53 protein-coding genes (2 of these 53 cut by a window edge) are annotated in these 57,307 nt (G+C 62.7%); 32 read left to right on the plus strand and 21 right to left on the minus strand.

Features of this window, described 5'->3' with window-relative positions; all coding sequences use genetic code 11:
• Nucleotides 1-71, minus strand: partial view of an outer membrane beta-barrel protein gene (locus IRI77_RS13665; protein WP_194452604.1) — the start only. The gene continues 3,532 nt to the left of window position 1, outside the view; 71 of the gene's 3,603 nt are visible here — the first part of the coding sequence; it begins with the start codon at nt 69-71; its stop codon lies beyond the left edge, outside the window.
• A gap of 285 nt (nt 72-356) precedes the next feature.
• On the opposite strand from IRI77_RS13665, the gene IRI77_RS13670 reads away from it, so the two are divergent.
• The gene (locus tag IRI77_RS13670) at nt 357-905 is read left to right on the plus strand and encodes a fasciclin domain-containing protein (RefSeq protein WP_194452605.1); all 549 of its coding nucleotides are present in this window, start codon (nt 357-359) and stop codon (nt 903-905) included.
• 76 nt (nt 906-981) lie between these two features.
• On the opposite strand, the gene IRI77_RS13675 is transcribed toward IRI77_RS13670, so the two are convergent.
• The 5 genes from IRI77_RS13675 to rmuC all read right to left on the minus strand — a co-directional run bounded on the left by IRI77_RS13675 (nt 982) and on the right by rmuC (nt 8,738).
• A complete protein-coding gene (locus IRI77_RS13675) occupies nt 982-3,654 on the minus strand; it encodes a C45 family autoproteolytic acyltransferase/hydolase (RefSeq protein ID WP_194452606.1) in 2,673 nt (890 codons plus the stop codon).
• Nucleotides 3,655-3,805: 151 nt separating this feature from the next.
• A complete protein-coding gene (locus IRI77_RS13680) occupies nt 3,806-5,566 on the minus strand; it encodes an ABC transporter permease (RefSeq protein ID WP_194452607.1) in 1,761 nt (586 codons plus the stop codon).
• A gap of 10 nt (nt 5,567-5,576) precedes the next feature.
• Entirely contained in the window at nt 5,577-6,506 is a 930-nt protein-coding gene (locus IRI77_RS13685) for an ABC transporter ATP-binding protein (RefSeq protein ID WP_194452608.1), read from the minus strand.
• Between the two features lie 2 nt (nt 6,507-6,508).
• Nucleotides 6,509-7,033 (minus strand): type 1 glutamine amidotransferase domain-containing protein, encoded by a 525-nt coding sequence (locus IRI77_RS13690; RefSeq protein ID WP_194452609.1) that lies wholly within the window; start codon nt 7,031-7,033, stop codon nt 6,509-6,511.
• 172 nt (nt 7,034-7,205) lie between these two features.
• Nucleotides 7,206-8,738 (minus strand): DNA recombination protein RmuC, encoded by a 1,533-nt coding sequence (rmuC, locus tag IRI77_RS13695; RefSeq protein ID WP_194452610.1) that lies wholly within the window; start codon nt 8,736-8,738, stop codon nt 7,206-7,208.
• Nucleotides 8,739-9,177: 439 nt separating this feature from the next.
• Here rmuC and IRI77_RS13700 point away from each other — a divergent pair, with 439 nt between their 5' ends.
• Nucleotides 9,178-9,567, plus strand: coding sequence for an ArsR/SmtB family transcription factor (locus IRI77_RS13700; RefSeq protein WP_194453657.1), 390 nt, complete (start codon nt 9,178-9,180; stop codon nt 9,565-9,567).
• A gap of 40 nt (nt 9,568-9,607) precedes the next feature.
• Here IRI77_RS13700 and IRI77_RS13705 read toward each other — a convergent pair whose 3' ends face one another.
• Both IRI77_RS13705 and IRI77_RS13710 read right to left on the minus strand, forming a co-directional pair.
• On the minus strand, nt 9,608-12,319 hold the full coding sequence (locus IRI77_RS13705) for an ABC transporter permease (protein ID WP_194452611.1): 2,712 nt from the start codon (nt 12,317-12,319) through the stop codon (nt 9,608-9,610).
• Entirely contained in the window at nt 12,316-12,675 is a 360-nt protein-coding gene (locus IRI77_RS13710) for a PadR family transcriptional regulator (protein WP_194452612.1), read from the minus strand. The genes IRI77_RS13705 and IRI77_RS13710 overlap by 4 nt, the downstream gene beginning before the upstream one ends.
• A gap of 214 nt (nt 12,676-12,889) precedes the next feature.
• Here IRI77_RS13710 and IRI77_RS13715 point away from each other — a divergent pair, with 214 nt between their 5' ends.
• A complete protein-coding gene (locus IRI77_RS13715) occupies nt 12,890-13,339 on the plus strand; it encodes a hypothetical protein (RefSeq protein WP_194452613.1) in 450 nt (149 codons plus the stop codon).
• A 146-nt stretch (nt 13,340-13,485) separates the two neighbouring features.
• Nucleotides 13,486-15,948, plus strand: a complete 2,463-nt coding sequence (locus IRI77_RS13720; protein ID WP_194452614.1) for an ABC transporter permease — start codon at nt 13,486-13,488, stop codon at nt 15,946-15,948.
• A gap of 52 nt (nt 15,949-16,000) precedes the next feature.
• Here the strand turns inward: IRI77_RS13720 and IRI77_RS13725 are convergent, their stop codons facing one another.
• Together IRI77_RS13725 and IRI77_RS13730 are read right to left on the minus strand one after the other, a co-directional pair.
• The gene (locus tag IRI77_RS13725; RefSeq protein WP_194452615.1) at nt 16,001-17,173 is read right to left on the minus strand and encodes a hypothetical protein; all 1,173 of its coding nucleotides are present in this window, start codon (nt 17,171-17,173) and stop codon (nt 16,001-16,003) included.
• Nucleotides 17,174-17,375: 202 nt separating this feature from the next.
• Nucleotides 17,376-17,789, minus strand: a complete 414-nt coding sequence (locus tag IRI77_RS13730) for an ExbD/TolR family protein (protein ID WP_194452616.1) — start codon at nt 17,787-17,789, stop codon at nt 17,376-17,378.
• Nucleotides 17,790-17,958: 169 nt separating this feature from the next.
• Between IRI77_RS13730 and IRI77_RS13735 the strand changes: the two genes are divergently transcribed.
• Nucleotides 17,959-18,309, plus strand: a complete 351-nt coding sequence (locus tag IRI77_RS13735; RefSeq protein ID WP_194452617.1) for a DUF2200 domain-containing protein — start codon at nt 17,959-17,961, stop codon at nt 18,307-18,309.
• A gap of 464 nt (nt 18,310-18,773) precedes the next feature.
• On the plus strand, nt 18,774-19,778 hold the full coding sequence (locus tag IRI77_RS13740) for a serine hydrolase domain-containing protein (RefSeq protein ID WP_194452618.1): 1,005 nt from the start codon (nt 18,774-18,776) through the stop codon (nt 19,776-19,778).
• A 9-nt stretch (nt 19,779-19,787) separates the two neighbouring features.
• Here IRI77_RS13740 and IRI77_RS13745 read toward each other — a convergent pair whose 3' ends face one another.
• Nucleotides 19,788-19,976 (minus strand): hypothetical protein, encoded by a 189-nt coding sequence (locus IRI77_RS13745; protein WP_194452619.1) that lies wholly within the window; start codon nt 19,974-19,976, stop codon nt 19,788-19,790.
• Nucleotides 19,977-20,147: 171 nt separating this feature from the next.
• On the opposite strand from IRI77_RS13745, the gene IRI77_RS13750 reads away from it, so the two are divergent.
• The 10 genes from IRI77_RS13750 (at nt 20,148) to IRI77_RS13795 (ending at nt 28,163) form a co-directional block, all read left to right on the plus strand.
• Nucleotides 20,148-20,738, plus strand: coding sequence for a DUF4256 domain-containing protein (locus tag IRI77_RS13750; RefSeq protein WP_194452620.1), 591 nt, complete (start codon nt 20,148-20,150; stop codon nt 20,736-20,738).
• A gap of 167 nt (nt 20,739-20,905) precedes the next feature.
• A complete protein-coding gene (locus IRI77_RS13755) occupies nt 20,906-21,205 on the plus strand; it encodes a hypothetical protein (RefSeq protein WP_194452621.1) in 300 nt (99 codons plus the stop codon).
• A 585-nt stretch (nt 21,206-21,790) separates the two neighbouring features.
• The gene (locus IRI77_RS13760; protein ID WP_194452622.1) at nt 21,791-22,186 is read left to right on the plus strand and encodes a hypothetical protein; all 396 of its coding nucleotides are present in this window, start codon (nt 21,791-21,793) and stop codon (nt 22,184-22,186) included.
• Nucleotides 22,187-22,439: 253 nt separating this feature from the next.
• Nucleotides 22,440-22,892, plus strand: coding sequence for a MarR family winged helix-turn-helix transcriptional regulator (locus IRI77_RS13765; RefSeq protein WP_228486728.1), 453 nt, complete (start codon nt 22,440-22,442; stop codon nt 22,890-22,892).
• A 55-nt stretch (nt 22,893-22,947) separates the two neighbouring features.
• Nucleotides 22,948-23,538, plus strand: a complete 591-nt coding sequence (locus tag IRI77_RS13770; protein WP_194452623.1) for a cysteine hydrolase family protein — start codon at nt 22,948-22,950, stop codon at nt 23,536-23,538.
• Nucleotides 23,539-23,557: 19 nt separating this feature from the next.
• Complete coding sequence (locus IRI77_RS13775) at nt 23,558-23,896, plus strand: hypothetical protein (protein WP_194452624.1); 339 nt, start codon at nt 23,558-23,560, stop codon at nt 23,894-23,896.
• On the plus strand, nt 23,896-25,125 hold the full coding sequence (locus IRI77_RS13780) for an MFS transporter (protein WP_194452625.1): 1,230 nt from the start codon (nt 23,896-23,898) through the stop codon (nt 25,123-25,125). The genes IRI77_RS13775 and IRI77_RS13780 overlap by 1 nt, the downstream gene beginning before the upstream one ends.
• A gap of 308 nt (nt 25,126-25,433) precedes the next feature.
• Nucleotides 25,434-26,078, plus strand: coding sequence for an SMI1/KNR4 family protein (locus IRI77_RS13785; protein ID WP_194452626.1), 645 nt, complete (start codon nt 25,434-25,436; stop codon nt 26,076-26,078).
• Nucleotides 26,079-26,367: 289 nt separating this feature from the next.
• Nucleotides 26,368-26,505 (plus strand): hypothetical protein, encoded by a 138-nt coding sequence (locus IRI77_RS13790; protein WP_194452627.1) that lies wholly within the window; start codon nt 26,368-26,370, stop codon nt 26,503-26,505.
• A 380-nt stretch (nt 26,506-26,885) separates the two neighbouring features.
• Complete coding sequence (locus IRI77_RS13795; protein ID WP_194452628.1) at nt 26,886-28,163, plus strand: HNH endonuclease; 1,278 nt, start codon at nt 26,886-26,888, stop codon at nt 28,161-28,163.
• A gap of 856 nt (nt 28,164-29,019) precedes the next feature.
• Here the strand turns inward: IRI77_RS13795 and IRI77_RS13800 are convergent.
• Nucleotides 29,020-29,559 carry a mycothiol transferase gene (locus tag IRI77_RS13800; RefSeq protein WP_194452629.1) on the minus strand — a complete coding sequence of 180 codons (540 nt, stop codon included), beginning with the start codon at nt 29,557-29,559 and terminating at the stop codon, nt 29,020-29,022.
• Between the two features lie 1,394 nt (nt 29,560-30,953).
• Here IRI77_RS13800 and IRI77_RS13805 point away from each other — a divergent pair.
• Together IRI77_RS13805 and IRI77_RS13810 are read left to right on the plus strand one after the other, a co-directional pair.
• On the plus strand, nt 30,954-31,400 hold the full coding sequence (locus IRI77_RS13805; RefSeq protein ID WP_194452630.1) for a hypothetical protein: 447 nt from the start codon (nt 30,954-30,956) through the stop codon (nt 31,398-31,400).
• A 38-nt stretch (nt 31,401-31,438) separates the two neighbouring features.
• Nucleotides 31,439-31,795 carry a Txe/YoeB family addiction module toxin gene (locus IRI77_RS13810; RefSeq protein WP_194452631.1) on the plus strand — a complete coding sequence of 119 codons (357 nt, stop codon included), beginning with the start codon at nt 31,439-31,441 and terminating at the stop codon, nt 31,793-31,795.
• Between the two features lie 199 nt (nt 31,796-31,994).
• On the opposite strand, the gene IRI77_RS13815 is transcribed toward IRI77_RS13810, so the two are convergent.
• Together IRI77_RS13815 and IRI77_RS38635 are read right to left on the minus strand one after the other, a co-directional pair.
• Nucleotides 31,995-32,888, minus strand: a complete 894-nt coding sequence (locus IRI77_RS13815; protein ID WP_194451196.1) for a DDE-type integrase/transposase/recombinase — start codon at nt 32,886-32,888, stop codon at nt 31,995-31,997.
• Nucleotides 32,885-33,274: a helix-turn-helix domain-containing protein gene (locus tag IRI77_RS38635; RefSeq protein ID WP_194451197.1), complete on the minus strand. Its 390-nt coding sequence runs from the start codon at nt 33,272-33,274 to the stop codon at nt 32,885-32,887. The genes IRI77_RS13815 and IRI77_RS38635 overlap by 4 nt, the downstream gene beginning before the upstream one ends.
• A gap of 123 nt (nt 33,275-33,397) precedes the next feature.
• Here IRI77_RS38635 and IRI77_RS13825 point away from each other — a divergent pair, with 123 nt between their 5' ends.
• The 6 genes from IRI77_RS13825 (at nt 33,398) to IRI77_RS13850 (ending at nt 40,741) form a co-directional block, all read left to right on the plus strand.
• Complete coding sequence (locus IRI77_RS13825) at nt 33,398-33,796, plus strand: YybH family protein (protein WP_194452632.1); 399 nt, start codon at nt 33,398-33,400, stop codon at nt 33,794-33,796.
• A 1,224-nt stretch (nt 33,797-35,020) separates the two neighbouring features.
• A complete protein-coding gene (locus IRI77_RS13830; RefSeq protein ID WP_194452633.1) occupies nt 35,021-35,461 on the plus strand; it encodes a hypothetical protein in 441 nt (146 codons plus the stop codon).
• A 68-nt stretch (nt 35,462-35,529) separates the two neighbouring features.
• Entirely contained in the window at nt 35,530-35,799 is a 270-nt protein-coding gene (gene rpsO / locus IRI77_RS13835) for a 30S ribosomal protein S15 (protein WP_194452634.1), read from the plus strand.
• Between the two features lie 239 nt (nt 35,800-36,038).
• Complete coding sequence (pnp, locus tag IRI77_RS13840; protein ID WP_194452635.1) at nt 36,039-38,276, plus strand: polyribonucleotide nucleotidyltransferase; 2,238 nt, start codon at nt 36,039-36,041, stop codon at nt 38,274-38,276.
• 64 nt (nt 38,277-38,340) lie between these two features.
• Nucleotides 38,341-39,438 carry a sialidase family protein gene (locus tag IRI77_RS13845; protein ID WP_194452636.1) on the plus strand — a complete coding sequence of 366 codons (1,098 nt, stop codon included), beginning with the start codon at nt 38,341-38,343 and terminating at the stop codon, nt 39,436-39,438.
• Nucleotides 39,439-39,577: 139 nt separating this feature from the next.
• Nucleotides 39,578-40,741, plus strand: coding sequence for an AAA family ATPase (locus IRI77_RS13850; protein WP_194452637.1), 1,164 nt, complete (start codon nt 39,578-39,580; stop codon nt 40,739-40,741).
• Nucleotides 40,742-40,800: 59 nt separating this feature from the next.
• Here IRI77_RS13850 and IRI77_RS13855 read toward each other — a convergent pair whose 3' ends face one another.
• From IRI77_RS13855 to IRI77_RS13865, 3 genes are all read right to left on the minus strand, one after another.
• Nucleotides 40,801-41,346 carry a DinB family protein gene (locus IRI77_RS13855; protein ID WP_194452638.1) on the minus strand — a complete coding sequence of 182 codons (546 nt, stop codon included), beginning with the start codon at nt 41,344-41,346 and terminating at the stop codon, nt 40,801-40,803.
• 104 nt (nt 41,347-41,450) lie between these two features.
• Nucleotides 41,451-42,551, minus strand: a complete 1,101-nt coding sequence (locus IRI77_RS13860; RefSeq protein ID WP_228486729.1) for a cellulase family glycosylhydrolase — start codon at nt 42,549-42,551, stop codon at nt 41,451-41,453.
• A gap of 47 nt (nt 42,552-42,598) precedes the next feature.
• Nucleotides 42,599-44,104 carry a hypothetical protein gene (locus tag IRI77_RS13865; RefSeq protein ID WP_194452640.1) on the minus strand — a complete coding sequence of 502 codons (1,506 nt, stop codon included), beginning with the start codon at nt 44,102-44,104 and terminating at the stop codon, nt 42,599-42,601.
• A 193-nt stretch (nt 44,105-44,297) separates the two neighbouring features.
• Between IRI77_RS13865 and IRI77_RS13870 the strand changes: the two genes are divergently transcribed.
• Genes IRI77_RS13870 through IRI77_RS38035 form a run of 3 tightly spaced genes read left to right on the plus strand, consistent with a single transcriptional unit; the run spans nt 44,298 to nt 46,123 of the window.
• Nucleotides 44,298-45,239, plus strand: coding sequence for a pirin family protein (locus tag IRI77_RS13870; protein WP_228486730.1), 942 nt, complete (start codon nt 44,298-44,300; stop codon nt 45,237-45,239).
• Between the two features lie 31 nt (nt 45,240-45,270).
• Entirely contained in the window at nt 45,271-45,828 is a 558-nt protein-coding gene (locus IRI77_RS38030) for a VOC family protein (RefSeq protein WP_228486731.1), read from the plus strand.
• A complete protein-coding gene (locus tag IRI77_RS38035; protein ID WP_228486732.1) occupies nt 45,761-46,123 on the plus strand; it encodes a VOC family protein in 363 nt (120 codons plus the stop codon). The genes IRI77_RS38030 and IRI77_RS38035 overlap by 68 nt, the downstream gene beginning before the upstream one ends.
• A gap of 6 nt (nt 46,124-46,129) precedes the next feature.
• On the opposite strand, the gene IRI77_RS13880 is transcribed toward IRI77_RS38035, so the two are convergent.
• From IRI77_RS13880 to polA, 4 genes are all read right to left on the minus strand, one after another.
• The gene (locus IRI77_RS13880) at nt 46,130-47,056 is read right to left on the minus strand and encodes a metallophosphoesterase family protein (RefSeq protein WP_228486733.1); all 927 of its coding nucleotides are present in this window, start codon (nt 47,054-47,056) and stop codon (nt 46,130-46,132) included.
• Between the two features lie 17 nt (nt 47,057-47,073).
• Nucleotides 47,074-50,370, minus strand: coding sequence for a TonB-dependent receptor (locus IRI77_RS13885; protein ID WP_194452642.1), 3,297 nt, complete (start codon nt 50,368-50,370; stop codon nt 47,074-47,076).
• Between the two features lie 259 nt (nt 50,371-50,629).
• A complete protein-coding gene (locus IRI77_RS13890) occupies nt 50,630-51,838 on the minus strand; it encodes a ribonuclease H-like domain-containing protein (RefSeq protein ID WP_194452643.1) in 1,209 nt (402 codons plus the stop codon).
• A gap of 7 nt (nt 51,839-51,845) precedes the next feature.
• On the minus strand, nt 51,846-54,212 hold the full coding sequence (gene polA, locus IRI77_RS38040; RefSeq protein ID WP_228486734.1) for a DNA polymerase I: 2,367 nt from the start codon (nt 54,210-54,212) through the stop codon (nt 51,846-51,848).
• Nucleotides 54,213-54,373: 161 nt separating this feature from the next.
• Between polA and lpxC the strand changes: the two genes are divergently transcribed.
• The 5 genes in view from lpxC to IRI77_RS13925 are tightly spaced (at most 48 nt apart) and all read left to right on the plus strand, a layout consistent with a single transcriptional unit that may run on beyond the window.
• Nucleotides 54,374-55,264, plus strand: coding sequence for a UDP-3-O-acyl-N-acetylglucosamine deacetylase (lpxC, locus tag IRI77_RS13905; protein WP_194452644.1), 891 nt, complete (start codon nt 54,374-54,376; stop codon nt 55,262-55,264).
• On the plus strand, nt 55,264-55,803 hold the full coding sequence (locus tag IRI77_RS13910) for a CDP-alcohol phosphatidyltransferase family protein (RefSeq protein WP_194452645.1): 540 nt from the start codon (nt 55,264-55,266) through the stop codon (nt 55,801-55,803). Before lpxC ends, IRI77_RS13910 begins: the two co-directional genes overlap by 1 nt.
• A 48-nt stretch (nt 55,804-55,851) precedes the next feature.
• Nucleotides 55,852-56,403, plus strand: coding sequence for a DUF3093 family protein (locus tag IRI77_RS13915; protein WP_194452646.1), 552 nt, complete (start codon nt 55,852-55,854; stop codon nt 56,401-56,403).
• A gap of 6 nt (nt 56,404-56,409) precedes the next feature.
• A complete protein-coding gene (locus IRI77_RS13920; protein ID WP_194452647.1) occupies nt 56,410-57,027 on the plus strand; it encodes a YdcF family protein in 618 nt (205 codons plus the stop codon).
• 4 nt (nt 57,028-57,031) lie between these two features.
• Nucleotides 57,032-57,307, plus strand: the 5' end (the start) of a protein-coding gene (locus IRI77_RS13925; protein WP_194452648.1) for an ABC transporter ATP-binding protein. The gene runs 1,461 nt beyond the window's last position; 276 of the gene's 1,737 nt are visible here — the first part of the coding sequence; the start codon lies at nt 57,032-57,034; its stop codon lies beyond the right edge, outside the window.

Consider the following 57,307-nt stretch of genomic DNA (forward strand, 5'->3'; position numbering starts at 1 on the left):
GTGCCTTGGGCGAACAGCCCGCAAACGGCGAGCGCCGCCAGCGAGGTCACCAGAAAAGCCCTTTGTAGCATATGAAATAAAGGTTAACAAACGACCTCTGGTCGTTAGAAGAGATTTCTGCCCACTCTCGACATTCACTGCCGGACAGGACAGTTGTTTACACCCCGCGAGCTGTATCCAGGCCTTTCGTGGTGCTCGGCATCCCGCCCCAAGGCAAAGGGGACGCAAAGACCAGCCATCGGAGCCGAGGCGCGGAGGGGGAGAAGAATCCGCGGGGCGGTGCAATCCGAACGCAACGGCGCTCCGTAGTTCCCAATGAGTCCCGCAGTCAAGCGGGAAACAGAAAGAGGAAGAAGATGAACCGCCGTACTGTTTTGAGCATGCTGGGCGCCGCGACATTGTTCGTGTCGGGTGCACTGGCTAAGAATCCCATGGTCGGGGGCAAGGAGATGTTCCCGGGCAAGAACATTGTGATGAACGCGATGAATTCCGCGGACCACACGACACTTGTCGCCGCAGTGAAGGCTGCCGGGTTGGTCGAGACATTGGAGGGCCCGGGCCCTTTCACCGTTTTCGCTCCCGTGAACTCGGCCTTCGACAAGCTGCCGGCCGGCACGGTGGATACGCTGTTGAAGCCCGAGAACAAAGATGCGTTGGTGAAAGTCCTCACCTACCACGTGGTGGCTGGCAAGTGGTCCAGCGCCGACCTGAAGAAGCGGATCAAATTGGGCGGAGGCAAGGCCGAGCTCAAGACGGTCGAGGGCGGTTCCCTGTGGGCCATGCTGGATGGCGGCTTCGTCGTGCTGAAGGACGAGAAGGGCGGCACATCCAGGGTCACGCAGGCCGACGTTTTCCAGTCGAATGGTGTCATCCACGTCGTTGATAGCGTCGTGCTGCCTCAGTAGCAGCACAGCCATAACGCACCAGCTCCTTACCCGCCGGACTATCGTGGGCAAGGAGCTGTCATTGTGACCGTGCCGGCTAGTTTCGCGCGCGCCGCCGGGATGAGCCGGACGGACTCACGTCCTGGCCATGTTGCGTCACGGCCCACACCTTCTGACGCGGCTGGAACTCCGCCAGGCGCACAGTTTCCACCGCGGAGTTGCCGGCCAGCACAATGGCCAGTTCGCGATTCTTGCATCTGGTCCTGCCGGCCCATGCCAGGCCATCTCGCTGATCAGTGTAGGTTTTCCCGCCCACTTCAAACGTCGCGCCCTCAAATCGCGGCAAATTGCTGGGCGGCTCGGCTCGCAACGCAGAGTTCGTTTCGGGGCGGCCGATGAAGATGAGTGTCTTGCTGCCACATTCAGCAGGGCTGAGTTCGAAATCGCGTCGGATGGGCACGCGTGTCTCATACCAACCGTTCAACTGACTCTGCAGCACCTCCGCGGCATACCGGTTCGCGCCGGCTTCCATATCGGTGCCATACACGATTACGGCGTTACCCAACTTCCCAATCAGGCTGCTAAGCAGTGCTTCCGGGCCAACGGCAGGGATATTCAAATCCGGCCGCTTCACAGGGAAATCCGCCGAACTGACGGTCTTGGTCGTGTGGGTGGTATAGAAGCTCTCCATCATCTTGACGAAAGCCTCATCGCCCATCTGCTTCCTGATTTCGTCGAAGGCGAAAACCGCACGGGCCGCCTTGAGATCCAACGGCGAGTCGTCCATCTTCAGCCGGTAGCTCTCCAGCACCTCGGCCGGATTGTCCGACGCCAGCACCTGGCGGTAGGAAGCGGAACCGAGCGTGATCCATTCGTCGGCCTCCGAGGCGGGCAGCACCCAGCCCTTCCACAGCTTCGACTCCTCCACCTTGTGAATCGTAGGTTCGGGCTCCTTGGGAGCAGCCGGCGGCAGGGCGGACTCGGGAGCCTTGTCGTGTGCCTGGAACAACGAGTAGCCCGAGGAGTGAATGCCCTCGTTCCCCTCGTAGCTCTCCTTCTGCCATCTGCTCGGGACCCATTCCCGTTCATTCGGCTTCCCAAGCAGAGCCCAAAGCATCATCTTCGGGGCCATCTCGGAAGTCGTCACCTTGGAATCGAACGCGGAGCCGGAAACCAGCGGAGCCGTGCGGAACGCGGTGAAAGCGAACTGTTCGTCGATGGAGCCCTTATATTGCGCGTACATCTCCTGCCACTTTAGATCGCGCGCCGTGGGCTGGAACGGCAGATGCACCGGACGGCCCTTGGGGTCGGGCACGTACTCGAGCCGGACGTTCAGGTCCTTTGAGTTGTTGCAGCCCCAATAAAAGCCTTCGGTTCCGTTGAACCATTCGTTCTTCGAACTGCGCCACAGCTTCGTGCGGTTGGTACCCAGTTCGAACATGGCGATCTCGTCGTTCTTGGCGTCGCCGATCAGCCACTCGTTCGTATACAGGCCGTTGTTGCGCTCGGACAGATGCTTTACGACGGCGTCGACGTCGTCGCCATACTGGATCGCCTTCCGCGCGCGGTAGGCCACCGGCGTGCCGTTGATGTTGAACGGCGACTGGCGGATAGTCGTCTCGGTAAGGATGACGCCGGCATCGTTCTGGTACCAGTCCGTGCCACTCTGGATGCCGCCCGGATAGGACTGCATCAACACACGGTGGCCCTTCTCCGGCTTCACGTCGAGCATCACGTTTGTCTGTTCAGCCAGGGTCAGGGGCCACCAGGTGATGTGGCCGATGACCATGCGCCCATCCTTGGTAGCCTTGCCGGTCGCGGCGAAAGCCGAGCAGCGCTCCGTGATGGAGACGTCTTTGCGCGGATCATAGTAGGCGGGTGGAGTCAGCCCCAGCCCCTCCAGCCCGGTGGGCGTGATGGAGGACGCCGGATTCAGCAGGCCGATCTCGGTAATGGTGTTGGCGGCCACAATGTCGATCAGGTCCACTTTCCGGCCCTGGTAGCGGGCTCCGGATGCGGCGGCCCCGTCGGCGATGCCTTTCATCTCGGCCAGGATCTCTTCGTCGAAGCCGCGCAGGAACACTGAGTTGGCGATCGTTCGGGCCTGCTCCCAGCCCAGCGCGCGATCCTTCGAATTCACTTCGGCGGCCGAGCGGTCGAGGTAGCCCTCGATCTCCTTCGGCATCAGGTAGCCATGCTGGAAGCCGCGCTCATAAGGCTGCCCCTCAATGTGCAGGTAGATCCAGCCGGCCTTGGGATAGCGGTAGGCCGGGCCGAAACTCTTCACCGCGATCTTCGAAGGCCACGCCGGAGCCTCGTTGATCTCTTCCACCGATACGCCGGCCACCCAGGATTTGCCCTCGAACGAGGCGCCCGGCGCGATGCGGATTTCGGCTGCGTCGTTCCCGCGAGTGGCGGTGAACTTCAACTGGACGCGCGTCCAGTCTCGATTGCCGCCCACCGACTCGGAGTGCACGTCCCACGGCATGGAGGCCATGGAGAGCGAAAGCCCGGTGGGCACGCTGCTGCGATTTCCTTCCGACACCGTCAGGCCTTGCGTCTTCAGCCAGCCGTTGAGGACGTACCTCTTGCCAATGGTCAGCCGCGTCTCCTGGCCGCGGACCAGGGCGTCGCGTCCGTTAGCGTCCGGCTCGATGCGTACCGACGCTTTGCCGTCATGGATGACTTGTGGGTCCACCGTGGCTGTGGAGCGCAGCGGTTTCCAATCGTTGGGAGCAAACAGCAGGGCGGCGGCGAGCAGCATCATCATATGCGGAATCCTTGGCTGAAATGTAACCGCGACGGAGACGGGCTGAATCAACGTGGATAATTGATTCTACTCGCTCTGTCCACTCCCAGGCAGACGCTGTTATCGCCGCCGGCGCTCGCCTGGGGGCACGGAGAAACTGGTCGGAATCCAGCTATTTGTCTTTTTCCTTGTCGTAGTTCTCGAACAGGTCGTCACGCCGCACGTGCTCGCCTTTGAACAGGACGAACCAGACACGCTCGGTGGCGCTGATGTCTTCCAGGGGATTGCCCTCGACGATTAGCAAAGTTGCCTCGTAGCCGGGCTGGACAAGCCCCAACCGGCCTGCGGCGCCAATCGCCTTGGCCGCGGTGAATGTCGCGGCCTGCAGGGCGTCCTTGGTGGAAATGCCGGAGGCCACCCACAGCTTCAACTCACGGTGCAGCGCCGGGCCATGCGGCAGCAGCGGCAGGCCCGAGAGCGAGGCCGGCGGCAGCGGGAACGCGGGGGCCGGCAACTTCGCTTCGGTGTTCGGCGTGCGGCTCTGCGCCATCCGGCGGAGGATCTCCATCGACTGCGGCCTTACCACCTGCTGCAGCAAGGTGTCTTTCAAAATGTCGGTGCGGCCGGCGGCCAGTTCCCCCGCCACCAGCGAGGGCGCGGAAGGTATGCTGCCCAAGGACAGCTCGGCGCCCAGCAACTCGCCGGATTCGAGACGAGCCTGGATTCCAGGGGCCACGCCCAGCGGATCCGGCGCACTGCGGACGGCGGTGACGCCGCAGTAGAGATACGCGGCGAGTTCCCGCTCCATCGCCTTGATCAGGCGGTCCTGCTGCATATCTGGGGTCCCGGTTCCGGGCAGCATCAGTTGCACGCCCGAATCGATCAGGCCGGGGAGCACTGTCTTGCCAGACGCGTCGATCGCCTCCGCATTCAGGCTCTTGGCGTCGGGCGACTTGCCTTCGAAGATCTCCACGATCCGGCCATTGCGGATCAGGATCGAACTGGATTCCAGCACGCGGCCGTCGCCCACGAAGATGCGGGCATCGCGGATGAGCCAGTTCTGCGTCCTGCGCATCTGGCGCGCCAGGATCTCGGTCTTCTTCAGGTTCGAGCGGCTCTGCGACTGCCACACGCCCATCACGATGAACGGCGCGAGCACGCCCAGCACCCAGAACTTGGCGCTCGGCTTGAACTTGTCTTCCTTCTCCCAGCGGAACAGCTTCACAGACAGCACAGTGCCGATGATCGCCGTCAGCACGAGAGAACCGACGGAAGTCAGATTCTGCGCCAGGCTTTCATTGCGCACCAGGATGCCCTGCATCCCCAGATAGAGGTGGGTGGAAGGCAGGAACTGGGCGACGATCTGCAGCCAGTCGGGCATGATGTTTAACGGGACGGTGGCGCCCGAGAGCATCAGCATGGGCAGGTACATCAACTGGATGATGATCTGCGATTCGGCCATCGAATTGACGACCGAGGCGATTATGGCGCCCAGGCTGCGGAAGGCGAGCACCCCGGCGCTGACCATCACGAGTAACGAAATGATGTGCTCGGGGAACGGCATCCCGTAGCGCAGCTTGGCGATCAGCACGAAAAAGATTACCGTGGGCAGAAACAGTACCCAGCCGGTCACCAGGCCCGCGGTCACGATGGGTGCCGGTGTAATGGGCGCTACCTTGAAGCGGCGCAGGATGCCGGATTCACGCTCGACCGTGGCGCGCATGCCGGCGCCAAAGAAGCCCGAGCCGAGCACACCAATCACCAGCACCATCGTCAACACCTGCGACATCGCACCGGTGGATGTTCTGGCGCCGAAACCTTCGCCGAAGGCAACAAAGAAGATCAGCGGAAACAGGAAATTGAAGAAGACCACGAGCCGGTCGCGGGTGGTGAGCAACAAGGTGCTCTTGATGTAGGCGAGATAGGCTTTCATGGGTGCTTTCTCAATCGCGCAGGGACTTGCCGGTCAATTCGATGAAGACGTCTTCCAGGGTGGGGCGTTTGATGTGGAGGTCGTCCAGCTCCGCGCCGGCCGCGTCCAGCCACTTCACCAGATCCACCACGGCCCGGGCGGGCTTAGGCGCGGGCACCGTCAGCTTTTTGCGATCGTCGGTGAAGTGAATCGGAAACTCTTCCGGCCAGTCTTTAGGCAGGTCGAGCGGCATGGGGGACAGCGTGCAGATCTCCACCCGCGAATGGCCCAGGATCTTCTGCTGCAGCTCCCGGGGCGTCCCGATGGCGATCACCTTGCCTTCGTCGACGATGGCCACACGGTGGCACAGGCGTTCGGCCTCTTCAATGTAGTGCGTCGTCAGCAGGATGGTGCGCTTCTGGTCGCGCAACTCCTCGATCAGGGAGTGAATCTCCAGGCGAACCTGCGGGTCCAGGCCCGTCGTGGGCTCGTCCAGGAAGACCACCTGCGGCTCATTGATCATGGCCAGGGCCAGTGCGAGGCGCTGCTTCTGCCCGCCCGAAAGGGTGGAGTAGAACGCGCCGCGCTTCTCCCAGAGTTGCAGCCGCTTCAGCAGGTTGGTGATGTCCGTCGCACGGGAGTAGAAGGCGGCGAAGAGCTCCACCGCCTCCAGCACTTTCATCTTCTCCGGCAGATTGGTCGCCTGCAGGCTGACGCCAATCCGGTCTTTCACCGCCATCGTGTCGTTCGCCGGATCAAATCCCAGAACCGAGACCTCTCCCGACGTGCGCGAGCGCAGTCCCTCCAGGATCTCGACCGTGGTGGTCTTGCCGGCCCCATTCGGTCCCAACAGACCAAAAACTTCGCCCTGGGCGACTTCGAAATCGATGCCGCGCACGGCCTCGAAGTCACCATAGGACTTATGCAGGCCGGTGACGCGGATGGCGGGTTGTGTCGGCATGTTTATTGTTTGGACAGCACTTCAATGCAGGCCCGCATGAACGCGGGCAGGTCTGCGGGCTTGCGCGAGGTGACGAGGTTCTTGTCGACCACCACCTCGGAGTCTTCCCAAACGCCGCCGGCGTTCACTACGTCATCCTTGATGGCGAAGAACGAGGTGCAGTGGCGCCCGCGCAACACGTTGGCGGAGCACAGGCACCACGGACCATGGCAGATGCCGGCTACGAGTTTACCCTGCGCGTCCACCTGGGCGATGAAGGCGCTGGATGCGGGGTGGCGGCGGATGAAGTCGGGAGCGAAGCCCCCGGGCGCGATGACGCCGTCGTAATCGAACGGCTTCACTTCGTCGTAGGACTTGTCCGACTTGCACGGGTAGCCGGTCTTGGAAGGGTAGGTCTTCCCAGCCTCGGCCGCGATCACATGGACCTCGGCGCCTTCCTCAACCAGGCGGTAGTAGGGATACCAGACTTCCATCTCCTGGTACTGCTGGTCGACAAAAATGGCGACTTTCTTTCCCTGTAGGCTCATAGGCTTTAGTTTACGTGATGAGGTACGAAGGGATGACAAAGGAAGTTCAAACGGCGGGGAAACAGGATGAAAGGTAGCTGGCGGCGGATGTAACGGAGCGGGCGGGCGGACACAAAAAGAGCGGCGAGGTGTTCCAGGAGGGCCTCGCCGCTGTTGCGAGCAGGGACTGCCGTTACTCGATGACCAGCGCGCCGTTCGTGGTGGCCGCCGCCAACATGGCGAGTTCCGGAGTCTGAAGAGGACGGGGTGTCTTTTCCACAATCTCAGCGGCCGGAATATCCTCGCCGGTTCCGGCCGAAAGCTCCTTGAAGCGTCGGGCGGAGACGAGAACGCGGCCCTCCAGGGAGCCAACCGCTTTGTTGTAGGCGTCGACCGAACGGTCCAGTCCGCCGCGCACGCCGTCCATATGAGCGGCAAAGACGCGCAGGCGGTCGTAGAGTTCTTTGCCCAGATCGGAGATCTCCTGGGCGTTCTGGGTGAGCTTCTCCTGTCGCCAGCCGTAGGCAACGGCCTTGAGCAGGGCAATGAGAGTGGTGGGCGTCGCCAGCAGGACCTTGTTCTCGACGCCGAATTCGATCAGCTCGGGATCCTTCTGCAGCGCGGCGCTGAAGTAGGTTTCACCGGGTAGGAAGGCCACAACAAAATCGGGGGCGTGGTCGAACTGATCCCAGTAGGCCTTGCCGGAGAGCCGTTGCACGTGCTGCCGCACCTGCTGGGCGTGTTCGGCAAGCTTGCCCGCGCGCTCGTTGTCGTCGGCCAGCTCCAGGGAGTCCAGGTAGGCGGCCAGCGACACCTTGGCATCGATGACGATCACCCGGTGGTTGGGCAGGCGGATGATCATGTCCGGGCGCAGGCGCCCGCCCTCGGTTTCGACCGAGACCTGCTCTTCGAAGTCACAATACTCGACCATCCCGGCCATTTCGACGACGCGGCGGAGCTGCATCTCGCCCCAACGGCCGCGAACACCGGGCGAACGGAGCGCGTTCACCAGCTTGCCGGTTTCGGCTTCCACCTTGGCCTGGGCGCTGTGCAGCAGGCTGATCTGCTCGCTCAGGCCGGCGTAGGCGGAGGTCCGGTCCTTCTCAATCCGGGTGAGGGCCTCACGCAACGGCGTCAGTGTCTCCTCAATCGACTTCTGGCGTACGTCGAGGTCACCCTTGTTGGATTCCTGCGCCTTCTGGAAGGCGGTCTCCGCCAGGGTGAGGAAATTCTGGTTATTCGAGGCCAGCGCTTCGGCCGCGACCCCCTTAAACGTCTCAGCCAGCTTGGCTTGGGCCTCCTCCAGGGAGCGCAGTTTGTCTGCCTGCGACTTCTCGGCCTCGTCCAGCCTCGTCAACAGCGAGGCATGCCGCGCTTTCAGGTTGGCGCCTTCCTCGAGCAGGGCGGAAATGGCTCGATCTTTCTCCGTCAGCATGGCGTCCATGCGCGGAATCGCCAAAGCGCGTTCCTCCGCGGCCGTCCGGGCACCCACCGCTTCCAGAAGGTGCTCCTGCAGCTTGGCGGCGACGGCGCGTTCATCCTCCACCTGCTTGCGCAGGTCCTTGATCGCGTTGTCCCGTTCCTCGATGCGGGCCTTGAACTCTGCCAGCTCTGCTTCGCTGGCGGCCAGATTGGGGCCGCGGCTTCCCTTCACCAGCAAACTGGTGAGGATGCCTCCAAAAATCAGCCCAATCAGCAGGATTCCTAACAGAAAAATGGGTTCCATGGCTTGCTACAGATCTAACGGCGGTTCCTGTTGTGTGAAAGATCCGACAATCTACCTAGAGAGGTATAGGGGAGGCACGCAGGCCGAGCGGCGGGCGGCTACTAGGGCGTGCTAGCCTGCCCCTCGGAAAACCCCGAGGCCGGCCGCGCAGGACAAACGCTTCGCCGCAGTTCCTCTGGCGTGCGGCGGCAACCTCTCCAGGGTAAGCGCAGAACCCGGCCGTTCGCTGGATTCCACGCCAGACAAACGCCGGAGGCCGGCAGGCTGGCCTCTCCTGCAGCGCGCCAAGGGGACTGAAAGATGCATCTTCCCCGATCAGTACCTCGGAGCAAGGGGCTTTGTCAAAAGGTACTGGGGCCGTGGCGTGGGGGCTCAACCGCCCTTGTTCCGTACTCGCGAACCGTTGAACCAGGACAGTCAGCGCCGTACCATGAAAGAGATGAGACCGCTGCTGCACCCCTCAGTCGATGAGATTACGGTCGAATCCATCCTCCACGCGCTGGCCGACCCCGTGCGCGTGGCCATCTACGCCGGCCTCTTCAAATCCGACTCCGCGCAGAACTGCACCAGCTTCCTCGGCAACTGCGGCGCCAATATCCCCAAATCCACCCTGTCCCAACACTTCAAGGTACTGAGGGAAGCCGGCCTCATCCACAGCGAACGCCGCGGCGTGGAGATGCACAACACCACCCGTTGCGCCGAAATCGAAGCCCGCTTCCCCGGCCTCCTCCTCGCCATCCTCAACGCGCACCGCCTCCAGCAGGAGCGGAAGGTGAAAACCGCCGCCACGGTCAGGCGCAAGGCGAGCACTTCGGCGAAGAGGCAGTAGAGCCTCGTCCTGTCGCGATCCCGCCGGCAGCCCGCGGCCCCTACTCGCAGCGCAACGCTGAAGCCGGATCCATGCGCAATGCCCGCCGCAGCGGAGCATAGCCCGCCACCAGCGCCACACTCAACAGCAGCACCGCCGCCGTAACCAGCGTCAGCGGATCCGAAGGCGCCACCTCGAACAACAACGACTTCGTATAGCCCGCGCCCAGCATGGCCGCCGGTACGCCCAGCGCGACACCGGCGAGCGTCAGCAGCAGCGCCTCTCGCTGGATCAACCAGAAGAGATGGCGCCGCGGAGCGCCCAGCGCCGTCCGGATCCCAATCTCCGGGATTCTGCGTGCCACGTTATACGCGATCAACCCATAGAGGCCGATGCAGGCCAGCAGCAGCGCCACGCCGCCGAAAAAGCTCGACAGCATCGCCAACAGTTGCTCCTTTAGCAACGACTGCGCCATCTGCACCTTCAGCGTGCGCACCCGGAACAGTGGCAACGACCGGTCCACCGCCTCCACTTCCCTGCGCACCTGCTCGCCCAGGTTCACGCCGCCCACTGAGCGCAACTCGTAGGAGACGAAGCCCCAGCGGAAGCCCTGCTCCCGCCCATGCTGGAAGATCGAGTAGTACAGCACCGGCCGCGGCTCGTCGCGCATGCCGTTGTACAGCGAGTCCTTCACCACACCCACTATCGTCGTCAGCCCGATCCGATGGCCGATGGGATTCTCGTTCGGGAACGCCCGGTTGGCGAACGACTGGTTCACCACCACCACCTTCGGCGCCGTCGCATCGTCACCCGCCTGGATGTCGCGGCCCAGCAGAATCGGCGTCGCAACGGTGTCGAAATACCCGTGACTCACGGCATTCCAGGCCACCTTGATCGTGTCCCGCTGCGCCAGCGCCCGGCCGTCGATCTCGTTCACCCGGTCGATCAGGTAAAACTGGTCATCCACCGGACGCACAATTGAAACCCCAGCCGACCGCACCCCCGGCATCCCCCGCATCCTGCGCAGGATCTCGCCATACAGTGCGGCTGTCCGCTCCTGGTCGCTCCCGTAACCAGCCAGCTTCGCATCCACCGAGAACATCAGCACGTCGTCACGCTGGAACCCTGGATCAATCCCCCACAGATTCTGGAATGTCCGCACGAACAGCCCGGCGCCCGCTACCAGCGCGACCGACAACGCCACCTGCGCGACAATCAGGCCTCGGTCCAGCACACGGGAGCCCTGCCCCGTCTGGCGCGAGCCCGTCCGCATGCCGCTCCTAGACCCTCTCGACGCACGCAGCGCCGGAGCCACCCCAAACAAACCCGCGGCCAGAAATGTCGCCAGCGCGCTGAACGCCAGCACCTTGGTATCGGGACTCAAATCGATCGACATCGGCGTATCCCCTGTGGAGATCACCCGCACCAGCAGCGCGGAACTCCCACATGCGAGCCCCATCGCCAACGCCCCGCCCAGCAACGCCAACACGCTGCTCTCCGTCAGCAGTTGCTGCACGATGCGCCGCCGCCCCGCCCCCAGCGCCTGCCGTATCTCGATTTCGCGACGCCGGCTCGACGCCCGCGCCAGCAACAGGTTCGCCAGGTTCGCGCACGACGCCAGCAGCACCAGCCCCGCAATGCCCATCAGCACTTTCAAGGGCAGCGCGTACGTCGCCCGCACGCCGCTGTGCATGCCCGCCGCGGCCGGACGCAGCATCAGGTGGCTCGCCTGTACAAAGCGCTGCGTGCTCTCTTCCCTGCCCAGCGGAGAAACCGCCAGTTGCTCCAGCAGCACCCGGCGATGCACCAGGTCCAGCTCCGCCTCGGCCTGCCGGCGGGCGACGCCTGCCCGCACGCGTCCACCCAGCAGCAACCAGCTCGCGAACGGTTCAATCCAGCGCTCCTTCCTCTCCGGAGCCAGCCGGTCCAGCGACCGCAGCGGCACCCAGGCGTCAGGTCCATTCCCAACCGCGATCCCGAGGAACTCCGGAGGTGTCACGCCGGCTACAGTAAAGGACACCCGATTAATCGTCACCACTCGCCCGACGACAGCCGGATCCGCCGCGAAACGCGTGCGCCAGTACCGGTCGCTCAGCACCACCACAGAGGCGTCAGGTTGGTCCTCCTCCTCGGAAAACAGCCGGCCCAATGCCGGCCGCACACCCAGCACCGTGAAGAAGTTACCCGAATACGCATCCAACACCGCCAGTCCCGGCGCCCCGCCCGATTCCAGGTTCACCCGCCCCACTCGAGTGCCGCCGAACACGCCCGAAAACGTCCGCGACTCCTTCCGCAGCCGCTCAAACTGCGGGTAGTCGAACCAGCTGTTCCGGTTGTTCGGATTCGTCTCCCACAGCGGCAGTGTGTACGTCAGCTGCACCAGCTCCTCCGGAGCGGGCACCGGCAACGGCCGCAGCACCAACCCATTCAACAGACTGAAGATCCCGGTCGGCGCGCCGATGCCGAGCGCGAGTGAGAGAATGGCTGCCGTCGCAAAGGCAGGCGCTCGGCGCAGGTTGCGCACCGCGTACCGGCCATCCTGCAGCAGCGATTCCACCCACTGCCAGCCCCATGCAGCCCGCGTGTCTTCCGCCACCAGCGTGGGGTTCCCGAGATCCCTCCGCGCCGCCAGCCCGGCCTCGTCCGCCGGTAGCCCGGCCGCCTGACGTTCCCTGGCCTCCATCTCGAGGTGAAACTGCAGCTCCTCCGCCAGTTCCGCATCCCGGGTGCGCCGCCGCAGCAGCCAGCCAACCCTGCGCAGCGCGTCTCTCATGCCGGATCCTCCTCTTCCGGGGCGTTCAACACCAGCCCCATCGCGCGCGCGAACGCCTCCCACTTCGAGCGCTCCTTTTGCAGCTCCTTCCGGCCCTTGGGCGTCAGCCGGTAATACTTGGCGCGCTTGCCCGTCTCGGCCAGTTCCCACCCGGCCTCCACCAGCCCTCGCCCTTCCAGCCGGTGCAGTGCGGGATAAAGCGACCCCGTCTCCACCTGCAGCTGGTCTTCTGATGTTCGCTGGATATGCTTGGCGATGGCATGTCCGTGGTTTGGTCCAAACAGCAGCGTGCGGAGGATCAGGACATCCAGAGTCCCCTGCAGGAATTCCATGCGCGGCGTATCACGAGTTGCCATTCCGTAGACACTCTACACCAGGATGCTGTAGGATGTCTACGGAAAACTTATCCCTGCTCGTGGCCGCAAAGCAGCTGAATACAAAAGGCAAGCCCCGGCCGAAAAGGCAACGAGGATATAGAGGGATTAACCACCGCGTAAGAGGTTTCAGCAAACGCGCAGCGGCCGGTCCGCTGCTCCAGAACTAGCCGCGCATTGGCGATATTCTATCCGTGTGACTCCAGCAACACCCCCCCAGACCAAGACATCGGTGAAGTCGAACCCGCACCGTATCCTGGGTTGGAGCGCGCTGGCCGCTGTGGGCGGAGCAGCGATCTACGCCCTGTTCTCAAATCTGACCGGCATGGAACCTTCGCTTTTCGGCATCCCGGTCGGTTTGGGAATCGGTCAGAGCATGTACTACGCATCCGGCAAGCAGGGTGGCCGGAGATTTCAGATCCTGGCCGTCATTCTCGCGTTTGCGGCGTTCGACCTTACCTACGCCCCTGGCATGGCGAGCGTGGCGTTGAAGCATGGGATCACTGCGCCCGCCTTCGCATTCTTCGTCTTCATGACCCTGGTCTCTCCCGCTATCGATGCGCAGAACGGCTTTATCGGCCTATTCATGGTGGCCGGTGGAATGTGGCTGGCCTGGACACTGGCTCGAGCTCGCGAACTGGGCTGAAATCTCAAACGTAGATCGCATTAACGTAGAATTCTGGAACACGTCGCGCGCAAACACGTCAGAGACAAATGCAGGCCGGAGTGCGCGCGGCCAGGTGCGGCAATCCCGATTCCACCTGCACCAGTGAGGCCACCTAGCCCTAGCCTATGAAAATCCAGTCAGACCTCCTTCTCGCCTTGCGCCAACTGCACAACCGCCCCATCATCTTCACATCCGTTGTTCTTTCACTCGGCCTCGGAATCGGCGCCCGCCTCACCTTCTTCCGCCTCGCCAACGAGCTCTACCTCAAGGAACTGCCAGTCCCCGACCCCGGCAGCCTGGTCTCCATCTACACTTACGACCAGAAGCAGTCCGATTTCCTTGACGTCTCATTTCCCGACTACCTCGATTTCGCCACCGCCCTCCAATCCAGGGTCAATTTGGCCGCTTTCACGCGCGAAACGCTGAATTGGAACCGCGGCACGAACAGTGAACTGGTTGTAACCGACCTCGTCACCTCCAACTACATGGAGATCCTGGCCCCGAAGGTGATCGCCGGACGCAGCTTTGCTCGCGACGACTTTGCTCCGGGCCGCAGCGCCGTGGCCATCATCAGTGGCGCACTGTGGGAAACCGCCTTCGGCCTCGACCCCGCCGTCATTGGAAAGTCGCTGTTCCTGAATGGACGGCACTTCCAGATCATCGGCATCCTGCATCGCGAGTTCGCTGGAACCCTGCGCATGGGAAAGCCACCCGCTGTCTTTCTCCCGCTCTCTGAGGAAACGGCAGCCGGCATCCCGGGCCTACGGCGCCTGATGCAGCAGCGCGGCGAACGATCGTTCCTCACTATAGGCCGAATGGCCTCCGGCATCAGGCAGGCTGAGGTGGAATCAACCGCTGCGGCCCTCGCGCAACGACTATCGGAGCAATTTCCTAACTCAAACGCCCGGCTCACCACGCGCCTCCGCTCCGGAGCAGCCCGGCAACTATGGCCGAGCCAGGACTCTGCTATTGCGGCTTCCCTCCTCGTCTTCAACATCTGCCTGGGCTCCGTGCTCATTGTGGCTTGCGGCAATGTCGCCAGCCTGCTGGTCGGCCTCATGTCCCTTCAGCAACGCGACCTCGCGATCAGGATGGCCATCGGAGCGCGCACGTGGCAACTGGTTCGCCATCCACTTCTGCTCGCCGCCGTCCTCTCATCAGCAGGCGTCGGTGCCGGATTTGCGGTTGCTGCTGTCTGTCAGGAGTTGCTCCAGCGATCAGACAGAATTTTCGGGGTGCCCGTCTACTTCGACTTCGCTACCGATTGGCGCGTAGCGGCTTTCACCTTGGCCGTCGCGGTTGTCCTGACCTTAGCCTGCGCCCTGCTTCCCTCGGTGGCGGTCGGGCGCGTAGGGGTGCTTTCAGTTCTCCACGCGGCAGACCGTCTCGGATCACGCCGGCTCCAGGCGAGGCACCTGAGTTCCTGGATCCTCGGGATTCAGGGAGCCGTCGCCATGGCCCTTCTTCTGACTTGCCTCTCCCTCGTTCGATCAGTTCTCACCGCCAACTCCGTGGGCTCGGGCTACGCCGAAGCAAACATTGCGTCACTCCTGATCGACGCGGATGCAGTGCCCCTGGCAAAGACCGACGCGCTCCCCGTCTTCGGCCGCCTCCGCCGAGAACTCTCCGCGCTACCCGGAGTGACCAGCGTCACACTTTCCGCCCTGAGCCCCTCCGATCCCAGCCATATCCCCATCTCCGCATTCCTGCCAGGCACTGCTGCAAAGGACGCTGGCGTGCCCGCCGAGATGAACATTGTCGGGCCGGACTACTTCCAAACCCTGGGCGTCCCTTTGTTGGCCGGCCGTGAGTTGGGCGATGCCGACACCGCATCCAGCCCACCCGTGGCCGTCATCAGCGCTGGCCTGGCCGCCAAGCTCTGGAACACCCCCAGTCCTCTCGGACGGCAACTCGGCCTGCGCCAAGGCGGCGGCCCGCCCCACTTCGTGAATGTCGTCGGAGTGGCGCCGGACCTCCGGCATGCCTCCCCTCGGGACTTGCCACGTCCGTATCTCTACCTTCCGGTCACCCAGAATTATTCGGGCCTGATGAATGTAATCTTGCGCACCTCCGGCACTCCGCGTCCAATTCTTGTCACCGCGGCGCGCACCATTCGCAACATTGAGCCCCTCATCCCCATTGCCAGCGCGATGACCGGCCCGGAACTGCGAGCCCAGTCCATGGCGGCGGAGCTCTTCGGCGCCTGGCTGATGTCCGCACTCAGCGCCTTTGCCCTGGTCCTATCCGCCGTCGGTCTGTATGGAACCCTGCAGGCCGCCGTGGCACAAAGAACACGGGCCATTGCAATTGAAGTGGCGCTGGGCGCCGGCCCCTGGGCACTGGGAATGAAGCTGGCCAGGAATCACCTCGCCTGCCTGGTCGCCGGTTGCTCCGCGGGCGGTCTGGCATTCCCGTGGATCCAGTCGGGGCTGACGGTCCGTATGTCGCTTTCGAATCCACAGCCGGTAGACCTCCTGACGGTCCTCGCCGCGGCAGCCCTTCTGACCCTGGTAGGAGTGGCCGGATGCGCGATGCCCATGGCCCGAGTCGCCACCTGCGAGCCCAGCCGGGTTCTGCGCTCAGAGTAGGGCGTTGACGTTCAAATCGCAGGCAACATCCGCCGACTGGTCACCCGCCCCCCTAGTACGGCAACGCAGTAAACGCCCCGCCCGGAGTAAACCTCAGCCCCAGCGGCACAAAATTCGCCGGATTCCCGGCCGCATCCGTAGCCCGGATCTCCACCAGTCCATTTCGCTCAGCCACCAGCGGAAACTTCGCGGGAATCGCGAACGACAGGTGCGCATTCGGGCCTAGCGGCAAACTCGCCGTCGACAGAATCCCGCCCGCGCTTCCGTGAAAGACAAATGCCAACGTCAGCGGAGCACTCCCGGGATTCACCACGGCCAGCCCGGTAGTGAACCCGACGTTGTCATAAGGAGCCACCGTCTCCGTCGTCAACTCCCGCGCCAGCACCGTGGCTTCCAGATCCAGCCGGCCCGCCACCGCGCTGCGAAAGATCACGGTCGCCTGCAGCGGTTCGCTCGACTGCACCTTCACCCAACCGGTCCGCAAAGCCGGCGGCTGCGGCGAATCGATCACCGTCGAAGCCGTCGGCCCCAACGTAACGGCTCCGTTCAGCAGCGGGTCCAATTCCGTCCCATCGTCTCCATATACGGTGTATTGCACGGTCGCCGCGAAGTTCGGCGACGTATTCCCCAGGGAGAGGCTGGAACTCCATTCCGCCCCGTCGGCGTAGTGAGGAAGGTAATAGGTGTACCCCAGCCGCGAGCCCGCCGCCGGAATGGGCGTCACACTCACCTCGTCCACCAGATCCCCCAGGCTGTCGCTCGGCCCGTCCGCCGCAATGCCAAACCGGCTCACCGTCTTGGTAGCCACCACCTCGGCGGCGAACCGCCCAAACGTAGTCTGCCCGCTATCCCGCAGGGCCGTGCCGAGCAGCGCCTCGTCCCACAGCACCCGGAACGCACTCCGCGTCGAACCAATCCGATTGGCGGCCCAGAATCGGATCATGTACCGTTGCCCTGGGACGGTCGGAATGTCCTGGTAAATGTCGGAGTTTGTATTCACGTCCAGCTCGACGTATTGCGTCCCGATGACACCCTGCACATAGCCGGCGCTCTTGTTCTGAACTTCCAGCTTCTGCGTGGTGCTCGAATGCCAGCACGGCATGTCCGTGAATCCACCGCTGGCGCCAAGCTGCGGCGATTCAAACCCTCCATTACAGATCAGGTTCTGAGCCGAAATGCGGCCGGCAAATCCGGCCAGAACGATACCCAGGACGAAATTCTTCACTGATGGCCCCCCGGTGGTGGAGCCATTGTAGCTCACACGCCGCGCCCGCTTCGGGTAACGCGGGGCCCATTCAAAGAGAGAACCAGTGCCGCCCACAATCCGGAGCCCGGTGATCGCGTGTCGCCCGCCAGCAATTCGGAACCGGCGCTGCCGCGAACCGTCACCGGCGCCGCGCGTTCCCGCTCACACTAAACACGATTCCTCACCGCGCCACCATCAACTTGATCCCATACGGCGGTATGATCTTCTCCTTCTGCGCGTTGGCAGGAGCGGCGGCGAGCAGCACCACCGACTTCCCGCGCAACGCATCCAGCACGGAGAGCACCGTCTGGAACGGCGCCCGTGCGTCGGCCTTGACATACACGGTCTCCGCCTTCACCTCGCTCAAGGCCCCGGGCTCGGTGCGTTGGACGCCCACATACACTTCTCCATTCGCCCCTATGGCGACAACCGTGGAATTGGGCTCGTCGGCCGCCCTCATCTCCACCGCATGCGCCGCCACGGGCATCTGAACAGAGACGCCTTTCCGCAGTGCGGGCTGCCGGGCTTCCTGGGCGCCCGCCACGCAGGTCAACAGGGAACCCGCTACAAACATTTCGATCCACAGTTTCATCATGCCGAGTCCTTTCTCCTATGCTCTCTTCGTAAGTCGATGCCGCGCTGACAATTTAGCACTCTCGCCTCTGAATAGGTGAGGGCCGCCGCCCGAATCGCCGTTCGAACCCCACAGGCCCGCCAGCATCCAACCCGAAAACGCTATGCTTTGAAGAGCAAAAGGCCCCAGCATGGACAACGCCAGAGTCTACAGAATGTCGTTCGCGAGCGTGTACCCGCACTACGTCGCCAAAGTCGAGCGAAAAGGCCACACGAAGCAGGAACTCCACACCATCATCCACTGGCTCACGGGCTACGACGAAAAGGCCCTGCAGCAGGTGATCGAAAAGAAGGTCGATTTCGAGACCTTCTTCGCCCAGGCGCCGCAAATGAATCCCAACGTCTCCAAGATCACCGGCCTCATCTGCGGCTACCGCGTCGAGGAGATTGAGGACAAGCTCATGCAGAAGGTCCGTTACCTCGACAAACTGGTGGATGAACTGGCCAAGGGCAGGGCCATGGACAAGATCCTGAGGAAGTAGCTTCGAGCGCGCCGGCCACGGCATAACGGCCCATCACAAAGCTGTTGATTCGATCCGCCAATAAGCTCGCATCGCCCTGCACTCCCCTCGGATCGTCTGGGCCCCAACACCGTCACGGGTGCCGGGAGCCTCCTGTGAAGGAATGGATCCCCGTTCGACCATCGGCCAACCGACGAACTGCCCTCATCGTCCGGCTGCCGCGCCCTCCACGCAGCATTGGGTGTAACAAGATGAGCCGGCAGGACTGACCACGGAACCCAAACTGCCAATTCCACGTAGCAGCTAGAAACGATCACTGCCATTCCCCCACAGATGGGAAACGGCTGGGGATTCGCGAGGAGGCGCCATTCATGAGAGATTTCTGCGAGGTGAGCAGGCTGCTTGTAGCAGGGGCAGTCACTCTTGGGGTAATAGGAGCCCCGAGGCTACAGGCACAAACGCCCTCACCGCGGTCGACGCAGGATGTGATCTCGCGGCTAAAAAGCGAGGCACCAGGCTTGATGCAACAGGGCGGAGTTCCTGGACTGTCAATCGCCCTGATCCGAGGAGGGAAGACGGTCTGGCTGCACGGCTTCGGGGTGAAGGACAAGAAGACAGGAGCACCAGTCAGAACGAACACGGTCTTTGAAGCCGCCTCCCTGAGCAAACCCGTGTTCGCGTACGGCGTGCTGAAGCTGGTCGACCAAGGGAAACTCGATCTCGATACCCCGCTGAGCTCCTACCTGGCAAAGCCCTACATTCCGGATGAACGCATAGGCAGCATCACCGCTCGCTTGGTATTGAGTCATCGAACCGGCTTCCCGAATTGGCGGGGTGACGACGGCTCGCTGCCCATTTACTTCCCCCCCGGCGAACGTTTCAGCTACTCAGGTGAGGGCTACATCTATCTGCAGCGCGTCGTCGAGCAGATAACCGGGAAACCGCTGGAAATTTACATGGACCAAGCTGTTTTCAAGCCCCTGGGGATGACCAACAGCAGCTATGTGTGGAAACCGGGCTTTGATGCCCTGACCGCTACAGGCTATGACTCCAAGGGCGCACCGGGTGAACTGTGGAAGCCCAAGGAAGCCGGAGCCGCATCCAGCCTGAATACCACAGCCAAAGACTATGCGCTTTTCGTCGACGCGGTCCTGAATGGCAAAGGGCTTTCGTCCTCCGCGCTCCGTCAGATGGAGACGCCTGAGATCGCGCTCGACCCGGCGTGCAGGATCTGTGTGAAACAACAACCCACGGAGCTGTCGAAGACGCTCTTCTGGGGTTTGGGATGGGGCATCCAGCGCGAACCGAAGGGCATCCTGCTCTGGCATTGGGGCGACAACGGCGCCTTCAAAGCCTTTGTCATGGCCGACCCGGCAGGAAAGTCCGGCGTCGTGATCTTCGCAAACGGCCAGGATGCCCTGAACATTGCAAAGCCGATCATCGACATCGCAATGGACGCGGACACCCTGGCCTTCGCCTGGCTGAAATGAAGCAGTCCATCAGTAAATCAGGTTCGCTCCGAAGTTGGGCATCTGGTTGGAATCCATCACAGCGGCCCAACTCTTCAGCCGCCCTCGGTCCAGCCGCCAGAAGAGGCTGCACTCGTCGAAGAACTGCCGCACCGGCTCCTTGTACCCCGCCTCAATCAGCTCCTTGGCCAGCAACATATTGGGCCCGAACGAGTTCAATTGGGGCGACCCGCTCCAGGCGAGGTCACTACTCTTAACTTGTGTGGCGCTGCCCAATGAGCATTCCCCATCCAGCGATCGTGGGATACTCTCATGCATGCATCGGGCGAGGGGCTGCTCCTTCTCCGCCCGGCTTCCCGGCCTGGCCCCCGCCGGAAGAGAGAGGGATCGATGAAAGCAAGAACCCAGGGCACCGCCCACAGCAACGGCAAGATCCTGTCGCCGGAACAGCGGGAACATCTGCTCGGAGCATGCAAGGCCCGTTTCGAGAAAAACGCGAACCGCCACGCAGCTCTCGCCTGGGATCATGTACGAGCGAGGCTGGAAGCCAACTCTGAAAAGCTCTGGTCCCTGAGCGAAATGGAGCGGACCGGAGGTGAACCGGACGTTGTGCGTCACGATGAAACAACTGGCGAGTTCATCTTTTGCGATTGTTCGACGGAAAGCCCAATCGGCCGCAGAAGCCTCTGCTACGACCGCGAAGCGCTGGAGTCCAGAAAAGAGCACAAGCCAGAGAGCAGTGCGCTCGACAGGGCGGCAGCCATGGGCATCGAGATCCTGACGGAAGACCAGTATCGGGACTTGCAGAAACTCGGAGCATTCGACACAAAGACCTCGAGCTGGATCAGGACACCTCCGCAAATCCGAAAACTCGGCGGCGCCCTCTTCTGTGATCGCCGTTACAACGCGGTCTTCGTCTACCACAACGGCGCGGAGTCTTACTATGCCGCCAGGGGCTTCCGCGGCTCGCTCCGGGTCTAGCCCGCCCAGGCGGAAGTCCCGCGACATCCGCCACGGGCTACCACACTCGAGCGCCGGGGCTTGAACCGGCCTCAACCTCTGGCGCTGGATGGCAGGAGGTTTGGAAAGGTGCCACGGTTGCCCTGCACCTCCTGTCAACAGCCAACGAGCCGGCAAGGCGCCGAGCTGTGAGCATCCTTGCCAGTTTCGCGGAGTATGCCGGCCAGTGGGAGGCTCCATTGCGAGGTGTGCTGCACCGGCCCGATTGCTCAGGGTATGAGTCTGCGCGGATTGGCTTGGCCCTGGCTGCGCAGGGCTATTTCGAGGAAGCAGCATTTTCGGCGGGAGCCGCCGCCTTCTTCGCGGAGACAAAGCAGCTGGCACAGGAGGCCGTAACGGGCAACCCAAGGGCTTTGCGTACCTGCCTGTCGATACTAACGGAAACAGTCGACAGAAATCCCGAGGATCTCTCCGACTGGGTGGGATAGACCTGGGTTACCCCCGGCCCTTCCCATAGAACCATCACGTACATGGATTCGTGACGCCCAGCCCCCCGCTGCGTCATCCCCGCGCCGGGCCGCGAAATCAAAGAAAGCCCCAGTTGCCGGACGTATCCGGTAAGGCGCCCTCTGGTCAACCACCCCGAGGCACGTAGCCCCTCGCCGGCCGGACATTCATCGGGGTCTTCCATTGCCGTGCGGGCCGCCAAAGCGGAGGAAGCCGCCCCCACATCCCCAGTCCCGGAGCGCAGCGACGGGCTACGCGGGCGTCTTCAACGGAATGGTCCCCACCGCGTTGCGAACCGCGACTGGCAAGGCTCGGGCCTCGGCCAGTCGAGCATCTTCGATGGAGCCCAGCATGGCCCCACAGGCCGCCAAAGCCGAGAAAGCCGCAAATTGAGCCGCGGCCCGTGAGTGAGCGGATAGACACCGCACCCCTCCATGCGGTAGCCCCTTCCTCTCCCAGCCCGTCTTCAATTGAACGGTCTCCGCAGCCCGATCCCCTAAGCCGCCACCGGGCAGCCCCAAGCGGCACCACAAGGTCTGCAGTAAGCTCATCATGGTGTTTGCAGAGTGGCACGAGTCATCCGCTTCTTCACAGCCTCCTTCGACGTGACAAAGGAGCGGCCGAACCCGATCAATCCGATCTTCGGGGAATCACTCCTTCTTTGGCTCATTGGGAAGGTGCAAGGCACACTTGAGATTTCCGCACCCGAGGCCGAAGACTGGGGCTGGTACAGCTATGCCCACTGGAAAGGCCGAAAATACCTTTTGGGCGCAGCAGCGTGCGCCACAGAGAAGGCTGGTCTTCGCGAGTGGGTTCTCCAAATCGACAAGCTCAGGTCGACAAAGGAGAAACTCCTGAAGCACGGCCACATGAGCCACGACGACGAGTGCGCCCAGTTCTTCCAGAACATCCTCGAGCACGAAGCAACCTTTCGAGATGTTTCCGTGGATCCGGAACTCTAAGCGGGGCAGATCGGCGGCTACCTCGACCACCACTCAACTCGACGAAGTCACGGCGACAGGAGTGGGTCCCCAGCAGAGACGGACAAACGAACAGTCCGCCGACTCTCCGCCCTCCGGCCCGCCGCAGGCTGCCGCATCCACCATGCCTGGCGTCCCAGCCCGGCCATCCATCCGAGATCGCCACTCAGGCCTCACCTGATCATGTATACAGGTAAACTTCACAGCTTACCTGTATACATGCGATACTGAAGCAGTGAGCAATCGAAAGCCCGCCAACCCCGCCCCGCTCGCTTCCACCCTGGCCTCAGACATCCGCACAGTCTTCGGCAAACTCAAGCGGCGGTTGCGTCAGCACGGACACCACCACGACCTGCCGCCATCCCAGGTCTCGGTTCTCCTTCGGCTGGAAACAGAGGGTTCGGCCACGGTATCTCATCTGGCGCGAGCGGAAGGCATGCGGCCCCAGTCCATGAGTTCAGTAGTGGCCCCATTGCAGCAGGCCGGCTGGGTCAAGGGCGCGCCCGACCCGGACGACCGGCGCCAAACACTCATGTCGCTGACGCCCAAATGCCTCAAAATGCTCCAGGAAGGCAGGGCCGCGCGGCAGGACTGGCTCACCGCCCGGGTCTCGCAGAAACTCTCTGTCCAGGAGCAGCAGCAGCTTCAGGCCGCGCTCGCCCTCCTGACGCGTCTCGTAGAAGATTGATCCTGGCGTGACCGGCTGTTTGCCCCTGTGAGTCTGTGCTCGAGGAGAACAATCCATGCCGTTGACCACACTCGACCCCAACACCGCCTTGCTCGTCATTGACCTGCAGCAAGGCCTCGTCACCGGAAACTTCATTCATCCCATAGCCGAGGTCATCAACCGGACCCGCGCCCTGATCGACGTCTTCCGGGTGAAACACCTTCCGGTCGCCCTGGTCAATGTAGCGGGACGCCCACCGGGCCGGACGGAACAAGGCCCGCGCGTCAGTGCACCCTTTTCCGCCGGCTGGACAGACCTTCTGCCACAGCTCGATCAGCAGCCGGACGACCTCCTCGTCACGAAGAGGAGCTGGGGCGCATTCGCCACAACGGATCTGGAACGCCGGCTCAAGGCACAAGGCGTCACCCAGGTAGTTGTGACGGGGATAGTAACCTCCGGCGGCGTGGAGGCGACCGCACGCCAGGCCTACGAGCAGGGGTTCCACGTCACCCTGGCACTCGACGCCATCACCGATATCCGCAAGGAAGCGCACGAGTACAGCATCAGCAACGTCTTCCCTCGCCTCGGCGAGACAGGCTCTTCACAGGAAATCATCTCGCTGCTGGAAGGCCGGGAAGGACCAACCGGCCTGAAAGAGCCGGCTTGAAAGAAAGGACCTCTGCATCATGACTTGGCTCTACCTGGTGTCCTACTTCATCGGCGGCCTCTTTGCGGCCAACGCGATCCCCCACCTCGTCTCCGGCACGCTGGGACGCTCCTTTCAGACCCCCTTTGCCAAACCGTCCGGCCAGGGACTCTCCTCTTCCACAATCAACGTGGTTTGGGGATTCGCTAACGCCGCGGTCAGCTACCTGCTCCTCCTGCACGTCGGCTCGTTCCAACCACGGGCGGCCAGCCACATCCTGGCGTTCTCACTGGGCGCGCTACTCGTCAGTATCTTCTCCGCCCGTCACTTCGGCCAGTTCCATGGAGGCAACACGCCGCCGCCCATAGGACGGACCTAGTGTCCGGTACCTTCCGCTCCCTGCGCAGCCGCAACTTCCGCCTCTGGATGGCCGGCAGCCTCGTCTCCAACATCGGCACCTGGATCCAGCGCGTCGCCCAGGACTGGCTGGTGCTGACGCAACTCACCCATCGGGACGCCACCGCGCTGGGCATTGTGATGGGCCTGCAGTTCGCGCCGCAGCTTCTGTTCCTGCCCTGGACGGGATCGGCCGCGGACCGCCTCAACCAGCGCAAACTCCTGATGCTCACCCAGGCCACCATGGGCCTGCTCGCGCTCATCCTGGGCGTGCTCACCATCACCGGAGTCGTCCAGCTCTGGCACGTATATGTCTTCGCCTTCCTGTCCGGCTCCGGCGCCGCGCTCGATGCGCCGGTTCGGCAGACCTTCGTGGCGGAGATGGTCGGCGACGAAGACCTCTCCAATGCCGTGGCCTTGAACTCAACCTCCTTCAATGCGGCACGGATGTTTGGCCCCGCCGTGGCCGGCCTGCTGATCGCCCAGGTGGGCATCGGCTGGGCTTTTCTTCTGAATGGCCTCTCGTTCGGAGCGGTGCTGCTCTCGATGTCGTTCTTCCGTCTCTCGGAACTGCGGGAAAGACCAAGGGCGCATCCCACCACCTCCGGATTCCTGGAGGGATTTCGCTGCGTGTGGAGAACACCCGACCTCCGCGCGATTCTGGTCATGCTGTTCCTGATCGGCACCTTCGGGCTGAACTTTCCCATCTACATCTCAACCATGGCCGTGAATGTCTTCCACTCCGGAGCCGGTGCGTTCGGCCTGCTCTCCTCCATCATGGCCGTGGGCTCGCTCTCGGGAGCCTTGTTTGCTGCCGGCCGCAGGAAGCCAAACCTCGCCTCCCTCGCCACCGGAGCCGGCATCTTCGGACTGGGCTGCACCCTGGCCGCCCTCGCCCCGGGCTACTGGTGGTTCGCCGCGGCGCTCGCCATCACAGGAGCGGCGGCCCTTACCCTGACCAACGGCACCAACAGCATCATGCAGCTCTCCGCGGAACCCTCCATGCGAGGCAGGGTGATGGCCCTCCGGGTCGCCGTGGCCTTGGGTGGAACCACCCTCGGAGCGCCCATCGCCGGCTGGGTAGCCAACCACTTCGGCCCGCGTTGGTCCCTCGGCATCGGCGCGGCAGCGGGCTTCGCCGCCGCCCTCGTCGCAGTCACTGTTCTGTGCGGTCGAAAAGCACCACCACACGTGGAGCCGCCCGGCCTGTAAAGTCTGCTGACACAACCTCGGCAATCGCGTCACCAAACACCACCGCTCCGCCTTCGCAATGCTGATCTGTGAACGATCCGAATACGTCGTTTCTCCCGAGCTCGCGACCTCAAGACCAGCCGGTCGAGAAAAGGAACGCCTTCGCCCGGAAACCAGCGAAAGCTTCCCAGCAGCCCTTTCGGCGAACGCTCAGCCCAGCGCCCTTCCATGCTCGTACCGCGGAACTGGTGCAACATCGGATACTCCGGCTCAGCATCGCTTTCGGGAACCTGGTCCACGGACGTTTGAGCAAGGTACTAACCTAAGTTATGGTGACCGATCCTACTGCAATCGAGCTTGGGACGTGGTTGAATAGCCTGCGTCGCCATGACCCCTTCCTTCGTCAGTTCGGCGCCGCAATTCATCGATACGAGATGAATCCTTGCATACAGAGCGATGAGCTTGAGCTGGCGGAGGCGGTACTAGGAACCAGAATTCCCGAAGACTATCGTCAGTTCTTGTTGACCTGCGGAAATGGTGGGGCGGGACCCGGCTACGGGATCCTTTCACTCGCAGCATCAATCCGTGAGTTCGGCAACGACCCGCCAAGTTCGGCGGGCATAGTCTTCGAGCCAACTCTCTCTGCGGAGTTAAAACAAGTGAACCGTGCCTATCCTGATAATGGCATTCTCCCAATTGCAAATGTGGGATGTGGACACATGTGGGTTCTGATCACCAGCGGACCAGAACGTGGTTCGATTTGGGGCTACGAAGCTGGAGGAGACTACGAACCTGAGAGCGCCAGTCACCCCGACTACTCGCTCGCAGTGACGGTGGAAGACCGGCTTCGCGCCAATGATCGATTGCTCGACACCTTGCTCGCGGACCCGGCTACGCGCCTCACATTCTGGAAATGGTATCAGGCATGGGTCCATCGCACCCTCTTGCAAGAGCCTCCACCACGGACCCGCTGAGAATCCATGCAGCAAGCGACGATCAGCGATCTGATTCGACTGGCTCTCGGCTAGCTCTCCCCGTTGGAAGTCCAGAAATCCCTGGTGCGGTCGGCGCCCCATTCAAGAATCGGCAACGATAACTCGGCTTCTCGCCAGGAAGGCACAGGGAGTTCCTCTCTAGCAACCTGCCACGCGGCTCCTGGTCTGTGACCCACAACCACGATTGCATCAGCCGACGGAATTCGTGCAGCTTTCATCGTTTTCTTCGCAGCAGGGCATCCCGGCACAGGGATGCACTCTGTGCGCATTGCTCCCGGGCAAAGCGGGCCAGGCCGGAATCGAGTCCAGATTTGTCGAGATGGCCTTGGGCGGCTTCCAGGTGCTGCAGGGCATCCTCGAAGCCGCCTTCGGCGATGGCGATCTCTGCATCGACTGCATCGTCTGAATCGAGCGCGCGTGGTTTCCTGTGCGCGGTCCTCCGCTTCCTCCATTCCCCAGCCTATTCGTGGTTCTTTCGAATGCTCGAACTGGGGCAGGCGGACTCAATGTAGATGGCATGCCGATACGGCCCCGCATTACGCCGCACGCCGAGAGTGTGATCTCGAGATGCTGCAAGGCGGCTGACTCCTCTCCTTGGTCGATGAGGGGATAGATGGCCCGAAGGCGCTGCAGAAAAACTCGGGCTCCGAGGGCAGCATCGGCAGCACCTCCTCAATAGGTCCGCGGCTCCAAGAACAGCGCAGAATTCCCGCGACGTCCTCCCGACTGCCCCGCCAGGATCGCGATCCCGGAACGTGCCGGCCGAGGGTGCAGAGGATGAGAGCGTTGACAGTAAAGAGATGGCGCTCCTCGCTTCCAGTTGGCCAGAGCGGTGGCGTTCTGTGCAGTGTTGGACATCCGAGCGACGATGCCGAAGATTCAGGAATTCCACGGCAGCTCCAGTTTGAGTTGCCCTCACCCCAAGTGCAACGGTTCTGCCTCAGCCTCGCAGCCCAGTGTGCGACCCTAGAGAATGTGCGCTCAGTTTGTCCTTACTGCGCGGCCCAGATCATTGAGATCTCCCGTGACCACATCTTCCCGGATTTCCTAGGTGGCACTCGAAAGATACCGGCATGCGCGACGTGTAACAACAAAATCTTCGGTGCGCGTTTTGAGTCTAAGGCGGCGCGGCAATTGCTTTCGTTTCAGCTTATGTTGTCGTCGCTGGGACTGTCGCAAATCCCGCTCAAACAAGGAGTCAGATGGGAACGCGCATATGAACATCACGGCGAACTTTATGATTTGGAGCACCGCGATGGCGGACCAGTTCTGATTCGCACAAAGCCGAAGGTGATCCGCGACGAGCATGGTCGGGTGATTTCGGTTGAAGCCAGGAGCATGAAAGAAGTCAAGGCACTCGCCGTCAGTCGCACCAGAGAAGGACTTCCTGTGGAGATTCAGGAGGTCAGCTACCGTGTTCCGTTTGAGAAGCGCCACTTCGATTTTGAGTTTGGTCCCGACTTTGGTCGCCTGGCGATGAAGATGTCTGCAGCACTCTCAAGCCTACTGCCTCACTTCGATGCCGCCGACATCCAACCGGCGATGAGGGTCCTAAGAGGAGACGAAACGCGTGTTGACGAGGCCAGAAGGGACTTCAGACCCTTCCCGTCAGTCGACAACGAACTGCCGCTGCTTTCGCATGCCATCTATGTAGAACGCGGCTTAACGGGCTTGCACGGTTTGGTCGTTCTCTTCGGCACCATTCGAATGTACTGTAAGCTGGCATCCAGGACCACGAACCGTGAGCCTTGTGCCGCCGTAGGAATACTGGATATCTCAACAAATCAGGAACGATTTACCCCAATCAATCCGCAAGGCTTGACCGAAGCGCCGCTCGTGATTCGCACCGCGGACCACGACCGAGGGTGCGATATCTGGGCGAACGAACTTAAGCGTCAGATTTCGGAAGCTGGTGCAGAAGGGTGGTTAGTTCGCGGTCGAATGCCTTGCCGACCCGCCTCGGTACTTTGGCAATCGTCGACGTCCGATCGCATGCTTCAATCATGGAGCAGCAACACACTTGGACAGCAACGACCCCGACGCCCCAAACCGAAGATAGATTAACGCCCTGATACTTGGAAGTCGCCGTCCCGGCGCGACCGGTGCTGAAAACGCACCACTCCGTGCGAATCGCCTGTAGCAGTATGCCATTACCCTACCTGAGATTGAAGTCGCCCAAGCTGAAAACCGCCGATGGCGGATTTGCACCGAAAAGTCGGCCAGTAACCCTGAATTGCAGGCACCCGGCCGAAACCCGCCTGCCCCGTCGCCCCCCCCGAACCGACCACCCTGTTCCCGCAACTGCCGCCGGCACCCTGGAATCTGCAGGCCGCGCCCCCCGGATATCACCGACATCCGCAAGCCCCAAACCGCAACCTCTTAAACCAATCACTCTCGACCCTCAAATTCAAACCCTCAGCCGCATCGCCGACCTTCTAACACTCCAGCTCCCCGCTCACGCTGTTCTGCCATAACATTCCTCTACTAATTTGGGCTAAATACTAGGCTCTGGCCGCAAACCGCTCAGTTAGTCTATCTGGAACCTTCGCCCATCCGAATCCTGCAATCCAGATGCCCCCCGACTGTTCTTCGAACGACACTACAGGCGGGAGCGGTCCCGCTCATCAGAGCCCTTGCCCATGAGTGGTTCGCTAGCCCACCCGTCACGTTTCGTCGAAAGACACCGCCCCCAAGCTGAGCCGCCTCCCACAGACACGCGTGCGATCCTGCCGAACCCGTGCCAACCACTGGCCCGGCGACTTCGCTGCTGGCCGGGTGCCGAAAGCCACAGCGTAACTCGCGATTGATCCAACTTCTTGAGAGGACGACACCCGAAAAGACGCCACCCGGCCAGCGCCAGCGACCGTGAAGGGCCAGCACGCGCGCCGGCGCTGATTGGCAGTCGGTCAGTAGGACCGGCTCATCGAGGAAGGCGAGCACGGAGCCATCGGATCTGGCCGGCGTGGCTGATTTCATCTTCTGCCACGTGGAACCACGCCCAGTGGGCATTCCTCTCGGGCATCGCGACGAGCGGTCTCTCGAGCCAGTCGTCATCCATCTGGCGCAGGGCAGACAACGTTGCTTCGCGAGCCCGGTCGAGCGCCTCCAGATAGGATTCGGTGTCTCGGCCTCGAATCTGCGCCCGCGCAGCCGCTCCCAAATCGAGCGCGGCCAACCAGGGCGCCTCCTCGCTCGCCGACGGCACGTGCGCCCCGAACGTGAGCACCTGATGCCACCATTCGACGGCCGCCGCATGCGCCAACAGGGCGCCGATCGAATTACTCGCCGCATCGTGAAGATGATCCAACTGATCGCCAGAGAGGCCGTCAACGGCCGCCGTGAGCGCCCGTCGCGAGTGCGTCAGGATGCAAACCAAACGGCCAATCGTAGGCGCAAAACCGGCGATCGGCTCAATGCGAAGCGGCAACCGTGCATGGCGGCCAGCCAACGGAAATTCCACGTCCAAGTATACAAACCGGGCAAAGCGCGCGAATTACCCTGAACCCTCGCTCGATGCAGCCCGCAAACTCGCGCCGTATCGAGCTTGTCCCGCCAGCACTTCCTCAATGCCCGATCACCCGCAAACAGGAAGCAACCAGTTCCAACGCCTCTCCCCCTACCCGATCCAGCTCAAGTTCCCGAGTGCCGACCATCCATCCGAAGGTGCCGACAGAGCCAAGGGCGTCCCCGGGAAGCAATCCGACAAGAGCGCCGGACGCGAGCCGCATCAGCGGCTTGGGCGTTTTACGTCAACTTGACTTGAGTGGATTCTGCAACGGCCCAGCGGGGCTTGCCGAACACCGTTTCGGGCTAGTTTACGACAAGCCAGTATCTCGTCCACAACCTCCAACGCAACGCCCGTTGCCGATATTACGTCCAGTTTCCGTGGGCATCGCGATGCGGATGGAATTCGATAAGGCGATACACGAAGTCGTTGAGTAGTCCTCCGCAGTCGGGACAAATGACAGAGCCGTCATTCGCGATCATTGGCGCGTTGCAGCCGGGACAATACCAGTCGCAATTGGTGTTGAATGACAGCCGTCGCTGAGAGCTGCGGGTCTTGCGAATGAAGACCTCAATTAGGCCCGCCTTCATGTCATCGCTGAGCGGCATGTCGCCTCGCACACACGTCAACGCGCCTCTGACAACTGCCAACTCGTCGCCACATCTAGGACAGAACATAGGTTTCTTCGTCAGGCAGGGTAGTCCGGGGGCTCGGTCAAGCGGTCAAAGTCCGATATCCCCGCCTCTTGGCCGTTTTTTGGGGGATATGCTTGCCTTTCGGCTGGCGCTTACACGTGCAGATTCAGAACCCATAATATCCGCCATATGATTGTCGCGGTGAAAATGAACGCACAGAACAGAAAAGTCGCGCCAAGGCCACGCACGATCCTTGGGTACCATGATCGCTCCGCCTGGAGGTTGGCTGAAGTTGCAGGGTATATTCGCGCAATTTGGAGTGCCTGTCGAAGCACCCAACCCGTGTGTCTGATGGCGACGAACCCGAGCGTCCAACAGACCGCCGCATACATCGAGGCTTCGGCCAAGCTGCCGTGCTCCCATACGAACTCGTCTATCAGTTGAAGCGAACACGCGAACAAGGGCAGAACGGCGCTAGTCACTATAGCCATCTGCAGAATATTCTGACACTTAGGCGGGAAGAACTGTTCCCAGGCTGGACTCGTGGGCGATATGTTGGCTTGTCTGCCATTGGGCGGCTATGGCGGTCCAGTCGGCGCAATGGAACGAAGGCAGAGCGAGCTCACTGGAAGCACCAGTCACTGGGGCGGTTCTCTGTCTGCGCTATGCTAAACCACGGTGAGAAGCACCAGCCTCAACCCTGATACCGATAATATGTCCAGATCGGCTCGAGATCGATTTTCATTGATGGTCGTCTTGGCGATTGCCGTGTTCTGCGGTGCTGCCTACGCCGCCTCCTTTTTTGAGGTAATCATTGTCCAAAGCCGTGCCGTCCAAACCTGGTTCACGCGAATCTTGTTTGCCGTGCTGCTGGTGGTGCTGATACATGATCACCAAGGAGCGCTGCAGAGGATTCCGCGACTCTGGGGTGTGGTCCTATGGATCGCATGGCTGAACTTCTTCATGTACCTGCTAGTGCTACCAATGTTCGGGCCGGGACAAAGGGCGCTGTGGCAAGCAATGGCGAATTCGCTCAGGCTCACCACCTCTGAGCAACTGCTCGACGCCAGAGCGTCCACGGCCAATCAGTTGGCCATTGCGGTTACCCTGCTCCTCATTGGGTGGTTCCAAACGAGGAAGGCTGCGTCAGAATCGGGCTAGTTGCGCCGGGGTGGGACGGTCAGCAACTAGTTCCTGATATGTCGGCTTGTATCCGCCCAACTGCCTGGTTGTGTGGTCCAGACAAAGCAGTCGGCACAGGCAAGAAGCATCGGGAAACGCGGGGCCACCGGGAAGGTCTGGTTGCACTGTTCCGGCAACGTCTTCTAAAGAGCGAATGCGGAGTTGCCGGCAGAGTCCTCCATCTGGTTGAGAGAGTCATGCGGGACCCATTCGGAGGGGGAACTGGAAAGCCTGGACCGCTGAAACAAGTCCTTGCCCTCTGTTGGTCGCGGCGCGTCACGCAGGAACACCGGCTCGTGTACCCCGTAGCCGACGAGTCGGCCGGTTTCCGTCAGGCCCGAATCACTATTGAATGGGATGACAAAAAACGATGAGTGGGGTTGACAAGGATCGGCTCGCTATAGGGGATTGCGCCCCGCAAGCCGGCATCGCAACTGAAACCGGCCGTCGCTTGCCGGCGCTTCCGCGGTTTGCGGATACGGCAAGGTGGCGGATCGAACGCTGGACGGCGGCATTTCACGAACTGCTATTGGTGTTGCGCGCGCGATTTCTTGGACAGTAAATTCACCATAATCATGCGGCATGCTGGAGCGCAAGGAGGCGCTCGCGAGCCTGTCGCGGAGACTGAAAGCTGAGACGTTCGATCAGCCACTCGCGGTTGTAGCGATCGCGGAACTCGCGCAGTGCGGCCTGCAATTCTTCGAGGTCCTGGAAGTGCCGCACCCAGAGAAGCTGCTCTTTGAGAGTGCGGAAGAAACGCTCAATGCAGCCATTGCATTCGGGTTCACGGACAAAGGCAGGCGAGGAATCCATGCCGAGAAAGCGGAGCTCGTTTTGAAAGTGGTCGCTCATGTATTGCGAGCCGTGGTCGTGGCGGATCTGCAAGCCGGCGGCGGCTTTGGGGCCGAAGGCGCCGAAGTGCTCACGCACGCCCTGTCGCAATGGTTCCAGTGCCTCAAAGCGGGTGGCGCGCTTGACGGCGTGAATGCCCACGCACTCGGCGGTGCAGTGGTCGATGGCGGCGAAGACAGTGACCTGGCCATCGGCGAGGGTAACGGTAGCGGTGGCATCGGTGCCCCACATCTGGTTGGGCTGGCTGGTCACGATGGAACCGTCATGCAACTTCTCCTCCACCGGCACGAGCTGCCGTTGCGGCGCCAGCAGTTCGTTCTCTCGCGTCAGGCGCAGGACGCGTGGCTTGGAGGTGCGGACCGCTTGGGCTCGCAGTCTCGCCCAGATCTTGCGATGCCCCTCGCCATGGAAGGGCGAAGCCGCCAGGACGGCGCGGATCTGCTCCAACAACTCGGCATCTGTGTACTTCGTCTTCGGACCGCGCCGCTGCAAAGCCGCGGGTTGGCGTGCTCTCTGCTGCCTGGCATAGAACGTCGAGCGCGGCTGGCCCCACACGGTCAGAACACGAGCCCGCCCGTACTTGCGGCCAGTGGAGGGCGACTGGGCTTGGCTCATCGCTTCGACCTCCACTTCAGAGAAGGGTTGGCGTTCTCCAGTTGCTGGATGCGCTCGCGTTGCAGTTCGACGGTCATGGCGAGTTCGGCGATGACGGACTTCATGCGCCGGCCCTGCTCATCGACCAGATCGTCTTCGCGGATCTTCAGGCCAGCCTCGCCGCTGGCGAGAAACGCGTCCCGCCAATCGGACAGCGTGGCGGCGGTGACCGCGTATTTGCGGCTCAAGCTCTCCAGATCCTCGCCTCGGAGGAACTCAAGAACGACCGCCATCTTGCGCTTGGCCGACCAGCGGCCCTTGCCTCGGCGGCCGGTCCCGGGGGCCTCGGAGGTCGCCCTTCGGGCTCCCTCCGAGGCCCCCGGGACCGATTGCTTGTTGCTGGACATGCTGACTCTCCTTTCTTCAAATCAGTGTCCAAGAAAATCGCGGGGCGGGAGACGAACTGCTATTGGACGACAAAGCACGTGCAACCACTTAGCGATTGCTGTAGTTGTTGATATCTTGAACCAATGCACATTGGAAGTGATGAAGGCGCCATACGCGAGGTACATTCTTCCTGGATTGATGCGGTCAATGCGGGCGATCTTGCGCGGTTGCTCGCCTTGATGACGGACGATGTCGTGTTTCTGAATCCAGGCAGAGAGCCAATTGGTCAGCGTGAATTCCCCAACGGCTTTTTAATCGGTCACCAACGCTCTTGGATTCATTGCGTGAGCGAGATTGAGGAGGTCGCCGTCTTCGGGGAGGTCGCCTACACACGATGCCGGGATTCGTTATGCGTGAAACCGCGCGCCGGAGGAGAAGCAACCGAGTTGGCCGGCCATCGGCTCACCATCTACCGTAAACAGCCCGACGGCCACTGGCTGTTGGCCCGTGATGCCCATACGCTGTCTCCCGTTTCGAGGTGAAATGAGGATGTCCAGATGCTGTTCCCGTGAGAGGGACTGAGCTGCCGTAGATTCGATTCTGGCGTATCACCTGGGCGTAAACGCCCTTGACGCAGGGCGCTCGACCGAAGCACGTCCGGCCCGTTCAATCGTCTGGCCGATTCTCAGAACGGCGGTCGGGCGATCTGGAAGTTGCACGCCATACGTCCGGGCTCATCCCGCTCCGGCCCAATTCTCTGCCGCCCGCAGCATGAACCTTTCCTCATTCACCGCCGAATCGGACTTATTTCTCTTTTCCTTGCACCCACTTGGCGCAAACAATCCCAGATCCCGCCTCCGCGTCGTGCATCATGGAACCGGCGGAGCAAGCGATCCACCCGCATGCGCCGCTGGATCTTTGAATCGAAAACCGCCGCCCCCCTGCGGCCGCCCTCATCGGCGACCGCCCCAGGTTGGGAGACCAACGCCAACAAACAAGACAATAAGGATAGCCGCCGCCCGCAATCCCTCATTCTTGAGCGATCAAACCCATCTCTTCGCCCTCAGGCGAAAGTCCAGTCAACTCTCTTTATGAGTGATCAAACCCACTTCTTCGCCCAAAGGCGAAAGTACCCATTTCGCTCTCCGTGAGCGATCAAACCCATTTCTTCGCCCCAAGGCGAAAGTCTTCTGCACTGCCGCATCAACCAACGCAGCCGCCCCCAGCATTCCCCCCGGCATTGCCGGGGGCCCATCCCAACAACAACGACACTCCCCCATCCCCCAACCAATCCCAAAGGACTTGAGCGATCAAACCCATATCTTCCCCCCAAGGCGAAAGTCTTCTCCACCGCCGCATCAACCAACGCAGCCTCCCCCAGCATTCCCCCCCGGCATTGCCGGGGGCCCATCCCAACATCAACGACACCCGCCCCATCCACCGACCAATCCCAAGGGATCTGAGCGATCAAACCCATCTCTTCGCTCCAAGGCGAAAGTCCCCTCCACCGCCGCAACAGCCCCCACCGCCCCCCCCAACATTCCCCCCGGCATTGCCGGGGGCCCATCCCAACATCAACGACGCCCGCTCCATCCACCACCCAACCCCAACCAATCCAAAGGGATCTGAGCGATCAAACCCATCTCTTCGCCCCCAGGCGAAAGTCTTCTCCACCGCCGCAACAGCCCCCACCGCCCCCCTTGACTCCGGCCACCCACCGGCGTAACCCATTACCAGCCATCTATCCTTAAATGAAAGGCTGCGCCATGGTATCCGCCAAGCTGATCCATCAGGTGGAAGATCATTGGGAAGCCATCAGCGGCCGGTTCCTGCGGCTCCTCCGCTCCAGCCACGGACTCTCCCACATCAGTCAACTCCCCGAATCCGAGATCACCGAAACCTGCCGGCGCCTCCTCCACAACCTCGGCAACTACCTCGTCTCCGCCCACCACGAAGACGAACTCGCCCTGCATTATGAGAAGGTAGGCCGCGACCGCTACCTCGCCGGAGTCCCCCTCAGCCAGGCCCTCCGCACTGTACAATTGATGAAGGATGCCACCCTCGACTTCATAAGAGACGAGATGGTCGTCCAGTCCGGCGTGGATCTCTACGCCGAAGAGGAGCTCGAACACCGGCTCGGCCGGTTCTTCGATCTGCTCGTCTACCATCTCGCACGCGGATACGAAGAAGCGTGCGGCCGGAAGTAGTCACTCAATCTGTGCTACTCTGAAATGGTACAGAAAACGAACGTAAGATGAGGAGTGTGTTTTAAATAATGGCACTGGCGGCTGAAGCCAAAACAAATACGATTACCAAGTATCGCGTCCACAAGACGGATACTGGGTCGCCGGAAGTGCAGATCGCTCTTCTGAGCCAGAACATTCTGTTGCTTACTGAGCACTTTAAGACCCACAAGAAGGACCACCACAGCCGCCGCGGCCTGCTCATCATGGTTGCCCGCCGCCGCCGGTTGTTGGACTATCTGAAGAGCCGGAACCCCGAGCGCTACAAGTCTCTGATTCTCAGCCTCGGCATCCGCCGCTAACTTCAGGCTCCTTCTGCGGTCTACCCCGCCTTTCCGGTGGGGCTCCGCACTGCGGACCTTCCCGACATGGCACGAGCCTTTCGGTTGGACGTCTCACCACGGGAGACGTTCGTCCGAAAGGCTCTGCGCATTCGCCCGGTCTGCCCCGCGATGATGCCCCGCCCCTTCTCAAGTTCCTACCACATCAAAAATCGAATGGCTCGCCGGCCTGAGATGCCGGCAGCCCTGGGAGAATTGTAATGACTCATTCCGTTGAAATCGACCTGGGTGGTCGACTCCTGACCCTGGAAACAGGCAAACTCGCTAAGCAAGCTCACGGCGCTGTTGTCGTGAAGTCCGGTGATACCGTGGTGCTCTGCACCGCGTGCTCCAATTCTGAACCGAAGCCGAACGCGGCTTTCTTCCCTCTCACGGTCGACTACCGCGAGTACACCTACGCAGCCGGCCGCATCCCTGGCGGCTACCTCAAGCGCGAAGGCCGTCCCAGCGACCGGGAAATCCTCACCTCTCGCCTCATCGATCGCCCCATCCGTCCGCTGTTCCCCGAAGGCTACACCTGCGAAACCCAGGTCATCGGCATGGTCCTCTCGGCCGCGCCCGATACTGACCCGGCTACCATGGCCATCACCGGCGCCGCTGCCGCTCTCGCCATCTCCAACATCCCCTTCGAACACGTCCTGGCTGGCCTCCGCGTCGCCAACGTGAACGGCGAGTTCATCCCCTATCCCTCCTACGAACAGCAGAAGGGCGCCAAACTCAACATCGTCGTCGCCGGCACTGAATCCGGCATCGTCATGGTCGAAGCCGGCGCCACCGAAGCCTCCGAGGAAGAAGTCCTCGCCGCCATCGAGTTCGGCCACGAGTGCTGCCGCAAGATCATCGCCGGCATCAAGGAACTGGTCGCCAAGTGCGGTCAGGCCAAGCGCGTCTTCACCCCCGCTGCCCGCAACGCCGAGGTCTACTCCAAGATCGAAGCCCTCGTGAAGGATCGCCTCGCCGACGCCCTCGATACCAAGAAGTACGGCAAAACCGAGAGCTACTCCAAGGTCCACGACCTCGCCGCCGAAGCCAACGCCCTCTTCACCGAGGATGCCGACAAGACCGAAGCCAAGATCTGCTTCGAGACCCTCCGCGAGAAGATCTTCCGCTACGAGATGCTCGAGCTCCGCCAGCGGCCCGACCGCCGCGCCATGGACGAGATCCGCAACATCTCCATCGAAGTCGGCGTCCTGCCCCGCGTTCACGGCTCCGCCCTCTTCACCCGCGGTGAAACCCAGGCCCTGGTCAACACCACCCTCGGCACCAAGGAAGATGAACAGCGCATGGAGAGCCTGAACCTCCAGGAAACCTCCAAGAAGCTGATGCTCCACTACAACTTCCCCCCGTTCAGCGTGGGCGAAGTCGGCTTCATGCGCGGCCCCGGCCGCCGCGAAGTCGGTCACGGCGCCTTGGCCGAACGCTCCATCATCCCAGTCATCCCGCCCGAAGCCGACTTCCCCTACACCCTCCGCATCGTTAGCGACATCCTGGAATCCAACGGCTCCAGCTCGATGGCCACCGTCTGCGGCGCGTCCCTCTCCCTGATGGACGCCGGTGTGAAGCTCAAAGCCCCCGTGGCCGGCATCGCCATGGGCCTCGTGAAGGAAGGCGACAAGTACGCCATCCTCACCGACATCGCCGGTGCCGAAGACCACTACGGCGACATGGACTTCAAGGTCGCTGGTACGCGCGCCGGCATCACCGGCCTCCAGATGGATATCAAGGTGCCCAACGTCAGCACCTCCATCATGAAGGAAGCGCTGGCCCAGGCCCGCGAAGCCCGCCTGTTCATCCTCGGCAAGATGGAAGAGGCTCTGCCGGAGCCCCGCTCCGAGATGAGCATCTACGCTCCTCGCATCTACACCGTCACCGTCCCCACCGACAAGATCCGCGAGATCATCGGACCGGGCGGCAAGGTCATCCGCGGCATCATCGAACAGACCGGCGTCAAGATCGACGTCCACGACGATGGCACCGTGAACATCTTCGCCTCCGACGGTGAGTCCGCCAAGAAGGCCATCCAGATGGTCACCGACATCGCCGCCGTGGCTGAAATCGGCAAGACCTACCTCGGCAAAGTCGTCCGCATCGCTGAGTTCGGCGCCTTCGTCGAGATCTTCCCCGGCACCGACGGCCTGCTCCACATCAGCGAAATCAGCGAGAATCGCGTCGCCAACGTGCGCGACGAGCTCAACGAGGGCGACCAGATCCTCGTCAAGGTGCTCGCGCAGGAAGGCAACAAGATCAAGCTCAGCCGCAAGGCCGTTCTCCGCGAGCAGCGCGAGAAGCTCAAGGGCCCCGGCGACGCTTCCGCACCGGCCGCTGAAGGCGCACCCGTCGCCGCCGCTCCGTCCGGCGACCGTCCGCCCCGCAGTGACCGTGGTGGTGACCGTGGCGATCGCGGCCCCCGCCGCGACCGTGGCGACCGCCGCCGCTAACTCGCTAAACTACAACTGACTTGAGGAATAAGGCCCGGCCTCCAAGCCGGGCCTTATCATATCCATGCCAACTTCACCCAAGCTCACCCGACGCTCCTGCCTCACCGGCCTTCTCTCCGCGCCCGCGCTCGCCGCCGCACCCGATCCCCTCGCCAAAACCACGGTCTTCCAGGCAGGCGACGATGGCTATAAGTCGTTCCGCATCCCCGCCCTGCTCGCCACCCGCAAAGGGACCCTGCTGGCATTCGCGGAAGGCCGCAAAGGCGGCCAGTCCGATAGCGGCGACATCGACATCGTCCTCAAGCGCAGCACCGACCAGGGCCGCACCTGGTCCGGCATCGAGATCATCGCCGATCGCGGCCCCGATACCGTCGGCAACCCCTGCCCCGTCCAGGACGCCAAAACCGGCCGCATCTTCCTGCCCCTCACCGTCAATCCCGGCAACGTCACCGAACGCCAGATCATCGATCGCACCGTGCCCGACCGCCGCACCGTCTTCATGACCACCAGCGACGACGACGGCCTCACCTGGACCATCCTGAACGAGATCACCAGCTTCACCCGCAAGGACAATTGGACGTGGTACGCCACCGGACCCGGAGTCGGCATCCAGACCCGCACCGGCCGCCTCGTCATCCCCTGCGACCATGCCGTCGAAGGCACCCGCGCCACCCTCTCCCACGTCATCTATAGTGACGACCATGGCCGCACCTGGCAGATCGGCGGCTCCTCCGAGCCCGGCACCAACGAGTGCCAGGTCGTCGAGCTCCGCAGCGGCGCCCTCCTGCTCAACATGCGGAACTACCACCGCCAGAACCGCCGCGCCATCGCCATCAGCCACGATGCCGGCGCCACCTGGGATCCCATCACCCACGACCAGGCCCTGATCGAATCCGTCTGCCAGGCCAGCCTCATCGCCCGCGACGGCGTCCTCTACTTCGCCAACCCCGCCTCCACCAAGCGGGAGAAACTCACCGTCCGCGCCTCCCGCGACGAAGGCAAGACCTGGTCCGCCGGCCAGGTGCTCCACGCCGGCTACTCCGCCTACTCCTGCCTCGCCCCGCTCAAGCGCGACCGCATCGGCTGCCTCTACGAATGCGGCGAGTACTCGCCCTACGACCGCATCGCCTTCGCCAGCGTTTCTCAATCTTCACTTATTTAGTAATAAGGTTAAGTACTGACGAAAACCTGACGAACTCACCTGAGAAGCATCAGTTTCCTGACGCCCCGGCGTCACTAACCCCCATTTGGACCCACCTCCGGGGTTTGGCATCAAATGTGCTTCCGCTGTCATACACGTTATGTTTACGACGTTGTTGATCAGCTCCAGCCCGGCCAGATGCGAGTCACTGAACAAGCTCGCCGTGGAATGCGGCAAGCTTGCGATCGCCCGCCAAACCACCGGCTACCCCGCAATACAGTGGCTCGGCAGCGCTTGCCGCCAGTTCGAGCCGGATCTGGTCCTGCTGGACCTGGACGACTCGGTCTCCGCGCTGGCCTGCCTGCGCGAGATCCAGGCTCGCTGCCCCCTCACCCCGGTCATCGGCTCGGGTGGCACCGCGTCGCAGTTGGAGTTGTTCCGGTCCAACGGCATCCAGTTCTTCGTCGCCTACCCGCCCCAGCGCGACGCGCTGGAATCCGCCATCGTCAGCGCCATCCGCGGCCGCGATCACCAGACCATCGCCAATCTCTTCTGCTTCGTGCCGGCCAAAGCCGGCTCGGGCGCCAGCACTCTTGCCCTGGGAACAGCTACCGTTCTCGCCTCCGCCCCTTCCCAGCGGGTCCTCTGCCTGGAAGCCGATCTCCGCTCAGGCATGCTCGGCGAAATGGCCGGTGTCCCCAGCCGCGGCAGTACGCAAAGCGCCCTCGCATTCGCCTCGGAACTCGATCCCCTGCGCTGGCACAACTATGTTTCGCGCCGCCACGGGGTCGACTTCCTGCTGGCCTCCGCCGAAATACACCCCAAGCTGCCGCAGTGGACCCACTACTACCTCCTGCTGCGCTTCCTCCAGACCCGCTACGACTGCATCGTCGTCGATCTGCCGGAACTCGTGAACGACGCCACCGAGGAGGTCCTGCGCCGCGCACAGGCCGTCTTCGTCGTCACCACGCAGGAGCCTTGCGCCCTGCAGCTCGCCAAGCGCCGCTCCCTGGAAATGGCCCGCCGCGGCGTCGCCTCCGAGAAGATCAAAACCATCGTCAACTCGTGGAACCGCAACGACCTCAGCCTGGAGGACATCAAGCAGTACCTGGGCACCGGCGTCGTCGCCAATATTCCCGAGGATCATCGAGCCATCCGCGCGGCCATGGTCGACTACAAGTTCCCCTTCCCTGCCTCAATGGCGGCAGGACGTGCCATACGGCACTTTGCCGAACGCCTGGCGTCGGGCAATCCTGATCACGCGGCCAATATGGAAGCGCCACGTTGGTCCGGACTGCGCCGCCTCCTGGCGCACGGTGCCTAAAAAAGAGGCTTGGCGCGCCCACGCCAAGCCTCTTATTCTCTAACGAACTACCGTTTCCGCTACTTCTGCGCCGCCTGGATCTCAGCGACACGAGCCTGGAAGTGCCGCGTCAGATGCGGCACAATGCCGATCATCCGCTGCATCAGCATCAGTTGGCCCCGGTGGTGCATCTCGTGCTCCTTGGTGCTCAGCAGCATCTCAAACCGCGTCTTGAATGCCGGCTCCATGCCGGGCGGATACGTGATCGTCTCCGCCAGCGTTTCGTCGCTGACGCCATCCAGCAACTGCGCGAAGCGCTCGCCGTTCACCGTCAGCATCTCAATGATCTCGGCCTTCGTCCGCGCCACCTTCTCCGCGGCGTAATGGGCGCCCATCACACCGAAGAAGTCAAATCCCACGAACGTATCGATCTTGTCGTTGAAGTGGATCCGCTCACCAAAGGTGGGGATCACTGCCATGTGAATGAGGGTCTCGGCCACGCTGCGCGTGTCAGGAGTCGCCCGGAAACCATACTGTTCCTCCGGAATCTCCTGGGCCGTGATGATCGTGTTCTTGCGAACCGTACGAAAGCTTCTTGCCAGCTCGCTGGCTCCGTAAATCGACATAGTAGAACCTCCTCTGTTGGTGCCTCCCAGTGTAGCGGGCCGCGCGCCGCAACGTCCGGGTTTCCCAGCAAAAGTGATGTTTGTCGCGGTCGCGGCCACCGCCCCTATTTCTGGGACGTTATCTTTCGGATGAAGTCCGTCTCGTCCTTCTTATAGGGACTCCCGTCGGTCTTGAAGACCTCGTGGAACCAGATCGCCGGCTCGCGATCGACATACGGCTTCTGCCACGAATCCCACGGCAGGAAGGTCTGAGACTTGCCGGCCACCAGGCCCCAGTTGATCGCCGCCACCTTGTACTTCTTCGCCACCGGCAGCGTGCCCTGGAACGTACTGCCGTTGCCGCGCGCCATGTACTCCGTGCACAGGATGGGCCGGTTCAGCGGCTTCAGCCACTGGATCCTCTTCTCGAACTCCGCCGGACCGTCATAGTTGTGGAACGAGATCACGTCGGACAGTTCCAGTTGAGCCTTGGCCATGGGCGAAAGCTTGGCGGCACTCGACCAGTCGCCCTGCCACACTCCGGCGGTAAGCGGCTGCTTCGGATTCGCGGAACGCGCCCACGCGAACGACTGCTTCATCAGCGGCAGCACCAGCTCCACCTTATTGGCCGGTTCCAGCTTGCCGTAGCTCGACCCGTTCGTGTTGTCCGGCTCGTTCCAGATGTCCCAGGCCAGCACGCGGTCGTCGTTCGCAAACGCGCCCACCACGCCCTTCACATAGGCTTCCAGGCGCGCCTGCTGCTTGGGATCCTGCAGCGCCGCCGCACCCGGGCTCTGCACCCAGCCCGAGTTGTGGACACCCGGCTTCGGCGCCCGCTGCTTGCCCAGCTTCGGAGCCGGATCCCAGCATGAGTCGAACAGCACAAACATGGGGCGAATGTTGTGCTTCGCGGCAATCGTCAGGAACTGGCCGATCCGCTGTTTGTACCCGGTGGGATCCTGCTGCCACGGCAGGTCGTGCAGGAAGACGCGCATCGTGTTCATGCCGATGCCCTGCGCCCACCCCAGTTCGAGATCGATGCGGGCCGCATCGAAGCTCTCCTTCTGCCACATCTCCAGCTCGTTGATGGCGGTGGCGGGATTGTAGTTCGCACCCACCAGCCAGGGCTGCTTCGCATACCAGTCGTTGGCCTGCTTCTCGCTCCAGCGAGCGGGCTGGGCGAAAGCGGCGGCGGCCATCAGGGAGGCAAGGAGGATTCGTTTCATGGAAGCGACCATCCTATCCGACCCGCGGCCACCGCCGCCAGCCTGGGTCAGGCCACGACTTTGCCGGCCATCTCCGCGCTCTTGGAGGTCGCGCTGTTGACGACCACCACCTTGAGTTCGTCGTCCACCTTGAGCGTCGCTTTGTCCAGCGCAGCCGACAACTCCGTCGCGCTGGTGAAGGTCGTCACCTGGGCAGTTCCATTGACGTGCACCTTCGATCCGGCTACGAAGTTCTGCCCCTTCACGATCACCTTCCCGCTCGCCAGCGATGCGGTGATCGACTTGATCACCGGAGCCGGAGGCGCCGCCGCAGCCGTGTCTTCTCCGTCGTGCTTCATCTTGTCCGTGCGCGGCTCCGACATCTGCAGGAACCGGTCCACGAAGTCCTTCAGCTTGCCCAGGACGTCATCCGCGAACAGGCCCACGATGCCGCCGATGAAAGCAGCGTTGGCCGGGTCCATCGGATTGCTGCCCGCCGGGGCATTGAACGCACCCATCCGGTACCCGAAGTGAACCAGCAGAGCGAGGCCGGCTCCGAAGATGGGCCGCGACAAATAGAAGACGCCCCAGCTCGCCACGAATTTGCGGTTACCCACGAACCCGACAAACGACCGCAGCCCGCCCAAGGCGGCGCCCAACCCACCCATCAGGAAGGCGATCCACATTCCTGCCACGTTCCGGTCTTCCGTGCAGGAGTTCACCAGGCAGCCTCCGCGCAGCACCACCACCGCGCTGGCTTTCCGCAAGGGGTTCTTCGGATCGAGGGCCGTCACCACCGCGCGCCCCGACCACGACTTCTCGGGCATCGTGAGCACTCCGTTCTTGGAGTCGATCGTGCCATCCGTGGTCATCCACGAGAGTCCCTCACCCGGCTTCTCAGAGTTGCCGCGCGCCTCCAACTGCAGCTTGGAGCCGGGCGCCATCTGCGTGGCCACGATCACCGACTTCGTCATCACCAACTGTTCCGCCGCCCCGATCACCTGGGCCACCGCGGACTGTTTCGTGTCCGCGGCCCGCGAAGCGGAAACGGTAATGGCCGCCCCCACCTTCAGATCGGTGGGCGCCGTGAAGAGGCCCGTGGGCGTAATGCTGCCGGCTGAGGACGTCCAGTTCACCGTCTGATCCGGCGCGCCCGAAACCCGGGCTTCGAACTGCAACGCCGTGCCCGGCGAGAGGGTCACGGCCGGAGGAAACACCTCCACCGCGATGGGAGCCGGAGGCGCCGGCCAGATCCGGAATAGCATCCAGATCGCGAGACTGAAGATCGCCAACCAGAAGAGGCTCAGGGTCACCAGCCAGTTCGGGGTGCCGGACAAGGTAATCGTCGCCTCGCCGCCGGCCGCCTCGTCGTCCTTCACCTTGGCTGTGACTCTTACATCGACACTGCTCCAAGTGAACAACGGCGCGTGGTAGACGGCCTTTCCCGGATGAGCATGCGATTTGCTGATACGTCCTAAAGAAGGTTCCAGGGACCATTCCACCTGGCCTTGGGTTTCCACCTCAAATTCCTGCGTTCCGCGAGGCAACACAATTGCTGATTCAGGCTTGACCATGGGCTCTCCTTCCACTCACGGCTGTCGATAGGGGACAGCGTACATTCCTCCTAGCGAAATCGGCTGCATCCGGAGGACATTCTCCGGCCGATTTGGTTCATTAAGCCGGCGCCGCAACGCCGCCCTAGATGTTGGCACTTTCTACGGCCAATGCAAGGCCATTTAGGCCACAATATTCCTGAGGTGAGGCGCCATGAGTAATCTGCAGCCAACGGAATCAACGGCCCAGGAGTGCGCCGCCGCGGACTCGGCCCGCGTGCTGGAGACTTACCCGGCGCACGAGACCGATCTCGGCCACATGCGCATCCGCCGCATCCTGCCTGTTCGCCAGCGCCGCATGATCGGACCCTGGTGCTTCCTCGACCGCTACGGCCCTCTCAGCTTCACCCACGAGAAGCCCATGGATGTCGCCCCGCATCCGCACATCGGCCTGCAGACCGTGTCCTGGCTGCTCTCCGGCGAGATCATCCATCACGACAGCCTTGGCACGGAAGCCCTGCTGCGGCCCGGCCAACTGGGCGTGATGACCGCCGGCCGCGGCATCGCGCACACTGAGGAGACGCCCGTCGAGAACACCGGCCGCCTCAACGGAGTCCAACTCTGGGTCGCGCTGCCCGACGCCCATCGCAACGGACCGCCGGCGTTTGGCCACCATCCCACGCCGCCTGTGCTGGAGGAGCCCGGCGTGCTGGTGCACGTCATCCTGGGCGACTGGATGGGCCGTCATTCAGACGGGGCGGCCTACTCGCCCATGGTGGGGGCTGAACTCACCGTGCACCCGGGCCTGAGCACCGCCTTGCCGCTGCGCCCGGAGTACGAGCACGCCCTGGTCGTCCTCTCAGGCGATGCCGCCTTCGAAGGGCAATCTCTTCAGCCCGACACGCTCTACTATCTCGGAGCCCATCGCGGTGAGATGCAGCTCAGCACCCGCGCCGGCGCCCAGGTGCTGCTCATCGGCGGAGCGCCCTTCGGCGAAACCATCCTGATGTGGTGGAACTTTGTCGCCCGCAGCCAGGAGGAGATCGCCGCCGCCCGCGCCGACTGGGAGCAGCACGTGCGCTTCGAGGACGTCCGCGCCTACCACGGTGCGCGCCTGCGGGCGCCGCAACTCATCGGCCGGCCCATCACCCGTTGAACCTTTGGGCCGCCGCACCCATCTAACAGGTGTGACCACAGCCCATAGCCCCATCGCGGCCGCGACGACGGTCGGAGCGGTCTCGTTGACAGTCGCTTCGCTCAGCCGGTCGGTCGATTTCTATACCACCCGGCTCGGCCTTCAACTGCTGAAGCAACAGGGGGACACGGCTCATCTCGGCGTGGGCGCGGAGGAACTGCTGGTGCTCCACGAAATTCCGGGCGCCCAGCGTGTGCCCCGCACCGCCGGCCTCTATCATTTCGCCATCCTGGTGCCTTCGCGCCGCGCCCTGGGTGCGGCCTTGAAGCATCTGGTCGACACCGGAGTCCCGCTGCAGGGCGCGGCCGACCATCTGGTGAGCGAGGCCATCTACCTGGCCGATCCCGAAGGCAACGGCATCGAGATCTATCGCGATCGCGACCGGGCCGAATGGACCATTCAAGGCTCCGAGATCCAGATGGCGACCGACCCGCTGGATGCGCAAGGCGTGCTGGCCGCGGCCATCGGCGCGCCCACGGATCATGGCCTGGCGGAAGGCACACGCATGGGGCCACGTCCATCTGCATGTCGCCGACATCGCCGCCGCTGAGGCTTTCTACCGCGGGGTGCTCGGCTTCGACATCACCCTGCGCTATGGCCATTCGGCCACCTTCCTGTCGGCCGGCGGCTACCATCACCACATCGCCGTGAACACCTGGGCCGGCGCCGGGGCGAAGCCGAATCCCGATGGGGCGCTGGGGCTGAAGGAATTCACCGTAGTGGTGCCCGATGCGTCCGAACTACGCAGAATCGCCGCCATCACCTCGCCGGTCGAGGACAATGGCGGCGACATCCTGGTGCGCGACCCGTCGGGCAACGCGCTGCGGATCAGGGCCGGCGCGTAAGCGAAATTACAGACCGCGCCACGGCTTGCTGTAGTGCGTGTTCCAGTCCACGAGGTCGATATTCAGCAGGCGATGGCTCTGCTTCTTCGTGTCGGCCTCGACAATCAGGTAGGCATTCGGATCGTAGCGCGTGGCCGCGATCACCTGGTGCAGCGGCCCGTACGACCGGCCGAACTCGAACCAGCGGTGCCAGTGGCCCGACACCACCAGTTGCACCGTGTCCTTGTGCTTCTTCAGCAGCGGGTGCAGGCCGAAGTCGGCCTTCTCTCTGGGCGCCACAATCGATAGCGGGAAGTGGATGAACACAAACGTGGGCTTGCGGGCATCCAGCTTCGCTTCCAGCCAGGTCAACTGCTCTTCCCCCAGGCTGCCCACTTTCTTATCGTACTTGGCATGGCCCGGCTGCCAGGTCTCACCCAGGAAGTTGTTCAGGTGGATGAACTGGAAGCCCTTGTGGTCCACCGAGTAGTAGGGCTGCAGGCCCAGCTTGCGGCGGAACAGCTCGTGCGACACCGCGTGGGACACCTTCGGCACCCCGTAGTCGTGATTGCCGTAGCCCACGTGCACGGGCATCGTGAAGCCGTCGGTGATCGACTTCGCCACGTCAATGCGCGTCCTGTTCTGGAAATAGAAATCGACGTCCGGCGAGGGGTAGTTGTGGAAGTAGTCGCCCACCAGGAACGTCAGGTCCAGCTTGGGCTGCAGCTTGTTCAGGTAGTCGCGCGTCTGGGTGAGGCGCTCGGTTGTTTTGAAGATGGACTCGGTGTCTTCGGGGCTGCCTTCGGGGCCTTTGTAGAAGTCGTCAATGATGTGGGAGTCGGCGATGATGGCGAAATAGAACTTGCCGGACCCCGGATCGGCGTCGAGCAGGCGGGGCGCGGCGAGGGACAGAAGTCCCCCGCCGGCTGCCTGCAGGAATTGCTTCCTGTGCATGGTCATCGTGCGGGTCTTTAGAACAGAACCTTCAGGCCGAACTGCAACTGGCGGGCCGGATAGGTGCTGGTGATGGTGCCGAAGTTGGTGTTGGAGATGTTCGCGTTCGGCGGTCCGAAGTTCGTCTTGTTGAAGAGGTTGAAAGCTTCGGTGCGGAACGAGACCTTGAACCGCTCAGTGACCGGGAAGTCCTTGTGGAGGCCCAGGTCGAGCTGGAACAGGGACGGGGCGCGAGCGATGTTGCGGCCCGCGTTGCCGAAGGGCTGTGTACGGTCCGTCGGCGCGCTGACAGTGGCCGGATTCAGCCAGTGTAAGCGGTCGCGCTGCGCTTCGGGCATCATCGGATCGCCGGTGACGTTGGGCCGGTAGGTGGGCGAACCGCTCACCTGGAAGTCCGATGCCGGGCTGTAGCTGAGGTTGACGGGATTGCCGCTGGCCATCGTGTGGATGCCGGTGAGGCGCCAGCCGCCCAGCACATAGTCGGTGGTCTTGTTCCAGCTGGAACCGAACTTCTGCTTCGCGCCGAACGGCAGGTCGTAGACCACCGTCGTCGTGTTGTTGAAGGGCTGGTCGTAGCCGGAGACGCCGCGTTCGTTGCGCAGGTCGCGGAAGTTGACGCGGGAGTTGTCGCCGTTGTTCGCTTCCAGGTGGCCGCTGGCGTTGTCGATGGCCTTCGACCAGGTGAACGAGTTCAACAGGTAGAAACCGCCGCTGAAGCGCTTCTCCAGCTTGGCTTGGAACGCGTGGTAGTTCAGGAAGCCGCCGCCGAAAGCGATCTGGATGAGGCCGAAGGCCTGGTTGGGCCGGCGGGCCTGCAGGCTGGTGTTGTCGTTGTTGACGCGCGCCTGGTTGTAGTCGCCCAGGATCATGAGGCCAACGCCGCGCGTGCCGACATAGCCGAGATCGAGGACGAAGTCCTTGGCCAGTTCCTGCTGGATGGTGAAGTGCCAGTTCTGGATGTAGCTGGTGCGGTAGTCCGCCGGGATGTAGTTGGCGCGGACGTTGATCTGCTTCACGTTGGAGAGCTGCAGGAAGTTATCCGGATAGCCCATCTCGGTGGTGCGGAAGCAGGTGCCGGGCGCCTGCGAGGTGATGGTGCAGAGCGCGAGAGGAGCCGAGGCGGCCGTGCTGGGCGCCTGGTCGATGGACGGGTTCAGGATGTTCGGCAGGTTGTACGACAGCAGGTTCTCGCCGCCCATGCGGTTGAAGTGGATGAAGCTGACGCCATAGGCCGAACGGATGACCGTCTTCTGCCGCAGCGTATAGGCGACGCCCAGGCGCGGGGCGAAGTTGTTGCGATCCGGATGCACCAGGGAGCGGTCGTAGATGCCGCCGTCCTGCGCCTGGATCAGCTTGTTCGAGAGGGGGTCGAAGTTCGAGAGGACGTTCTTGTCGGCCCACTGCGGCGTGCCGTACTCATAGCGGAGGCCGGCGTTGATCACCAGCTTGGGGCTCACCTTCCAGTCGTCCTGCACATAGAAGAAGTGCATGCGCTGCTGCAGCTTGACGATGGTGGCGCTGTTGAGCTGATAGTTGCTGCGGGCGCCGAATAGGAAGTCGGCCAGATACTGCTCGTTGTTGTTGGCGGTGCCAGCCACCTTGCTGAAGCGGCCGCCGTAGCTATCGGTGCCCGACTTCGGGTTGAAGTCGTCGATCTCGGTGCCGATGCTCTGGTACTCATAGCCGGCCTTCAGCGTGTGGCGGCCCATGATGCGCGAGTAGTTCACCTTGGGGTTGATCAGGAAGGGATTCTGGAACTGAGGGTTGCTGCCCTGCACGCCGAGCTGCGCATAGCCGGTGATGTTCTGCGGATACAGGCCGCCGGTGAAGCGCTTGTCGGTGGGGTAGTTGGGCAGCCCGAGCTGCGTCGCCACGCTGGGCTGGCCCGCGAACCAGGGGGTCTTGCCGCCCTCGGTCTTGCCGATGCCGATGCGGAACTCGATGACGGAGGTGGGGCTCATCGTGAAGGTGAGGCCGCCCGCCGTCTGGTAGTTCAACACGCGCACATCGCCGTTGCTGTTGCCGCCCGACAGGCCGGGAATCGCCGCCGGAACCTGCTGCTGCGAGAGACGGTGGCTGTAGCGGACAAAGCCGGTCAGCTTCGAACCGAAGTACTGATCGTAGCGGCCGTCACCCTTGTCGACATTCGTCGGCTGGGTGGGCAGCGACTGATAGTTGTTCGACAGGCCCGGCAGGTTCGGAGCGGGCAGCGCCCCCAGCACCGTGCTGGCGAACTTGCTGATCTGCGCAGCCGGCAGTTGGCCGGGGCTGTAGATGGCGCCAGTGAAGGGATTCTGCACGGGCGCGGAGAAGATGCCGTTCTTCTGGTCCACCGTGGGGATGGTGGCGAACATGATCGTCTTCTCGACGCGGCGGTAGCCTTCGAAATCGGCAAAGAAGAACGCCTTGTCCTTCTTGATGGCGCCGCCGAACGCACCGCCGTACTGGTTCTGGATCAGCACCGGCTTGGTGTTCTGCACCGGCTTGATGAAGCCCGTCGCGTTCAGCGAGGTGTTGCGCAGGAACTCGTAGATGGCGCCGTGATAGTCGTTGGAGCCGCTCTTGATGCTGACGTTCACAATCGCGCCGCCGGCGCGGCCGAACTCAGCGCTGTAGTTGCTGGTTTCGACACGGAACTCCTGCACGGCGTCGGGCGACGGCTGCACCACCTGATTGGAGAAGCCCTGGTTGGAAGTGCCGTAGGCGTTGTTGTCCACACCGTCGACGACGAAGTTGTTCTGCGAGCTGCGCATGCCGTTCACGTTGAACGAGGCGTCGCGCGGCGTGCTGCCGTTGGCCAGATCGGACTTGCGGACGCCGGGCACCAGCAACGCCAGGTCGGCGTAGGCGCGGCCGTTCAGCGGCAGGTTGACGATCTGCTGGTTGCCGACCACCGTCCCGCGGGAACTGGTGTCGGTCTCGAGCTGCGCGGCGGCGGCCGTGACGTCCACGGTCTCGGTGACCGTGCCCACGGGCAGATCCAGATCCACGCGCTGGCGTGCGCTGACGTTCACCGTGAATTGGGCGGCGGTGACGCGTTTGAAGCCCTTGGCTTCGGCGGACACCGTGTAGGTGCCGGCCTTGAGGTTAAAGAACTGATAGTCACCCGATTCGTTCGTCTCCGCCGTTTGGGAGACGCCGGTTTGCGTATTCGTCACCGTGACGATGCTGCCATGCACCGGGAGCCGCGACGTGTCGCGGATGGTGCCAAGCACGGTTGCGGTGTCGAACTGAGCCAGAAGGGTAGCTGACAGGAGGATCGCCGCGAGCGCGACGGTCAGCGCTGTTTTGAGAGAGACCTTGAGTGTGTTCATGATCAACAGAGAAAAGCCGGACTGCATGGTCATCGGAATTGAACGCGCGAAGCACACTTCGCACCCCGGACGACCTGAAGCCGCAACCAGGAATAGCAGCTCTTAGTGAATATTCGATGAATCCCCAGTCACATTCAGGTCGCGATTATGGAATCGTACCTCAGTTCCTGCACGGGGACCTAGAGGAAAGTTGCTATCCGGAGAGGCCGGCGGAAGATTCTACGGCCGTAACATTTACCCCTGGCGGGCGCCCTGAAGCTTACAGCAGCCGCCCGGATTTCGGGCCGGAGGCCTTCTTCGCCAACCGCGTGGCCCGCTTCTGAAGAGCCTCGCTATCTTCGATGACCTGCGCGGCGAGGGTCATCTCAAACGCCATGGCGAGGTTCTTTTCACGCCGTTCGTAGTGGATCGCCAGCCGCTCTAACGCCTTGGCCTGCCAGGGGTTGCGGATGGTGGAAAGCTCCGTCCAAACGGCCACGGCGGCATCGTGACGTTCCAGTTTGCGCTCCATGTCGGCGACATGCCAGAGCGTTTCGTAGAGCAGCGGCTCCTGCAGGGTCCGCTTCAGCGCCTGGCGCATGAGCATGAGGGCATCTTCGGCCCGCCCCTCATTGCGGAACCAGCGGGCCAGGGCGACCATCTCCGCGCCGGATGTCAGGCGCTGCGGCTCGCGGAACGCTACCGGCACGATGGCCGTGAGGCAGGCCAGCGAGAGGATGTCGACCGCGTTGTGCGAGATGACCGGCCGCAGCGGCGCGAAGTTGCCCGTCCGCAGATACTCGAAGTACAGATTCGGGATGAACTGCCCATCGACGTCGCCGTGCCGCTCGACGCCCAGGATGCGCTGCTCCAGCTCCTGCAGGCGGCAGCTTTCCAGCGCCAGACGCCACAGCCGGCGGGCGGAGTAGAGCAGGTCGACGTGCTTCAGCCGGAGGAACGGCTCGCGAATCCGCAGCAGGCGGTAACGGGTCTCCAGCAGCGGCTGGTCAAACGAGCGGCCGTTGTAAGTGACCAGCAGGTCGAACTGGTCGAGGTATGCGGAGAGCGCCTTCAGCATCGACGGCTCCTCGCCGTGGTCGCGCATGAAGAACTGCTTCAAAACAAAGCCGTTGGCGGTGATGCCGCCGACGCCCACCAGGAACGCGAACGCGCCGGAGCCGCCGGAGAGGCCACTGGTTTCCGTATCGAGAAAGGCCCAGCGCTCGGGCGGCACGGTGACGCCCTCTTCGTTCACCAGCGCGGCCAGCAGGTCCTGTGGCAGTTCGCTGAGCGCCCCGACGTCGGCCGTGCCGTGGCGATGGTGGGCCGGCCAGTGGCGGTCGATCTCCCAGTGCGTGCCGTCCTCGGTCCGGACTTCCACGCCGTCGGGCAGGGCGCGGGTCTCCGGCAGCGGCTCCGTCTGGTACCGCGCGTCGATCTTCTGGAGCCGGGCTCGCAGAATCTCGAGTTGGGCCTTCAGGGGATCCATGCGGACCTTACTTCGCGTCCCTCCAGTTGGAACCGTGGCCGGTCTCGACCAGCAGCGGAACCTTCAGCTTCACCACCGACTCCATGGTGGACTTCACCAGCCTGGTGGCCTCTTCGAGCTCGGACGGCGGGCATTCCAGCACCAGTTCGTCGTGTACCTGCAGCAACATACGGGTCTGCAGCTTGCGCTTGGTGATCTCCGCATCGACGCGGATCATGGCCAGCTTGATCAGGTCGGCGGCCGTGCCCTGGAGGGGGGTGTTGACGGCGGTGCGTTCGGCAAACGAGCGGGCGTTGGGATTCTTGGCGGCAATATCCGGAATGGGGCGGCGCCGGCCGTCGAGCGTGAGAGTGTAGCCTCTTTGACGCACTTCGGCGATGGTCGCCTCGATCCACTTCTTCACTCCGGCATACATGTCGAAGTAGTTGCGAATGTAGCGATCGGCCTCGTCGCGTCCGATGCCCAGTTGTGCGGCCAGGCCGAAAGCAGTTTGCCCGTAGACGATGCCGAAGTTGACGGCCTTGGCGTTGCGGCGCATCTCGGGCGTGACCATCAGTTGGGGTACGCCAAAGACTTCCGAGGCCGTGCGGGTATGGATGTCTTCGTTGCGGCGGAAGGAGTCCACCAGCAGCGTATCGCCCGAGTAGTGGGCCAGCAGGCGCAGCTCGATCTGGGAGTAGTCCGCGACCAGCATGGTCCAGCCGGGATCGGGCACGAAGGCGGCGCGGATCTCGCGGCCTAACTCCGTGCGAACAGGGATGTTCTGTAGGTTCGGATTGGACGAGGACAGGCGTCCGGTGGCGGCGCCGGCCGGGTTGAAAGTCGTGTGGAGGCGGTGGTCAGCGGGCGACAGCAGCATGGGGAGGGCGTCGACGTAGGTCCCCTTGAGCTTGGCCAACTGCCGGTATTCCAGGATCTTCTGGGCGATGGGGTGCTCCAGCGCCAGGGTTTCTAGGACATCGGCGGCGGTGGAGTAGGCCTTGGTCTTGCCGGTCTTGCCCTGCGTGGGCAGCTTCAGATCCTCGAACAGGATTTCGCCTAACTGCTTGGGCGAGTTGAGGTTGAATGGCTTGCCTGCGAGGCCGAAGATGTCGTCGGTGAGTTTGCCGATCTCGGCTTCCATGCGGTTGGACAGGGCCGAGAGCTGATCGGTCGCGACCAGGATGCCGGTGCGCTCCATGCGTGCCAGCACGGGTGCCAGCGGCAGGTCGAGTTCGTCGTAGAGCTTCCTCAGCTCAGGAGTGATCTGGGGCCGGAGCTTGGCGGCCAGCAGCTTGAGGGTCTCTTCCTGGGTGGCGCCGGGCCGCTCCAGGTAGCGCATCACCAGCGGCTCCAACTGGCAGGCGGACGGGTCTGCCAGGACGAGGAACGAGTATAAAAGGATGTCCTCGATGGGCGGATCGAGCGGCGGATTGCCGGCCGAGAGGTGCGCCTTGTAGTCGAAAACGACCGTGGAATCAAAGGCTTCGGCGGGCGTCTCCTCCACGGCGGGCGGCGCGTCGACGTTCAATTCCTTCAGGAAGCTGTAGAACTCGTACTCGCGGTAGAACTCGGCCAGCGTGGGCACGTCGGGCCCCTGGATGGCGAGGTCGTCCAGGTGGAACTCGAAGGGGGCTTCGGTCTCGATCGTGGCCAGCTTACGGCTGAAGAGGATCTGGTCACGGTTGTTGAGAAGGCTCTCGCGATAGGCCTTGCGGGTGACTTCGGGGGCCTTGTCGAGCAGGGATTGGAGCGAGCCGAACTGTTCCAGCAGCTGGACGGCGCCCTTGTCGCCGATGCCCGGCGCGCCCGGGATGTTGTCGACCGTGTCGCCCACCAGCGCCAGCAGGTCAGGGATCTGTTCCGGCGTCACGCCCTTGAATTCCTTGACCTTAGCCGGGTCGTACAGCGTGTCGTTCTTCATCGCGTCCAGCATCCGGACATGGTCGTTCACCAGTTGGAGCATGTCCTTGTCGGACGAGATGACCCAGACCTCCAGGTCCGGCGAGGCGGTCTTCCAGGCGACAGTGCCGATGATGTCGTCGGCTTCGTAGCCCTTCAATTTGAGGACCGGGATCCGCATGGCGCCCAGCATGCGTTCGATGGCGGGCAGTTGCTCGATGAGTTCCGGCGGAGTCTCGGTGCGGGTGGCTTTGTAGGCGGCGAAGGCCTCGTCGCGGAAGGTGGGGCCCTCAGACTCGTAGACGGCGGCCAGGTAGTCCGGCTGGTACTGCTTCACCAGTCGCCGCAGCATGTTGTGAAAGATATAGATGGCTTCAGTGGATGAGCCGCGCGAGTTGCGCATGGGCGGGGCGTTCATGCGCTGGCGGGCATGGAAGGCCCGGAAGATGAAGTTGAAGGAGTCGACGAGGAACAGCCGGGGCATGAGTTTCATGATACTCCCAGGGGTGGGAATCCTAACCCAATCGTGGCATCCAGGCAACAGGAAAGAGGCCGATTGTGGTCATATTACCACATTCCAAAATTTGTAAATCGTGAGAGACAAAGTACTTACTGGCCGGTTTTAACTCTGTTAGGATGAGACTGGAGTCGCATTTGAAATTTGAGACCACTATCCAGCGCCCGGTGGCAGCTTCGGGCGTAGGGTTGCACAGCGGAGTTCCGGTGAACATCCGCATCGTGCCGGCATCGCCTGGAACGGGCATTGTCTTCCGCCGCACGGACCTGGACAACTTTGAGATTCCCGCCAGTTGGAAGTACGTTCAGCGGGTGAGCTACGCCACGAGCCTGATGCGGCAGGGCGTCCTGATCTCCACGACCGAGCATCTGCTCAGCACGCTGTACAGCATGGGCATCGACAACGCCTATGTGGAGATCGACAACCTGGAAGTACCCATCCTGGATGGCAGCGGGCTGCCGTTTGTGGAACTGCTGCGCGAGGCGGGCATCAAGCATTCCCGGCGGCGGCGGCGGTTCCTCAGCGTATTGCGGCCGGTGAGCCTGGAAGGCCCGGGCAAGCGCATCTCGATCCTGCCGGCCGACACATTCCAGCTGACCTGCCATGTCTACTTCAAGCATCCGATGGTGAGCGGGCAGTCGCTGGAGATGGAAGTGACCCCGGAGAACTACGCCCGGGAACTGGCTCCGGCCCGCACGTTCGGGTTCGCGCCCGAGCTCGACCAGATGCGGAACATGGGCCTGATCCGCGGCGCCACGCTCGACAGCGCGGTGTGCTTTACGGATAACGACGTGATGAATCCGGGCGGACTGCGTTTCCCCGACGAGCCCTGCCGCCACAAGGCTCTGGATCTGATCGGCGACCTGGCCCTGATTGGGCGCTCGCTGCGCGGTCACGTCATCGCGGAGCGCGCAGGCCACGCCATGCACGTGGCGCTGGTGGCAAAGATTATGTCCGATCCGTCCCTGTATGAAATCGTCACCGGCGACGAGAATTCGATGAGCCTGGTGCACGCGTCGTCGTTCTGATGCGCTATCTACCCAACACCATCACCATCCTTCGAATCCTGTTTACTCCTTTGATTGGCGTCTTTCTGGCGCGCCACGACGCCCGCGGCGCGTTTCCCCTGATGTTCGTGGCCGGCTTCTCGGACATGCTGGACGGCTATCTGGCGCGGCGCTTCCAGTGGCAGTCGAAGCTGGGTGGCATGCTGGATCCCATCGCCGACAAGGTGCTGGCGATTACGGTGTACCTGGGCCTGGCGTTCGGCGGGTCGATGCCCTGGTGGCTGGTGTGGCTGGTGCTGGGCCGCGACGCCCTGATCCTGCTGTTTTCGGCCGGCGCCCTACTTTTTACAAAGATCCGCGCACTGCCGCCCAGCATTTGGGGCAAGTTCAGCACTTTCTTCCAGTTAGGACTGGCGGGCTGGATCATCATGGACTTGGCCTGGCCCGGTTATCCGCCACATTGGGTGATTACGTCGTTTCTTTGGCTCTCCGCGGCGGCCACAGTGGTGAGCGGGCTGCACTATATGTACACCGGAGTCCGGTTGCTGCGCGAAGCTTAAATTGACGGCTCCGTCGCTGGGGTTTACGCTGGAAGTGTGGGGCAAGGCATGATTCGGTTTACTCCGGCGCGTACCTACCTGACCGCGGCGGCAGTGGCTCTCGGGCTGGCTGCTTTCTCCGGTTGGTGCGCCCTCTCCTGGCTGCCGGCTGCTATCCCGGCGGTGCTACTTCTGGCTAGCGCGCTTTTCGTGCTCTGGCTGGGCCTGCACCCGACGGTTGAGGTCACCGATACTCATCTCAAGTCCGGCAAGAAGCTCATCCCCTGGGCTTCGGTCCGGCGCATCGACCAGACCGGCTGGGTGGCCCCCATGGTGGTGGACCTCACGCTGGCCGATTCCGCCAAGATCCGGCTGATCTACCCTGGCGAGACGGACAATGCGAACCAGTTGCTGCGGCTCATCCAGCAGCGCTCCACGCAGTCCCTGATCAATGGGGTGCCGCATAGCCAGATTTTCGGCGAAGCCGCCAAACCGCAGGCGCAGATGAAGGAGGCCATCCCTTCTCCGCATTATCCACTGCTGACTCCTGAAGACGAGGCGGAAGTGGAGCGCCTCTACCACAAGCTCCGGACGGCGGGCCGGCTCGATCCTGAAAAGTAAGCGGGCATGTTCTACCCGCATGGCCGCCGCCGTGGATTCGCCTATCTCCCCCTGCTTGCCTTTCTGGCCATCTGCGGCCTGATCTGGTGGCAGCGTGCGGCGATTCTCGGCTCCCTGGCCTCCTTCCTGGACGTGGGCGAACCACCCCAGAAGGCCGAGGCCGCTGTGGTGCTGGCGGGCGGCTGGCATGGCGAGCGGGTGCTGCGCGCCGGGCAACTGGTGAAAGAGGGCTTCGTGCCGCTGATACTGCTGAGCGGGCCCATCTCTTCCTTTGGCGAGAACGAATGCGGACCGGCCACCCACTTCGCGGTGAAACAGGGCTTCAACGAGGCCTGGTTCCAGTGCATCCCCAACACCAGTACGTCGACCAGGGAAGAAGCCCAGGCCGTGCTGAGTGATGTGGCCCGCCGCGGCCTGAAGAAGATCCTGATCGTCAGCGTGGCCAGCCATCTGAGACGGGCTCGCGGCATCTACCGCCAGCAGGCTCCGCAGGGGCTGGAGATGATCTTCGTGGCGGCCGATCCGCCCGGCTACCGGCTGCGCGAGTGGTACCTGTCGCGCGAGGGACGGAAAGAGATCTTCCTGGAGTGGACGAAGGTAGTCACGTCCCCCTTCGGTATCTAAGCGGATGACCAAAGCCTTCAAATCGGCCTGGCCCTACCTCAGGAAGTACAAGCGCGGCGTGCTGCTGGGCCTGGGCGCGCTCATCCTGAAAGACATCGCCGGCGCGGGCATTCCGCTGCTGGTGCGCTCCGGCATCGACGCGGTGACCAACAAACAGCCGCTGAGCACCCTCTACTGGTTCTGCCTGGGGCTGGTGGGCGTCTCGCTCTTCAAAGGCCTGTTCCAGTATTGGATGCGCGTGATCCTGGTCGGCATCTCGCGCGATGTCGAGTATGACATG

Origin of the sequence: Paludibaculum fermentans, from assembly GCF_015277775.1 — a bacterium.
Lineage (GTDB): Bacteria > Acidobacteriota > Terriglobia > Bryobacterales > Bryobacteraceae > Paludibaculum > Paludibaculum fermentans.

Bases quoted from the DNA above. Each gene is read 5' to 3' on its own strand.
- IRI77_RS13710 (WP_194452612.1), bottom strand. From the start codon at position 12,675: ATGGCAACTCGTGATACGCCGCGCATGGAATTCCTGCAGGGGACTCTG.
- IRI77_RS13870 (WP_228486730.1), top strand. From the start codon at position 44,298: ATGAGTAATCTGCAGCCAACGGAATCAACGGCCCAGGAGTGCGCCGCC.
- IRI77_RS13815 (WP_194451196.1), bottom strand. From the start codon at position 32,888: ATGAGCCAAGCCCAGTCGCCCTCCACTGGCCGCAAGTACGGGCGGGCT.
- IRI77_RS13705 (WP_194452611.1), bottom strand. From the start codon at position 12,319: ATGAGAGACGCGCTGCGCAGGGTTGGCTGGCTGCTGCGGCGGCGCACC.
- IRI77_RS13855 (WP_194452638.1), bottom strand. From the start codon at position 41,346: ATGTCGATTTACGGAGCCAGCGAGCTGGCAAGAAGCTTTCGTACGGTT.
- IRI77_RS38635 (WP_194451197.1), bottom strand. From the start codon at position 33,274: ATGTCCAGCAACAAGCAATCGGTCCCGGGGGCCTCGGAGGGAGCCCGA.
- IRI77_RS13865 (WP_194452640.1), bottom strand. From the start codon at position 44,104: ATGGTCAAGCCTGAATCAGCAATTGTGTTGCCTCGCGGAACGCAGGAA.
- IRI77_RS13735 (WP_194452617.1), top strand. From the start codon at position 17,959: ATGGACAACGCCAGAGTCTACAGAATGTCGTTCGCGAGCGTGTACCCG.
- IRI77_RS13700 (WP_194453657.1), top strand. From the start codon at position 9,178: ATGAGACCGCTGCTGCACCCCTCAGTCGATGAGATTACGGTCGAATCC.
- IRI77_RS13920 (WP_194452647.1), top strand. From the start codon at position 56,410: ATGTTCTACCCGCATGGCCGCCGCCGTGGATTCGCCTATCTCCCCCTG.
- IRI77_RS13910 (WP_194452645.1), top strand. From the start codon at position 55,264: ATGCGCTATCTACCCAACACCATCACCATCCTTCGAATCCTGTTTACT.
- IRI77_RS13880 (WP_228486733.1), bottom strand. From the start codon at position 47,056: ATGCACAGGAAGCAATTCCTGCAGGCAGCCGGCGGGGGACTTCTGTCC.
- IRI77_RS13670 (WP_194452605.1), top strand. From the start codon at position 357: ATGAACCGCCGTACTGTTTTGAGCATGCTGGGCGCCGCGACATTGTTC.
- IRI77_RS13860 (WP_228486729.1), bottom strand. From the start codon at position 42,551: ATGAAACGAATCCTCCTTGCCTCCCTGATGGCCGCCGCCGCTTTCGCC.
- IRI77_RS13845 (WP_194452636.1), top strand. From the start codon at position 38,341: ATGCCAACTTCACCCAAGCTCACCCGACGCTCCTGCCTCACCGGCCTT.
- IRI77_RS38035 (WP_228486732.1), top strand. From the start codon at position 45,761: ATGGCCTGGCGGAAGGCACACGCATGGGGCCACGTCCATCTGCATGTC.
- IRI77_RS13825 (WP_194452632.1), top strand. From the start codon at position 33,398: ATGCACATTGGAAGTGATGAAGGCGCCATACGCGAGGTACATTCTTCC.
- IRI77_RS13785 (WP_194452626.1), top strand. From the start codon at position 25,434: ATGGTGACCGATCCTACTGCAATCGAGCTTGGGACGTGGTTGAATAGC.
- IRI77_RS13805 (WP_194452630.1), top strand. From the start codon at position 30,954: ATGTCCAGATCGGCTCGAGATCGATTTTCATTGATGGTCGTCTTGGCG.
- IRI77_RS13750 (WP_194452620.1), top strand. From the start codon at position 20,148: ATGAAAGCAAGAACCCAGGGCACCGCCCACAGCAACGGCAAGATCCTG.
- IRI77_RS13685 (WP_194452608.1), bottom strand. From the start codon at position 6,506: ATGCCGACACAACCCGCCATCCGCGTCACCGGCCTGCATAAGTCCTAT.
- IRI77_RS13915 (WP_194452646.1), top strand. From the start codon at position 55,852: ATGATTCGGTTTACTCCGGCGCGTACCTACCTGACCGCGGCGGCAGTG.
- IRI77_RS13775 (WP_194452624.1), top strand. From the start codon at position 23,558: ATGACTTGGCTCTACCTGGTGTCCTACTTCATCGGCGGCCTCTTTGCG.
- rmuC (WP_194452610.1), bottom strand. From the start codon at position 8,738: ATGGAACCCATTTTTCTGTTAGGAATCCTGCTGATTGGGCTGATTTTT.
- rpsO (WP_194452634.1), top strand. From the start codon at position 35,530: ATGGCACTGGCGGCTGAAGCCAAAACAAATACGATTACCAAGTATCGC.
- IRI77_RS13890 (WP_194452643.1), bottom strand. From the start codon at position 51,838: ATGGATCCCCTGAAGGCCCAACTCGAGATTCTGCGAGCCCGGCTCCAG.
- IRI77_RS13675 (WP_194452606.1), bottom strand. From the start codon at position 3,654: ATGATGATGCTGCTCGCCGCCGCCCTGCTGTTTGCTCCCAACGATTGG.
- IRI77_RS13885 (WP_194452642.1), bottom strand. From the start codon at position 50,370: ATGAACACACTCAAGGTCTCTCTCAAAACAGCGCTGACCGTCGCGCTC.
- IRI77_RS13770 (WP_194452623.1), top strand. From the start codon at position 22,948: ATGCCGTTGACCACACTCGACCCCAACACCGCCTTGCTCGTCATTGAC.
- IRI77_RS13720 (WP_194452614.1), top strand. From the start codon at position 13,486: ATGAAAATCCAGTCAGACCTCCTTCTCGCCTTGCGCCAACTGCACAAC.
- pnp (WP_194452635.1), top strand. From the start codon at position 36,039: ATGACTCATTCCGTTGAAATCGACCTGGGTGGTCGACTCCTGACCCTG.
- IRI77_RS13810 (WP_194452631.1), top strand. From the start codon at position 31,439: ATGTCGGCTTGTATCCGCCCAACTGCCTGGTTGTGTGGTCCAGACAAA.
- IRI77_RS13680 (WP_194452607.1), bottom strand. From the start codon at position 5,566: ATGAAAGCCTATCTCGCCTACATCAAGAGCACCTTGTTGCTCACCACC.
- polA (WP_228486734.1), bottom strand. From the start codon at position 54,212: ATGAAACTCATGCCCCGGCTGTTCCTCGTCGACTCCTTCAACTTCATC.
- IRI77_RS13830 (WP_194452633.1), top strand. From the start codon at position 35,021: ATGGTATCCGCCAAGCTGATCCATCAGGTGGAAGATCATTGGGAAGCC.
- IRI77_RS13850 (WP_194452637.1), top strand. From the start codon at position 39,578: ATGTTTACGACGTTGTTGATCAGCTCCAGCCCGGCCAGATGCGAGTCA.
- IRI77_RS13730 (WP_194452616.1), bottom strand. From the start codon at position 17,789: ATGATGAAACTGTGGATCGAAATGTTTGTAGCGGGTTCCCTGTTGACC.
- IRI77_RS13690 (WP_194452609.1), bottom strand. From the start codon at position 7,033: ATGAGCCTACAGGGAAAGAAAGTCGCCATTTTTGTCGACCAGCAGTAC.